This is a genomic window from uncultured Nonlabens sp. (genome assembly GCF_947495285.1).
In the GTDB taxonomy this organism is placed as follows: Bacteria; Bacteroidota; Bacteroidia; order Flavobacteriales; family Flavobacteriaceae; genus Nonlabens.
On record NZ_CANLXZ010000015.1, the window covers coordinates 1 to 57,671 of the forward strand.

The 57,671-nt window shown below is 33.4% G+C and carries 51 protein-coding genes and 1 tRNA gene (1 of these 52 running past the window's edge); 28 read left to right on the forward strand and 24 right to left on the reverse strand.

The window, feature by feature from the left end; all coding sequences use genetic code 11:
• The first annotated feature begins 308 nt into the window (after positions 1 to 308).
• Positions 309 to 911 (forward strand): alkylphosphonate utilization protein, encoded by a 603-nt coding sequence (locus Q0838_RS07815; protein ID WP_298953152.1) that lies wholly within the window; start codon positions 309 to 311, stop codon positions 909 to 911.
• Between the two features lie 4 nt (positions 912 to 915).
• On the opposite strand, the gene Q0838_RS07820 is transcribed toward Q0838_RS07815, so the two are convergent.
• Positions 916 to 1,449: a methylated-DNA--[protein]-cysteine S-methyltransferase gene (locus tag Q0838_RS07820; protein ID WP_298953155.1), complete on the reverse strand. Its 534-nt coding sequence runs from the start codon at positions 1,447 to 1,449 to the stop codon at positions 916 to 918.
• Positions 1,442 to 2,683 carry an ABC transporter permease gene (locus Q0838_RS07825; RefSeq protein ID WP_298953158.1) on the reverse strand — a complete coding sequence of 414 codons (1,242 nt, stop codon included), beginning with the start codon at positions 2,681 to 2,683 and terminating at the stop codon, positions 1,442 to 1,444. The genes Q0838_RS07820 and Q0838_RS07825 overlap by 8 nt, the downstream gene beginning before the upstream one ends.
• A 122-nt stretch (positions 2,684 to 2,805) precedes the next feature.
• Here Q0838_RS07825 and hisS point away from each other — a divergent pair, with 122 nt between their 5' ends.
• Positions 2,806 to 4,176, forward strand: a complete 1,371-nt coding sequence (gene hisS, locus Q0838_RS07830) for a histidine--tRNA ligase (RefSeq protein WP_298953161.1) — start codon at positions 2,806 to 2,808, stop codon at positions 4,174 to 4,176.
• 77 nt (positions 4,177 to 4,253) lie between these two features.
• On the opposite strand, the gene Q0838_RS07835 is transcribed toward hisS, so the two are convergent.
• Entirely contained in the window at positions 4,254 to 9,605 is a 5,352-nt protein-coding gene (locus Q0838_RS07835; RefSeq protein ID WP_298953164.1) for a LamG-like jellyroll fold domain-containing protein, read from the reverse strand.
• Positions 9,606 to 11,026: 1,421 nt separating this feature from the next.
• Positions 11,027 to 11,100: transfer RNA gene (locus tag Q0838_RS07840), tRNA-Met, on the reverse strand.
• A 148-nt stretch (positions 11,101 to 11,248) separates the two neighbouring features.
• On the opposite strand from Q0838_RS07840, the gene Q0838_RS07845 reads away from it, so the two are divergent.
• Together Q0838_RS07845 and Q0838_RS07850 are read left to right on the forward strand one after the other, a co-directional pair.
• On the forward strand, positions 11,249 to 11,638 hold the full coding sequence (locus Q0838_RS07845; RefSeq protein ID WP_298953169.1) for an START-like domain-containing protein: 390 nt from the start codon (positions 11,249 to 11,251) through the stop codon (positions 11,636 to 11,638).
• A gap of 48 nt (positions 11,639 to 11,686) precedes the next feature.
• Positions 11,687 to 12,523, forward strand: a complete 837-nt coding sequence (locus Q0838_RS07850) for an aminotransferase class IV (RefSeq protein ID WP_298953171.1) — start codon at positions 11,687 to 11,689, stop codon at positions 12,521 to 12,523.
• Here the strand turns inward: Q0838_RS07850 and Q0838_RS07855 are convergent, their stop codons facing one another.
• From Q0838_RS07855 to Q0838_RS07875, 5 genes are all read right to left on the reverse strand, one after another.
• Entirely contained in the window at positions 12,524 to 13,084 is a 561-nt protein-coding gene (locus tag Q0838_RS07855) for a YqgE/AlgH family protein (RefSeq protein WP_298953172.1), read from the reverse strand. It lies immediately after the preceding gene.
• 168 nt (positions 13,085 to 13,252) lie between these two features.
• A complete protein-coding gene (locus Q0838_RS07860; RefSeq protein ID WP_298953173.1) occupies positions 13,253 to 13,525 on the reverse strand; it encodes an HU family DNA-binding protein in 273 nt (90 codons plus the stop codon).
• Positions 13,526 to 13,678: 153 nt separating this feature from the next.
• Positions 13,679 to 14,632: a methionyl-tRNA formyltransferase gene (gene fmt, locus Q0838_RS07865; RefSeq protein ID WP_298953176.1), complete on the reverse strand. Its 954-nt coding sequence runs from the start codon at positions 14,630 to 14,632 to the stop codon at positions 13,679 to 13,681.
• On the reverse strand, positions 14,625 to 16,511 hold the full coding sequence (locus Q0838_RS07870) for an ATP-dependent DNA helicase RecQ (protein ID WP_298953179.1): 1,887 nt from the start codon (positions 16,509 to 16,511) through the stop codon (positions 14,625 to 14,627). Before Q0838_RS07870 ends, fmt begins: the two co-directional genes overlap by 8 nt.
• 2 nt (positions 16,512 to 16,513) lie before the next feature.
• Entirely contained in the window at positions 16,514 to 17,041 is a 528-nt protein-coding gene (locus Q0838_RS07875) for an ATP-binding protein (RefSeq protein ID WP_298953181.1), read from the reverse strand.
• Positions 17,042 to 17,110: 69 nt separating this feature from the next.
• Between Q0838_RS07875 and Q0838_RS07880 the strand changes: the two genes are divergently transcribed.
• Together Q0838_RS07880 and Q0838_RS07885 are read left to right on the forward strand one after the other, a co-directional pair.
• The gene (locus tag Q0838_RS07880) at positions 17,111 to 17,398 is read left to right on the forward strand and encodes a DUF493 family protein (RefSeq protein WP_298953352.1); all 288 of its coding nucleotides are present in this window, start codon (positions 17,111 to 17,113) and stop codon (positions 17,396 to 17,398) included.
• Between the two features lie 63 nt (positions 17,399 to 17,461).
• Positions 17,462 to 18,130 carry a DUF4290 domain-containing protein gene (locus Q0838_RS07885; protein WP_298953183.1) on the forward strand — a complete coding sequence of 223 codons (669 nt, stop codon included), beginning with the start codon at positions 17,462 to 17,464 and terminating at the stop codon, positions 18,128 to 18,130.
• Between the two features lie 293 nt (positions 18,131 to 18,423).
• Here the strand turns inward: Q0838_RS07885 and Q0838_RS07890 are convergent, their stop codons facing one another.
• The 6 genes from Q0838_RS07890 to Q0838_RS07915 all read right to left on the reverse strand — a co-directional run bounded on the left by Q0838_RS07890 (position 18,424) and on the right by Q0838_RS07915 (position 21,832).
• Positions 18,424 to 18,711, reverse strand: coding sequence for a YARHG domain-containing protein (locus Q0838_RS07890; RefSeq protein WP_366942032.1), 288 nt, complete (start codon positions 18,709 to 18,711; stop codon positions 18,424 to 18,426).
• Between the two features lie 36 nt (positions 18,712 to 18,747).
• Positions 18,748 to 18,903, reverse strand: a complete 156-nt coding sequence (locus Q0838_RS07895) for a hypothetical protein (protein WP_298953185.1) — start codon at positions 18,901 to 18,903, stop codon at positions 18,748 to 18,750.
• Positions 18,904 to 19,144: 241 nt separating this feature from the next.
• The gene (locus tag Q0838_RS07900; protein WP_298953187.1) at positions 19,145 to 19,438 is read right to left on the reverse strand and encodes a hypothetical protein; all 294 of its coding nucleotides are present in this window, start codon (positions 19,436 to 19,438) and stop codon (positions 19,145 to 19,147) included.
• A 94-nt stretch (positions 19,439 to 19,532) separates the two neighbouring features.
• Positions 19,533 to 19,919, reverse strand: a complete 387-nt coding sequence (locus tag Q0838_RS07905) for a competence protein CoiA family protein (RefSeq protein ID WP_298953190.1) — start codon at positions 19,917 to 19,919, stop codon at positions 19,533 to 19,535.
• A 95-nt stretch (positions 19,920 to 20,014) separates the two neighbouring features.
• On the reverse strand, positions 20,015 to 20,548 hold the full coding sequence (locus Q0838_RS07910; protein WP_298953193.1) for a hypothetical protein: 534 nt from the start codon (positions 20,546 to 20,548) through the stop codon (positions 20,015 to 20,017).
• Positions 20,549 to 20,722: 174 nt separating this feature from the next.
• Complete coding sequence (locus tag Q0838_RS07915; protein WP_298953196.1) at positions 20,723 to 21,832, reverse strand: M42 family metallopeptidase; 1,110 nt, start codon at positions 21,830 to 21,832, stop codon at positions 20,723 to 20,725.
• A gap of 103 nt (positions 21,833 to 21,935) precedes the next feature.
• Between Q0838_RS07915 and Q0838_RS07920 the strand changes: the two genes are divergently transcribed.
• Entirely contained in the window at positions 21,936 to 22,730 is a 795-nt protein-coding gene (locus tag Q0838_RS07920) for a DUF4294 domain-containing protein (RefSeq protein ID WP_298953199.1), read from the forward strand.
• Between the two features lie 131 nt (positions 22,731 to 22,861).
• A complete protein-coding gene (locus Q0838_RS07925) occupies positions 22,862 to 23,497 on the forward strand; it encodes a peroxiredoxin-like family protein (RefSeq protein ID WP_298953202.1) in 636 nt (211 codons plus the stop codon).
• A 106-nt stretch (positions 23,498 to 23,603) separates the two neighbouring features.
• On the opposite strand, the gene Q0838_RS07930 is transcribed toward Q0838_RS07925, so the two are convergent.
• Entirely contained in the window at positions 23,604 to 25,094 is a 1,491-nt protein-coding gene (locus tag Q0838_RS07930; protein WP_298953204.1) for a S8 family serine peptidase, read from the reverse strand.
• Positions 25,095 to 25,497: 403 nt separating this feature from the next.
• On the opposite strand from Q0838_RS07930, the gene Q0838_RS07935 reads away from it, so the two are divergent.
• The 3 genes from Q0838_RS07935 to Q0838_RS07945 all read left to right on the forward strand — a co-directional run bounded on the left by Q0838_RS07935 (position 25,498) and on the right by Q0838_RS07945 (position 26,749).
• Positions 25,498 to 26,007, forward strand: a complete 510-nt coding sequence (locus Q0838_RS07935; RefSeq protein WP_298953207.1) for a hypothetical protein — start codon at positions 25,498 to 25,500, stop codon at positions 26,005 to 26,007.
• A gap of 138 nt (positions 26,008 to 26,145) precedes the next feature.
• Entirely contained in the window at positions 26,146 to 26,463 is a 318-nt protein-coding gene (locus Q0838_RS07940; RefSeq protein WP_366942033.1) for a type II toxin-antitoxin system RelE/ParE family toxin, read from the forward strand.
• Complete coding sequence (locus Q0838_RS07945) at positions 26,447 to 26,749, forward strand: helix-turn-helix transcriptional regulator (RefSeq protein WP_298953210.1); 303 nt, start codon at positions 26,447 to 26,449, stop codon at positions 26,747 to 26,749. The genes Q0838_RS07940 and Q0838_RS07945 overlap by 17 nt, the downstream gene beginning before the upstream one ends.
• A gap of 451 nt (positions 26,750 to 27,200) precedes the next feature.
• On the opposite strand, the gene Q0838_RS07950 is transcribed toward Q0838_RS07945, so the two are convergent.
• Together Q0838_RS07950 and Q0838_RS07955 are read right to left on the reverse strand one after the other, a co-directional pair.
• Positions 27,201 to 27,935 carry an acyl-CoA desaturase gene (locus tag Q0838_RS07950; protein ID WP_298953212.1) on the reverse strand — a complete coding sequence of 245 codons (735 nt, stop codon included), beginning with the start codon at positions 27,933 to 27,935 and terminating at the stop codon, positions 27,201 to 27,203.
• Between the two features lie 55 nt (positions 27,936 to 27,990).
• Positions 27,991 to 28,563 carry a Crp/Fnr family transcriptional regulator gene (locus Q0838_RS07955; protein WP_298953215.1) on the reverse strand — a complete coding sequence of 191 codons (573 nt, stop codon included), beginning with the start codon at positions 28,561 to 28,563 and terminating at the stop codon, positions 27,991 to 27,993.
• A 273-nt stretch (positions 28,564 to 28,836) separates the two neighbouring features.
• On the opposite strand from Q0838_RS07955, the gene Q0838_RS07960 reads away from it, so the two are divergent.
• Positions 28,837 to 29,862, forward strand: a complete 1,026-nt coding sequence (locus tag Q0838_RS07960) for a pirin family protein (RefSeq protein ID WP_298953218.1) — start codon at positions 28,837 to 28,839, stop codon at positions 29,860 to 29,862.
• 42 nt (positions 29,863 to 29,904) lie between these two features.
• Here the strand turns inward: Q0838_RS07960 and Q0838_RS07965 are convergent, their stop codons facing one another.
• Positions 29,905 to 30,204: a hypothetical protein gene (locus Q0838_RS07965; protein ID WP_298953220.1), complete on the reverse strand. Its 300-nt coding sequence runs from the start codon at positions 30,202 to 30,204 to the stop codon at positions 29,905 to 29,907.
• 158 nt (positions 30,205 to 30,362) lie between these two features.
• On the reverse strand, positions 30,363 to 31,262 hold the full coding sequence (locus tag Q0838_RS07970) for a DMT family transporter (protein ID WP_298953222.1): 900 nt from the start codon (positions 31,260 to 31,262) through the stop codon (positions 30,363 to 30,365).
• Between the two features lie 152 nt (positions 31,263 to 31,414).
• Here Q0838_RS07970 and Q0838_RS07975 point away from each other — a divergent pair, with 152 nt between their 5' ends.
• Together Q0838_RS07975 and Q0838_RS07980 are read left to right on the forward strand one after the other, a co-directional pair.
• Entirely contained in the window at positions 31,415 to 32,242 is an 828-nt protein-coding gene (locus tag Q0838_RS07975) for a DUF6503 family protein (protein WP_298953225.1), read from the forward strand.
• A gap of 276 nt (positions 32,243 to 32,518) precedes the next feature.
• Positions 32,519 to 32,818 (forward strand): hypothetical protein, encoded by a 300-nt coding sequence (locus Q0838_RS07980; protein WP_298953228.1) that lies wholly within the window; start codon positions 32,519 to 32,521, stop codon positions 32,816 to 32,818.
• 56 nt (positions 32,819 to 32,874) lie between these two features.
• Here Q0838_RS07980 and Q0838_RS07985 read toward each other — a convergent pair whose 3' ends face one another.
• From Q0838_RS07985 to Q0838_RS07995, 3 genes are all read right to left on the reverse strand, one after another.
• Positions 32,875 to 33,174 carry a hypothetical protein gene (locus Q0838_RS07985; RefSeq protein WP_298953230.1) on the reverse strand — a complete coding sequence of 100 codons (300 nt, stop codon included), beginning with the start codon at positions 33,172 to 33,174 and terminating at the stop codon, positions 32,875 to 32,877.
• Between the two features lie 307 nt (positions 33,175 to 33,481).
• Entirely contained in the window at positions 33,482 to 34,738 is a 1,257-nt protein-coding gene (locus Q0838_RS07990; RefSeq protein ID WP_298953361.1) for a mechanosensitive ion channel domain-containing protein, read from the reverse strand.
• A gap of 289 nt (positions 34,739 to 35,027) precedes the next feature.
• The gene (locus tag Q0838_RS07995; protein WP_298953233.1) at positions 35,028 to 35,594 is read right to left on the reverse strand and encodes a DUF4494 domain-containing protein; all 567 of its coding nucleotides are present in this window, start codon (positions 35,592 to 35,594) and stop codon (positions 35,028 to 35,030) included.
• 803 nt (positions 35,595 to 36,397) lie between these two features.
• On the opposite strand from Q0838_RS07995, the gene Q0838_RS08000 reads away from it, so the two are divergent.
• From Q0838_RS08000 to Q0838_RS08050, 11 genes are all read left to right on the forward strand, one after another.
• Complete coding sequence (locus Q0838_RS08000) at positions 36,398 to 37,072, forward strand: NUDIX domain-containing protein (RefSeq protein ID WP_298953236.1); 675 nt, start codon at positions 36,398 to 36,400, stop codon at positions 37,070 to 37,072.
• 100 nt (positions 37,073 to 37,172) lie between these two features.
• A complete protein-coding gene (locus Q0838_RS08005; protein ID WP_298953239.1) occupies positions 37,173 to 37,604 on the forward strand; it encodes a nucleoside 2-deoxyribosyltransferase domain-containing protein in 432 nt (143 codons plus the stop codon).
• A 13-nt stretch (positions 37,605 to 37,617) separates the two neighbouring features.
• Positions 37,618 to 39,072: a nicotinate phosphoribosyltransferase gene (locus Q0838_RS08010; RefSeq protein ID WP_298953241.1), complete on the forward strand. Its 1,455-nt coding sequence runs from the start codon at positions 37,618 to 37,620 to the stop codon at positions 39,070 to 39,072.
• A 15-nt stretch (positions 39,073 to 39,087) separates the two neighbouring features.
• On the forward strand, positions 39,088 to 39,477 hold the full coding sequence (locus Q0838_RS08015) for a hypothetical protein (RefSeq protein WP_298953244.1): 390 nt from the start codon (positions 39,088 to 39,090) through the stop codon (positions 39,475 to 39,477).
• 2 nt (positions 39,478 to 39,479) lie between these two features.
• Positions 39,480 to 40,472 (forward strand): hypothetical protein, encoded by a 993-nt coding sequence (locus tag Q0838_RS08020; RefSeq protein ID WP_298953248.1) that lies wholly within the window; start codon positions 39,480 to 39,482, stop codon positions 40,470 to 40,472.
• Positions 40,473 to 40,482: 10 nt separating this feature from the next.
• Complete coding sequence (locus Q0838_RS08025) at positions 40,483 to 41,241, forward strand: phosphoribosyltransferase family protein (RefSeq protein WP_298953250.1); 759 nt, start codon at positions 40,483 to 40,485, stop codon at positions 41,239 to 41,241.
• 1,021 nt (positions 41,242 to 42,262) lie between these two features.
• Positions 42,263 to 42,685 carry a hypothetical protein gene (locus Q0838_RS08030; RefSeq protein ID WP_298953253.1) on the forward strand — a complete coding sequence of 141 codons (423 nt, stop codon included), beginning with the start codon at positions 42,263 to 42,265 and terminating at the stop codon, positions 42,683 to 42,685.
• Between the two features lie 112 nt (positions 42,686 to 42,797).
• On the forward strand, positions 42,798 to 46,556 hold the full coding sequence (locus Q0838_RS08035; RefSeq protein ID WP_298953256.1) for an efflux RND transporter permease subunit: 3,759 nt from the start codon (positions 42,798 to 42,800) through the stop codon (positions 46,554 to 46,556).
• On the forward strand, positions 46,546 to 47,763 hold the full coding sequence (locus Q0838_RS08040) for a TolC family protein (RefSeq protein ID WP_298953259.1): 1,218 nt from the start codon (positions 46,546 to 46,548) through the stop codon (positions 47,761 to 47,763). Before Q0838_RS08035 ends, Q0838_RS08040 begins: the two co-directional genes overlap by 11 nt.
• Positions 47,764 to 48,043: 280 nt before the next feature.
• The gene (locus Q0838_RS08045; RefSeq protein WP_298953262.1) at positions 48,044 to 48,595 is read left to right on the forward strand and encodes a DUF3347 domain-containing protein; all 552 of its coding nucleotides are present in this window, start codon (positions 48,044 to 48,046) and stop codon (positions 48,593 to 48,595) included.
• A 471-nt stretch (positions 48,596 to 49,066) separates the two neighbouring features.
• On the forward strand, positions 49,067 to 50,803 hold the full coding sequence (locus tag Q0838_RS08050) for an efflux RND transporter periplasmic adaptor subunit (protein ID WP_298953265.1): 1,737 nt from the start codon (positions 49,067 to 49,069) through the stop codon (positions 50,801 to 50,803).
• A 14-nt stretch (positions 50,804 to 50,817) separates the two neighbouring features.
• Here the strand turns inward: Q0838_RS08050 and Q0838_RS08055 are convergent, their stop codons facing one another.
• Positions 50,818 to 51,369 (reverse strand): DUF4251 domain-containing protein, encoded by a 552-nt coding sequence (locus Q0838_RS08055; protein ID WP_298953267.1) that lies wholly within the window; start codon positions 51,367 to 51,369, stop codon positions 50,818 to 50,820.
• Positions 51,370 to 51,690: 321 nt separating this feature from the next.
• Between Q0838_RS08055 and Q0838_RS08060 the strand changes: the two genes are divergently transcribed.
• The 3 genes in view from Q0838_RS08060 to Q0838_RS08070 are tightly spaced (at most 21 nt apart) and all read left to right on the forward strand, a layout consistent with a single transcriptional unit that may run on beyond the window.
• Positions 51,691 to 56,376 (forward strand): gliding motility-associated C-terminal domain-containing protein, encoded by a 4,686-nt coding sequence (locus tag Q0838_RS08060; protein WP_298953270.1) that lies wholly within the window; start codon positions 51,691 to 51,693, stop codon positions 56,374 to 56,376.
• 19 nt (positions 56,377 to 56,395) lie between these two features.
• Positions 56,396 to 57,346, forward strand: a complete 951-nt coding sequence (locus Q0838_RS08065; RefSeq protein ID WP_298953273.1) for a type IX secretion system membrane protein PorP/SprF — start codon at positions 56,396 to 56,398, stop codon at positions 57,344 to 57,346.
• Positions 57,347 to 57,367: 21 nt separating this feature from the next.
• Positions 57,368 to 57,671: the 5' end (the start) of an OmpA family protein gene (locus Q0838_RS08070; RefSeq protein ID WP_298953276.1), read on the forward strand. 1,583 nt of this gene lie beyond the right edge of the window; 304 of the gene's 1,887 nt are visible here — the first part of the coding sequence; the start codon lies at positions 57,368 to 57,370; its stop codon lies beyond the right edge, outside the window.

Genomic DNA, 57,671 nt, shown 5'->3' on the forward strand with positions numbered 1-57,671 from the left:
CAAACTATAAAATCAATCACAGGAAATCATCATTATCTAAAAGCTTTTTATGCGGCATTTAAGAACTAAATTGGTATTATTTCTTAAAACGCATTTAATAACTTTCTATTTGATGTGTTTAAGTTTAAAAAGGGGTGTTGTTAAGAATTATCTATTAAAAAGTATTTTACCGTCTCATTTTTTTTTTAGAGATTATAAAGTCAGTACCATTTCATGTATATTAAGATTAAAAACAAGGCAATTAACCTTGCTATAAATAGGTGTACCACTCAGAGAATATGTAATATTGCAAATATCAAAAAATAGCTATGTCAGATTTACGTAAACAGTTAGAAGATCGATCAGGAAACTCTTGTGAGCTTTGTGCTGCAACAGATACACTAGAAGTAAAGGTTAACCTGGATACTTATCAAGTACCAGATTCTCCTAAGAACGTTAAAGAAACCGCTATTCTAGCTTGCGAGACGTGTAGAACACAGCTAGAAGATGAATCTCTAGTAGACTCAAATCACTGGCGAGCACTTAATGATTCTATGTGGAGTCCAGTACCTGCTGTACAAGTAGTTGTTTACCGCATGTTAGATCAATTAAGGCCTCATGGATGGCCTGTAGACCTTATTGATATGATGTATCTAGAGGACAGTACTAAACAATGGGCTGAGGATGGAATACACCGTGGTCCTAAAATCATTCATAAAGATGTAAATGGTAATATTCTTCAAAGAGGTGATAGTATCGTAATAATTAAAGATTTACCAGTTAAAGGTTCAAGTCTTATTGCAAAGCGAGGTACAGCGGTACGTAATATCTCTCTAGTACACGATAACGCAAACCAGATAGAAGGTAAGGTAGGACCTACACAAGTGGTATTATTAACTCAATTTGTAAAGAAAACTTCTAAAGAAGATTAGAAATTTAAAACAGACTTTGTTGCCCATTTGATAAATCAACTCCTTCCATGTGAAGGAGTTTTTTTTTGGCAGGTAGTCCACCAGCATATCCGGTTAAAGATCCATCGGCACCTATAATGCGGTGACATGGTATAATTATAGATATGGTATTTGCTCCATTTGCAGCAGCTACTGCACGTATGGCTTTTTCATTATTTAGCTTTCGCGAAAGCGTAACATAACTACAAGTCTCTCCATAAGGAATAGTCTGTAGAGATTTCCATACTATTTTTTGAAAATCTGTACCGAGAAGTAATAGCGGTACATCAAATTTATGAAGATCACCTTTAAAATAGAGATCTAATTGTTTTATAGTAAATTCTAGAAGTGAGTGTTTTCCTTCTTCATAATTAGAATTTAAACTACTTTTAATACGAGAGTCTATCTGGTTGCGTTTTTTTCTATAGCGCCAGTCTGCTAGGCACAATTGATCTTTATAGACGCCTAGAATTAATTCACCTACAGGAGATTTATAATAGGTTGTAATAATGTTATTCATAACGCAATGACTCGATAGGGTCAAGTCTTGCAGCTTTAATAGCAGGTATAAGACCAGATGCTATAGCTATGACTATAGATACTATGGTTGCTGCAATAATCGCACTCCACGGTATTTCAAACGGTATTTCAAATCCAGAAGAGACTATAAAACCTATTAACATACCTAGTAAAATACCTAAAAAGCTGCCATACTGACTTATTAAAAAGGTCTCAATAAAGAATTGCCATGAGATGGTACTACGTTTTGCCCCTAGAGCTTTTCTTACACCTATTTCCCTGGTGCGCTCAGTTACTGAAACGAGCATGATATTCATTAATGCTATAGAAGAGCCAAAGATGGTAATGACACTTATTATAATAGCGGCAAAATTTAAAATTCCTTTTAGATCATCTAACTGACTCATTAATTGGTCACTTTGTATCACACCAAAGTTAGTAGTCTCTACAGGTGATAGACCTCTTATATTACGCATAAGAACAAGAGCCTGATCCTTTGCTGCATCCATAAGATTCTGATCAAATACCTTAACACTTAAATCATAATTAATGTTAGGAGAGGTGTAAATACCACGGGCAACATCGATAGGTATTAATACACGTAAATCTACGTTGTTACCAAAGGTAGAACCCTTTGCCTCTAGTACACCTACTACGGTAAATTTATTACCTCTTATACTTAGTGTCTTACCTACAGGATTTAATCCTTGAAATAGTTCTTCTTCCATATCACTACCTATGATACAGACTTTGGACTTATTTTTAATATCTAGAGAAGAGAACATGCGTCCTTCTCCTAGTTTAATCCCTGCATTTTCTGCATAATGCTCGTTAACACCTGCAACGATTACGTTAGGTTTTGTTTTACGGTCTTCACTTTTTACCTCTGCTGCTCTAGTGGCCTGAAAAGAAAGTCCTACCTGTGTATAAGCTGGGTCGTATAATTCTTCAAATTCCTTAACTTCTCTATAAGTAATGATAGGATTTACAATAGTACGCTCGTTACCACCACGTCGTTGAAACGTTTGTGCATACCGTTGTATGTAAAACGTATTAGTTCCTATTCCAGAAAATCCATTAGAAAGAGTAGAGGATAATGCATTTACAGAACTAAGTATTCCTACTAGGGCGGTTATACCTATGGCTATTATGATAATGGTAAGTATGGTACGCAACAACTGTCCTTTAATACTCTGTTGTGCGATGCTTATATTTTGGCGTAGTAATCCTAACATGGAAGTAAGACTTATAAATCGATAGAAAGTTACAAGATCTAGCTGTAAATTATCTTTTTATTAAAATTAGTTTATGAACAAGCATGAGATAACTGTTTATATTTGCATTCTTAAAAATTATTATGGCAAAGAAACCATCCATTCCTAAAGGTACAAGAGATTTTAGTCCACTAGAAGTACAGCGCAGGCAGTACATCATGAATAAAATTCAGCATCATTTTGAGTTGTATGGATTCATGCCTATAGAAACACCTAGTTTTGAGAATTCTGATACCTTAATGGGTAAGTATGGTGAAGAAGGTGATCGTCTTATATTTAAAATTTTAAATAGTGGTGAGTATCTTAAAAAAACTAGTCCAGAACTATTAGAAACTGGAAAAGAAAACCAGCTGACTTCACAAATTTCAGAAAAAGCACTGCGTTATGATCTTACCGTACCATTTGCTAGGTATGTAGTACAACATCAAAACGATATCACGTTCCCATTTAAGCGTTACCAAATGCAAAATGTATGGCGTGCAGATAGACCACAGAAAGGACGTTTTAGAGAATTTACACAATGTGATGCAGACGTAGTAGGAAGTAATTCTTTATTACAAGAAGTAGAACTGGTACAATTATATGATGCTGTTTTTACAGATTTAAATCTTAAAGCGTGCACTATAAAAATTAACAACCGTAAGGTTCTTGCTGGTATTGCCCAGGTAATAGGAGCTGACGATAAGTTGATAGATTTTACAGTAGCTCTAGATAAACTAGATAAGATAGGTAAAGAGAAGGTGCAAGAAGAGATGCTTTCTAAGGGAATAGATCAAAAAGCGATTGACCTTTTAGATCCTGTTTTCTCTCTTACAGGTAGCTATGCAGATAAGATTGCAAGCATGAAAGTGTTGCTTAAAGATTCTCAAATAGGGCTCAAGGGTATTGAAGAATTAGAATTTATCAATTCTTCTATTACTCAAATGCCGTTAAAAAGTGCTGTTCTAGATCTAGACATCACACTTGCACGTGGGCTTAATTATTACACAGGCTGTATTTTTGAGGTGGCCGCGCCAGAAGGTGTTGCGATGGGAAGTATAGGCGGTGGTGGTCGTTATGATGACCTTACCGGTATATTCGGTTTAAAAGATGTGAGTGGTGTAGGTATCAGTTTTGGACTGGACCGTATTTATTTAGTGATAGAACAATTAAATCTATTCCCAGACTCTGTAAGAGCAGGAGTAGAGGTGCTGTTTATTAACTTCGGTAAGTCTGAATCGCAATATTGTGCTGGATGGTTATCTCGCTTTCGCGAAAGCGGTATTAAAACAGAGCTCTATCCAGATAGTGCAAAAATGAAGAAACAAATGAGCTATGCAGACCGTAATGCCATACCTTATGTAATTCTAGCTGGTGAGAATGAGATAAATGATGGTAAGCTTAATTTAAAGAATATGGCTAGTGGTGAACAACTACAATTAACACCAGAAGATATTATATCTAGGCTTAGATAAACTGTAGATTTTTAATATAACACAAAAGCCTTTGAAATTTTTCAAAGGCTTTTTTCATTATATAGTATGCTGTTTCTTTATTTGATAATCACCTTGCGAGATTGTAAACCATAGTTAGTGTCTAATACTATGATGTAATTACCACTTGCGAGATCTCCTATGTTCACAGTGATAACACTTTCTTGATTTGTAACGTCCCAAGTTTTCACCTGCTGTCCTAACATATTAGTAAGTGTCAAAGTTTCTACTAGAATCTCTTGTCCTTTTTTTACATGTAGAGTTTCTGCATCGTTAGGCGTGTAGACGATAAGATCATTTTCTTGTAAAATAGCATCTTCACTACCTAAAGTTACTGGATCACTAAAAACTATAGAATAACGTGTAGAGTTAATTCCTGCCGCAAGACTCGGGCTGTTATAATCACCGTTCATTAAATCGGTGTAGGTATTTTGTACAGCGTCTTTTAGATAGATTTTTTGTGTTGATTCTACATTTTTAATTTCATCCAGTTTTATAGTAATACTTCCTGCTCCATCTAGTTTTACCATAAGAGGTAATTCTGTTAAAGGATCTATGGCATTAATACCTTGAATAGTTAGGTTTTGATTTCCTAAGATAAATGCCATATCGTCTATTTGTTCGTCTATTTGAACTCCATCAAATGCATTATCATAATTCATAGAAGCATTAGAATCTACTGTAAGTAATAGTTGTCTATGAATAGTGTTAGGACTATCAAAGCCTAATCTGATTTTAGGTCTAAGATCATTAATGTTGTTATAATCATTATGAGTACTATTACCAGTATGACTAGCACCAGGTGCCGCAACAAATAAACTACTTCCTGATGCTTCTGTCACAAAGTTTCTTTGATCGTTTCTAAATTTTATAGTACCATCTGTAATACCGGTTACAAAGAAGCCTTGGGCAACTGGTACAAAACGTTCTGGACGTTTAGTAGGAATACCTCCTTGATTCACATCAGGATTAGAGGTTCCTATAGTAGCGTTTACCACACCACCAGAGTAGTTGTACATCGCATAGCCACCTTGATAACTAGATAGTATATGCGTGTTTCCACCCCAGTGCTCCCAAAAGTATAAGGTACCATCTAGGTTAGGGTTATCTGATATAAATTCATGCGTGTCTAATGCGCTAGGGTAAGGATTACCTATTAAATAGTCATTACCAGCATTAATGGCAAGATCGATATCTCCATTATTAGGTTTACCTACAAATACATAATTCTGCTCTGTAATAGATCCTGTTCCTTTCATCGTCCAGCCTTCTCCTGTATTCATAGATCCATTAGGTCCAGCATATTGCCAGTTTGAATACGTATCACTTACTAAGTTACTGTATTTGTACAACCATCTACCAGAAATAGTCGCTGCAGTTAATGCATTTCCTGGAGTACCGTCTCTTACACCGGTACCGGTCCAATTCAGGTCTCTAGGATTATTTGCTAGAGTACCATCTTTGAGCACATCATCTAGGGTAAATCCATTATTATTACTATTAATATTCTTAATACTTACAGGAGAACTCCAGTAGTTATAATCATATGTAATACCAGTTCCTTGTTGATCTCTTTCTATAAAGCCAGTTATAGAGTCTAATAAGTCACTATCTGCTATTTGAACTAGTTGAGACTCTCCTTTAAGATCAATAGAACCTTGTAGATCTAGAACATGAGTTATAGTAAGCCCATGATCGTTATCTACATTCATTTCATTACTTTCTACAAATAAACCTAGTAAAGTAATATCTGTGTTAGTAATATTTACTTCGTCTTTTGTTTTAACGATGTTCCAGTTTATTTTTTCAACTACTCCATTTATTATTCTTGTGCTTCCTGGTGTATATAGAAGAGAGCCATTTTCCCAACTAGAAGTGTTTTCCCAATCTCCATTTGCATCACTTATGTAAGGTAATGGAGCTGTTTGATTTTTCAATTCAAAGTAATTATCATTTGCCATTCTAGCATATCCCTTATTAACGGATTGATCATTTAATGCAGTACCTATAAAACTGTTCATACTGTAGTACGCAGTAAGTGAATTCCAATTAATACCAGACATATCATTCTTAGTAATGGTAGAAGGTATGGTTTTACCAGCGACAAAATTTGAATTCTCTTGTAATTCTTGATTCATTATAAATCTTATTTGAGTCTGAGTTAAGGCAATGTCCCACATTCTAATCTCGTCTATTTCTCCCTTAAAATGGTCATGTGTAGTTTCATCTTCATCAATTCTAGCCCCTATACCTAATAAGTTACTATCTGCCAAAGGATTAGTGAATGCTTGTTGAATGTCTAATACACCATCTATATATATTTTTGCAGTAGTCCCATCATAAGAAAAACCTACGTGTCTCCAGATACCATCACTTAAAGCGGTATTAGAAACCATTTCTTGTAAAGTACTTCCATTCCATCTGAGAGAAATGCGATTATCATTCTTTAGCGACAATTGAAAACCAGAGCCGTTGGTTCTTTTAGCAACTATAGTTCTCTCAGTATTTGTACTGTTAAGACCTGTACTAAGTACCCACGCACTAGTAGAAAAATTGCTACCTAAACCTTGAGGATTATCAATGATCATGTGATCATCTACACCATCAAAAGAAATACTTCTATCTTCAAACTTTACATCGGTAATACCTAATGTGAAGTATTTGATTCCATCAAAGTTATATGAAGCTCTCTCATAAGCACCATCATTATAAAAGAATCTAGTTTCTAGGTTTGTTGTAAAATTAGCGTCATCTGCAATGATCAATACGTATTCTCTATTAGTAGTCAAAGCTGGTAAGCCAGAAAAGTCAGATGTCGCTACTCTTACTTCTGTGGTTGCAATGTCCGTAGACGTCTTTTCTTCTATTTTCCATATGCGATTTATTCTGGTAAGGCTAGTAGAAACAGAATTTGCTGTACCTAGATCATGATTAATGACTGCAGAGTAGGTATTTAAGTCCTGACCATTATGACCCCAAAAAAGAAAATCTTTATCGTTTTCAAATAATTCTAAGTTTTGTGAGCCTAGATCTTCAACTTTATCTAGACCTATGGCGATTATACTTGTAGAGTTTTCACTTTTAGATTGCTTTTGCAGTAATTCAGATTTATCGTCACGCGCTAATGCAGCAACATCATAATTAAATTGTGTGTTTGATCCATAATTCCATACGATATTATTATCAGAATCTAGATAATCCCAATCGGCTCTATGATGATTTAGGGTGCTATTGGGTTTATGTAAAGAGACTCCATTTTTTATTGCTAGATATGAATAAATTTTTTGTTGTACGAGTTCTGATTTTCTATCTCGGTAACTGAAAACCTCTGTAATCTCGCCATTGAGGTGTGTTTCAAATGGTAAACCGTTTAATTGATACCTACCGACTGCTAGGTAGAAAGGTTTATTAGTGAAACCACTGAAATTTAATGTCTCTCTAGTTACTTGGGTTACACCTGTCTGATTATCAACTCTACGACCATTCAAATATATTTCAGTTTGGTCATTTGCAGGATTGTTTTTTACGTTAAGAATGTGAACATCATCAAACGTTGCTGTAGCATCAGACAGTGCTCTACCATAGCTTCCATCTGCAGGGTTATTTTCAGATACTGTACCAACACTATGTGCGATGACCTCGTCATCATAACGTGCTGAAACAGGTCCCCATCCTAATCCTGAAGGATCTTTTGCTGGATTAACAGAAGCAAATTTTGCTCCCAGTAACATGGTCTCTCCAGCTAGTGCTGTTGTCATGTCTATACTACTTCTAACCACTATCCAGTAATCGTTTGAATTAAATCCTCCTTTACCTCGTAAATGTTGTTGTTGAGACCTATCAAATGCAACGGTAGAATTAAAATTAATATTGTTAGTCACATTATTAGCAAAAACAGGTGCACTTGCTGGCACTTCAAATGCATCGTTATCTAATGCTCGATCTTCCCATAAGGGTAATAAAGAACCATCTGTAGATACAATATCTTGCGATCTTAACCATAAAGTAAGATCATCTTTTACATCTGCTGGACCGTTAGAAGCAATATCTGGAATAATTTTACGTCCAGTAATAATAATATTGTCAAAAAGAACCCCATCATCAGAATTATAAAAGTCACTTGCAAAAGCGACTCTCATCCTAAAATTAGGATTATTAGCAGCTATATTAGGTAAATTGTGACTCGCTTCTTCAAATCTACTTAATGAAGTATTTAAATTTGAATTATCACCAGTCCAGCCATCTGCATTATTTGCAAAACCATCTACATCTCCAGAATTATACCAGTTCTCACCAGACGCATTTGTGCCTAAGGTACTCCAGGTAATTCCACCATTAATGCTATATTGTACTCGCATACCGTCGTCTGGGTCGTTAGTATTAGTCCTGAAATCTATCCAAAATTTTAAATCTGTATAACCTAATGTGGAAATGATAGGGCTAGTAACGGTTGCTCTAGCGTTAGATGGGAAATTGTTCCAGTTATCTGTATACCAGTAATCACCTTCGCCTTTTTCATTAAAAACAGTTCCTAGACTAAATTCAAAACCATTTATAGAAGTTGAAGTCCATCCACCTGCACCAGCATCAAAATTTTCATAATAAAGTGTAGATAAGGGATTTACAGAGCTAGCTGTGATATTAAAACGATAAATAGATTCGTCGGTATCGTTAGAACTAAATTCGATAGTAGCATTACTAGAACCTAGTAAGTTGCGAGAGAATGCTACAGTGAAATCACTAGATGAACCAGGAGCGATGCTACTTATAGGCTGTGAGGTTATTGTAAAGTCTGCAGCATTAATACCTACTATATTTATAGGTGTACCTGTTAAAGTAAGTGCACCAGTCCCAGTATTTTCAATTGTAAACGTTTTTGATATGGTAGATGTACCGTCTGCAGTACCCAAGTCAGTAAAATCTGCTGTATTGGGAGTAATATCGTTATTTGAAATACTCAATCCATTTCCTGTAACATCTATTTCTGGAACAGATGCACAACCACCACCAGAAACGTTAAAGAAAAATGAAGAGCCACTTTGACCTGCTCCTATAGTAGAAGTTAAAATAGGATTTCCACCAGAGTTTACAGTAACAGAACTAGAGCCCCACCCATTGTTAAATCTATCAAACAATCGGACTCTATAATTATTTCCATCAGGAAGACATCCTAAATCGATGGTAGTAGAATAAGATGTATTTGATCCATTATAACAGTTAGTAGGATTACAATACCTTCCTAATTCAAGTCCAGCAGGATTATAGATAAGGACATAATTTTGACCAGAATTAAAAGGCCAATTAATATCTAGAGCAACTCTACTAGTCTGTGCTATAGAAATTAAGCTAATTAGAAAGAATAAAATAAATGCTACGTGATGTTTATTTTTAGTTTGGGCAAATTTTTTCATATCTACTTAAAATTAAATTAGGGACAAACAAATATAAATACTATTTAACGTAATAATATGCATTTTATCAATTATTTCGTTTAATTACCTATATTTTTTACCATTCGTCCTAAATAGACTAAGTATACCATACTTAAAAAAGTTATTTTTACAATATTTAAAAACCTTATTATTAATTAATTAAATATTATAATTAAAATAAATACGAAATTTGTTTATTTTAACGTAATTAACAATTGTGAAAATATTAAAAAACCAGATGGATGAGGTAAAAATAATATTGAATAGGAGTGGGAGCACCTTAACACTATTAATGCCATGCTTTGTACCTACGTAGTTCACCTATTATATGGATAAGTATAAATGTCTAATTCTAGTAACTTCCATAAAATCTAAGAAGACTTAAATTTTATGGAATCATTCTCAAGAGCTTTGTGTGAAGTGGTTCTTTATGTTGCTATTTTATTGAAAAATGAAGAATTGGAAAATTACCTAGATCAACTCATACTCATATATCCAATATTTTCAATTAATTACTTTGATTTGCACAGAACAGCAGCAACGGTGAATTCATAAATCTTTATTTTAGGAAGCGTCATGAGACATCTAAAGAAAAATTTACAGGTGGACGTATTGTACGCGTTTTTCATAAGTAAGGTCACTATACAAGACTTTCCTCTGCGAGGTGATACAGCTTATCTCAACGTCAACTGTCGATGATGGTTAGGCAACAACAAACAAATAATACAAAGAGACTAGAATCTCGTAGGAACACGCATAACCACCGAGTTTGCTGTTTAAAAAATAGTTAAGGCTAGAGCTTTGCACTGCCATAGCCTATACCTCTTCTATGTATAAAAGAGAAATAAATACAGTATCACACAACGATAATCTCAATAATTTTAAGTAGTGGAAACAGAAAAAACGAGTTAAGGAAAAGAAAATAACCCATTATAGGGTTAATTGTATGAAAACTATCTGCAAAAAATATTTCTTTAAAGCATTACGCAACATTTGCATTTACTTACAAATATTCATTTTAGAAGGCCTTCAATTCATAAAGGTGAACCACAATGAGTTGATATAGATACAACAAAGTATAAAAAAACAGGTTTCAAGGCATTCAACTCCATTACTAAAATAATACACCTGAACACAATAGATCAATAACTAAACGACCTGATAAATAATAGAATAAGCGCATCGGTAGAATAATTTAGCGCCAAAATAAAAGCCTTTAGAGCGCAGTTTAGAGGTGTTAGAAATATAGAATTCTTTCTTTTTAGACTATCTAATATTTTTGCATAATTCTAAAATTCCACAACTTTTGGTCTTGATCCCTTTTGTTCTTGATCTGTGAAATTAAGAAGTAGGGGAGTTTGTAGAAATAAAAAATCCCTTACCATTAAGTAAGGGATTTGTAGCGTGGGGCGGGCACGATCCGCCGACCTCAGCATTATGAGTGCTGCGCTCTAACCAACTGAGCTACCACGCCATTTGATAAAACAATTTCATTGTTTTAAGCGGCTGCAAATATACATTAATTAATTTTTGAAATCCAAATATTATTCATTAAAAATTTAGATTAATTTGTTTTCTAATGAAACAAATTTAAGTCTTATATTGCCACAAAAGTTAATTAAATGCAAGAACCAATCAAATTTGACCTAGAGTTTCCTATACAAGCTTCACCTACTTTATTATATCAACACGTCGCGACTCCTTCAGGAATGTCTGAATGGTTTGCCGATAATGTTAACAGTCGTGGAGAGTACTTCAAATTTATTTGGGACGGACAAGAGGAAATAGCAAAAATAATTAAAAGAGTGGCTGGAGAAAGGGCTCGTTTTCAATGGGACTATGATGAAGATACCGAAAAGTTCTTTGAACTTAGAATTCAAGTTGATGAAATAACTAAAGATGTTTCTTTAATGATTACTGACTTTGGTGATGATGATGATGAGGTAGAAGAGCAAAAAATGTTTTGGGAAAATCAAATTAGTGCCCTAAAAAAAGTCATAGGATCCAGATAATAAATAATTAAGAATTAATTTTGAGCCCTGAAATACAGGGCTTTTTTTATGGTAATAGTTAATCAAGAATTTTTAGAAGAACAAGCAGCGTTAATACCTTTTAATAACAGAGGCACCTTTTATGGTGACGGTGTGTTTGAAACGTTAAGATGTTATAATGGTGTAGCATTATTATTTGAGGATCACTATTTTAGATTAATGTCTAGCATGCGCATTTTGCGTATGGACATTCCAGATTTTTTCACCCCAGAGTTTTTAGAAGAAAGTATTTTAGAACTTTTAACTAAAGAAGGTTTAGAAAAAAACCACTCTAGAGTAAGAATTACCATTTGGAGAAAATCTGGTGGATTCTATACCCCACAAAATATAGGTGTTAATTACTCTATTTCTTGTTCTCCACTAGAACATGAATTCATTAATGAAGGAAAGAAAGAAGTCGATTTATTCAAAGATCATCTAGTTTATGCGTCCATGCTCAGTAATTTAAAATCTACTAATAAGGCGATAAACATTCTAGCAGGTATTTTTGCCAAAGAAAATAGCTATGATGACTTGTTACTGCTCAATCAAAATAAAATGATTGTAGAGGCCATATCTGGAAATGTATTTTTACGTAAAGGAGATGTAATTAAAACACCACCTGTTTCTGATGGTTGCTTAACAGGAATAATGAGAGCACAAATAATTAAACAGCTTAAAAAAATGCTTAATTATCAATTTGTAGAAGAAACTGTCACACCATTTGAATTACAACGTGCTGATGAGATTTTTGTAACTAATATGGTTAAAGGCGTTCAAAGCATTACTAAATATCGTAAAAAAGATTATAGCCTAGATACTGCAAACGAACTAACAGAGCTGCTTAATGATACCTTCTTTCATTAATTAATTGTAAGAAGGGTTTTCTGGTGCGTTAGACCATAGCTCATACTCGCCGCCTAAGTTTTTCATTTTCTTTTTCCAGATATCGTGCATATTATCTGATAGTAAATCTTTGCTGTCTGTATTTTCTACAACTACCCATGAATGAGAGTCTAGTTCATTGTCTAGTTGAGCACGTTCCCATCCAGAATAGCCTAGAAAGAACTTAATTTCTTCGCCAGTAATAATTCCTTTTTGTAATAAATTACTTACCGCATGAAAATCGCCTCCCCAATATATGCCATCTTCTATTAAATGAGATTCTGGAATAAGATCTGGAATATTGTGTAAAAAGTATAAATTATCTGTTTCTACTGGCCCACCTTGATAGACTTCTAGTTCTAACGAGATTTCAGGTATTAATTGATCAAGAGTACAGTCTAGTGGTTTATTGAGTATAAAACCCACCACACCATCTGTATTAAATTCAGTGAGTAATATAACCGACCTTGAGAATGAATCGTCACCTATCACAGATGGCTCTGAAACTAAAAGATTTCCTTTTTCTGGAATAATATTTTTCATAAAATTTAGTTAGTTAAAATAAACTTAATAAAAATTTATCAATATTTCATGAGTTTTTACAATTTAGGATGTAACTGGTGATAATTAATAAAATAAATAGGATAAAAGGAAAAGTCCCGAGCTTAAAATAATTAAGTCGGGACTTTAAAATGTTCAACTAATTATAAATTAGTTTACAGCTTTTTGTAATTCACTACCTGCTTTGAATTTTACAACTTTCTTTGCAGCGATCTTAATAGTTTTACCAGTTTGTGGATTTCTACCTTCACGTGCAGCTCTTTTAGATACAGAGAAAGAACCGAAACCTACTAGAGATACTCTATCTCCTTTTTTAAGAGACTGTTCTACATTTCCTAGAAATGACTCTAATGCTTTTTTTGCTGCTGCTTTTGAAATACCAGCATGCTCTGCCATTCCCTCGATTAAATCTGTCTTGTTCATAATTGAATTTAAATTAATGTTGATTATACTAAAACGTGAAACAAATTTATACGTAATATGCGACCATACAAGGATTAGAGAGTAAAACTCCGTAATTTGTTCATAAAACTGATAGATTGTTAATAACTACAAGCTTTTAGAAGAGAAATGCGCTTAACCCACGTGAAATCTAGCATCAGGATCAAAAGTATATCCATTGAGTAGATCTTTTACTTTCATACGTTTTTTATTAGGTATTTGTATCTCATCTATTTCTATCATGTTTTTACCACATGCTATAATCATTTTACCTTCTTCAATTATAAAGCTACCTGGCTTCATTTTATGTTGTTTTTCTACCACTGTAGATTTATGAATTTTAACTACCATTGCTTCCTTATTAAGCAAGGTTGCCTTTGCAACAGGATATGGATATAAACCTCTTATAAGCGCATCTACTGTACTTGCAGGTTGTTTAAAATCAATTAAAGTATTGCTGTTATTTAATTTAGGAGCGTCTTTTAAGTCTTGCGAGTCTTTTTGTATCGTTGTACTTATTGCTCCTGCTGCTATATTATTTACCGTTTCTAAACTTAATGAAGCACCCATAGCCATTAAACGGCCATAAAGTGAGCCTACATCTTCTAGTGGTGCTATATCAGTTTCTTGATTTGCAATTATAGCACCGGTATCTATTTTTTCATCGATAAAGAAAGTGGTAACACCAGTTTTCTTTTCTTGATTAATAATAGCCCAGTTTATAGGTGCTGCTCCTCTATATTGTGGTAGTAAACTAGCATGTAGGTTAAAAGTACCTAGTTGAGGCATTTTCCATACGGCTTTTGGTAACATTCTAAATGCTACGATAACCTGCAGGTCTGCTTTGTAAGACGCTAGTTCTTTTAAGAAATCTTCTGACTTTAAATTAGTAGGTTGTAAAATAGGTAGCTCGTTTTCTACAGCATACTTTTTTACATCACTTTGATTAATTTTTCTACCTCTACCAGCAGGTTTATCTGGTGCAGTAACGACTGCTACTATGGTATGGTGTGATTTATTTAAAGTATCTAATACTCCTGTTGCAAATTCTGGAGTACCAAAAAATACTATTCTCAAAGATTTATCCATTTATTATGTATTTATTATCGCTAGTAACGGTTACTTTACCGCTTTCTAATAATGATTTTATTTCTGTTATTATTATTGATTTGGGCTGTTTAATTAGCCGTTCTATTTCTACTATATCTAGAGATTCTTTTTGTAAAGCATTCCATACTTTTTGAGATATGGATGTGAGTGATTTGTCTCTTAAACAATTGCTACATGCACCACAATTAGAGGTGGGTTGTTCTCCAAAATAAGTGAGTAACATACTATTTATACAAGTATCTGTATTAGTTATTAATCTAACTAGCGCCTTTAATTTATCCAGTCGCAATTCATTCTGTCGTTCTAGTTCTTTAGAAAAACTATTGATTACACGCTCGTCGTCTCTAGGTATTAAATAAGTTATTTGTAGATCTGTGTTTGTGATAGTAGCCTCTATTAATTCTTGATCATGTAATAATTGGAGGGTTTCAAATACTTCATTTTCAGTAGTATTACTTCTTGTAGCTATTAGTGCTGCATTGATTTGTAACACCTGGTTTGTGCTACTGCCATAAGTGCGCAATATAGACTGTATGATTGCATTAACGACAGGTCTGTTTTGAGCAAAGTAGATGATTTGTTTTCCGCTTTCGCGAAAGCGGACACTAGACCGTCTATGGTAACCTTGAGAAAGACTAATCACGCTGAATCGTTCTAACGCGGTTAATGCGCTGTAGGCCTGCATGCCATTTAATTGATAACTATTACAAAATTTTGAAAATGATAAAGGATGTGTCTCTTGTTCACCTTCACCTAGTGCAATTCTTAAATAATTTGATAATTTGCGATATATAAATTTGAGATAAGTAGAAGTAGGTTGGGATTTTATAAACTGGTTATAAGCATGCTCTATATCGTTACTATTATAAATACTATAAGCTATGCTAGGTAATCCATCTCTACCGGCTCTTCCTGTTTCTTGATAGTAACTTTCTATACTGTCTGGTAATTGCATATGGACTATCGTGCGCACATCTGGTTTATCTATTCCCATACCGAAGGCATTTGTCGCTACCATTACTTGTAATTTATTATGTAGCCATTGATCTGATGTTTTTGCTCGTAATTTATTATTTAAACCACCGTGGTAAAAGCCTGCGGTAATATTATTATGAATTAATTGTTGCGTGTATTCTACGGCATTCTTTCTACTTCTCACATAAGTAATACTACTACCAGGATGTGATGCATAAAAACTTTTAAGAGCGCTTCTTTTATCTCCTGTTTTATGAATATGATAATCTATATTACTTCTCTCATAACTGGATTTAAAAACTCTATAATTATCAAATTTTAAATTTTCTATAATATCTTTTTGTACAGCAGGAGTTGCTGTTGCGGTAACAGCGATTACAGGCACTCTAGGATGCAATTCTTTTAAAGTATGAATCTCGCGATAGGCAGGTCTAAAATCGTGGCCCCACTCACTGATACAATGTGCCTCATCAACAGCGATAAGGTTTACATTCATTTTAAGTATGCGTTCCTGTACTATTGATTGCTGTAAGCGCTCTGGACTTAGGTATAGAAAATCATAATTACCGTAAATACAATTATCTAAAACATTATCAAGATCATTATAGGATATACCGCCTGTTATACCTACCGCTTTTATGTTACGTTTTTTAAGCTGGTTTACTTGGTCTTTAATTAGAGCAACTAGGGGAGAAATAACTATACATATTCCATCTAACTGTATACCTGGTATTTGATAACAAATAGATTTACCACCAGCCGTAGGTAATAGAGCAAGCGTGTCTTTACCTTCTAATGTGTTAGAGATTATATCCTTTTGTAAAGGTTTAAAGTTCTCATAGCCGTAAACCGTGTTTAATATGTCTAACGATTTGTTAATCAATATTATAAATAGCTCTTTATAAAGTTAAATCTGGCTTCTATATCTAGTTTAGGTACTTCAATGAGATTATAATTTAATTGCCCATAAAAGCGTTTAAGAATATCACCTAATACGACCGCTTCTTCATAACTTTCATAACGCTCTGCATCGCTCTCGTAGATCTCTTCCCATGGTGGGAGAAAAAACACCTGGTCATATCTGTGTTCATTGCATGCAGTCATATATTCATCTGGAATATCATCACCGGTAAACACATGATAAGAGGGCACGTCTGGAATCCCTCTATCATAAAAATTAATTCCATTTACCGCCTCATTAAACTGAATAATGCGGCCAGCAAGAAGTTGATTGCTGAAAGCAAATGGATCTGTTAAAAATAATTGCTCGATGCCTTCTTCTCGAGCCTTTGCGGTTACCTCTCTAGATATTTCATGATGTACCTTAAAACCCTTATGTTCTATAGATTTTAACACACTACTTTTTCCAGATCCAGGACCGCCTATTATTAAGATTCTTTTCAACTTTTCCATAAAGTACAAAATAACTAAATCTATACTTAGTAATCGAGTCTATCATGAATTATATTTGCAGGTATTATGATGGAAGGAAAAAAATCTGAAGAATTTTACGCAAAGTTAAAAGAGCAACTTGCTGATACTAGTACATGGCCGGCAAAGTACCTATATAAATTTATAGTTCCTTCTAAGGGGACACAAATCCAGGAGATAGAAGGTATTTTTAATAATATAGGTGCTGTGATTAAAACTAAGGAATCTAGTAAAGGTACTTATACTAGTGTTTCTATCATGGTAAAGTTAAAAGATCCTGATGCTGTTATAAAAAAATACAAAGAAGTAAGTACTGTAGAAGGTGTTATATCACTTTAAGTAGATTATTTATAACTTTTTATGTATTTTGCAACACTTCACAATAAGTAATACATTTTCAATTTGATATCATCACTAGAATATAATACAGAGCGTAACCAGCTCGTTATACCTGAATATGGAAGACATATTCAAAAACTTGTTGAGCACTGTAGAGCGCTAGAAACTAAGGAAGAACGTAACCGCATGGCAACTGCCATTATAGGTGTGATGGGAAATCTGAATCCGCATTTGAGAGATGTAGCAGATTTTCAACATAAACTATGGGATCAATTATTTGTGATTGCAAATTTTGACCTCGATGTAGAATCACCTTATCCTATACCAGATAAGGAAGTTCTTGCAGCTAGACCAGTAAGAATGTCCTACCCTCAAAAAAGACCTCGTTATAGGTTTTATGGTAATAACATACAGAGCATGATTAATATCGCTTTAGGATGGGAAAAAGGAGAGAAGCGAGAGGCATTAAGTTATATAATAGCAAATCATATGAAGAAATCTTTCCTTAATTGGAATAAAGATTCTGTAGATGATGCTGTCATTTTTAAACATTTGTTTGAGTTAAGTAATGGAGAGATTAACCTTGCTGCCAAAGAAGAAGACCTTTTAGAATCTAAATCTTTGATCTATCGCAATACGAGTTCTAACCGTGTAAGTAATAACAACCACCGTCATCATAAAAAAGGTGGTCGCAGTAGTAACAACAATAATAATAGAAGGAGAAGAAATTAAGAAATTAATTCTTTATCCTAAAATATACCACTCAAGGCTAAGGCTGTCTATTATGCATCTAGGCAGTCTTTTTTATTTACTTTATTCTCTAAATCTAAAATATTGAGGTATCACGATCTACTAATTTGTTATCATACATGTTTAGAGAGATACCATTTTGTACTGCTATTAATAGAATACATAATGTGACATAATATCTTAGTTGGGTGGTTTTCATAATAGAGTGGATGGTATGGAATTGTTTTATTGAATTCTGGTTATTGGTATTTTATATTCCTATTCCAGACTCTTAATTAAATATTATATATTTCAATTTCATTCAAAAAGCGATCTACATTCTTATGCTCTGCATGATACCAGTCTTGTTTTCTGAAATATTGATCCATCTTGCCATTTTTAATAAAGATATACCCATATCGAACATATATTTCATTTCGCATAATGGCTAGCTCACTTTTAGACATCTTTTTTAATTCATTGGGTTCTAATTTTCTGTAAGAAGATTTTGGATAGTTACCGTAATAGATGTTTTCAAAAACTAACCTTGTTTTAGTTCCTATTTCATATGCGCTGTCTTCTATCCAGCTGGTTCATGGGTTATCTATTTTTAAGGCTTTTTAGACCTCTCCAGACTCATTAGTAAAAGTCACAAACTTACCATGATACTGGTCGCTGGTAAAATTCCCTTTCTTGTCTATCTCAATATGAGTAAGGTTGATAAAATTACGCTTGCGAGATAATACCTTTTTTTCTTCCCAATAGGCATTATGCACCTGACCTATGATAACATCTCCACTGAAATATAAATGTAATTCAGATTCACTTTCACTTTCACCAAAATGATAAGAACCGGCATTATTTTAATACAAATTTTGGAATCCAATTTTGCAATTGAGTTTCTTTAATTTCTTAGCCGCCCCAGTATTGAGCACAAGCAAAGTTGGATATAAATAGTAATAGGAGTAAGGGTTTTATTTTTTTTAGTTCGTTAATTTTAATGAATGGCACTAGCTTTCAAGATTTATTTTCCGTAGCTCTTCTTATAAAATAATCCTTTCTTATTTTCTTAATACAGGGTAAATTATTTTTCCCATATTTAATCATTTTCCATAAGAATTCATCCCCAAAATCTATAAACACATCACTGTTTGAACTGAACCAAACATCTCTTGATTTAGACCAATCGTATAGGTGATGTCCAATATAAGATCTATCCACATCATTTTGTATTTCTTCAAAATTATATAGTCTAACCATACTGGCTTCTTCAGAAACCCAATCTGGATTTTCAGAATATTTCCAATACAATCTACCTTTATTATTTTTCTTCGAACTTGAAAATGCTATATCATTAAAAGCATGATCTTTGGGATTAGGTAGTTTACCCAGTATATGGAAGTTATTATAGAATTTCTTTCCATTTACAATCCAAACTATTTTTTTTATAAAAGCTTTCTCTAGATTTTAGTTCAGAATGGGACATTGGAGAATTTTGGAACTCTATTACTATACCAGATTTTGTTTTAACATCTGCTATATGTTTTTCTCCTGTTAGGCTATCAAATAGCACAATTTCTTGACATTCTTGTGGAAAATGAGATTTCCATTTACGATGCCATTCCGTTTCGTTTTCCCACCAATTATCACAATGTACAAGACTTTTATGCGCCCAATGATGAATAACTTTAATGCCGCATTTACTAACAGTAGGTTGTCTACAGCATAAACAAATTCCTTTTCCTCCTGGGAAAGGTTCAACTTTAAGATTGTTAACAAGAGAATATTTCATTTATAAATTAGATTAAAGTCAAACTAAGCATTTGCGAATAAAGTACATTTTTATTATCCATTAGGTTTGTGTGTTTCTATTTGTTAAATAACGAATTAACTACCAAATTTTTTCTTTAGACCCCATGTTTTTCCCGCATGTTGTACCTTTCCATTTACCCATATATAATGATGTTCAGCAAACCTTATACTAGTTCCTCTATAAGTGTCACATAGTTCACCAACATTAAAAGAGTTTAAAAAATGTCTTAAGGCTTTTAATGATTTCTCATCTGAATATGTTTGGTCTATTTCAAATGATGGACATGATAAAATAGGTATGAATCCGTAATTTTTAAATTCAGTGTAGCTATAGTCTACACATTGTCGCATAAAACTAAACTGATTATTCAATCTATCTATGTTAGTAGGAGACTTGAACTCCACGCCAAATGCTATATCTTTATTTTTCCAATCTGTAGTATCTTTAGGTTTTATGATTGCATCTATACGTAGTTTTTTATGTGTTAAATGAATGCCAGTGACTTCTTCCTCTATGTGAAAATGTTGATCAAGCTTTTTTAGCCAACTAGATTTAAATTCTTGTTCTGTTTGAGTTTTAAATTTCAAATGATTTTCAGGTCTTCCCAATACTATGATTTTAAATGTTTGATTAATAAGTCCTAAAACTAGACAAATCTCCCCTCAACTAAAAGCCGAGTTTTCAACAATCTAAGTTAAAATTAATCACCTTAAACTCTTTTAAAAAACAAATCCCTACTGGCTAGCGCCAGTAGGGATTTGTAATTACAATCTTTTTAAGATTTAGTATAACCCTTCATTCTTGTTAGAGAAGTAATTAAAATCATGATTGTTCTCAATCTTCAATAAAGATTCATAAATCATCTTAATGACATTTTCAACATCATCTCTATGTACCATTTCTACCGTAGTATGCATGTAACGTAAAGGTAATGAGATAAGCGCACTAGGTACACCACCGTTAGAATAAGCAAAGGCATCTGTATCAGTTCCAGTAGAACGTGATGTTGCACGTCGCTGGTAAGGAATATCCTTAGCATCTGCCGCGTCCATAATTAGGTTGCGCAGGTTATTCTGTATAGCAGGAGCATAGGCCAGGACAGGTCCTTTTCCTATGGCAGCATCACCATTTGATTTTTTATCAATCATAGGTGTTGTAGTATCGTGAGTCACGTCAGTCACTATCGCAACATTAGGTTTTATGGTATGAGTAATCATCTCTGCACCACGCAATCCTATCTCTTCTTGCACAGAATTTGTAACATATAGACCGAAATCTAATTCTTGCTTGTTTTCCTTTAATAAACGAGCCACCTCGGCTATCATAAACCCACCCATACGGTTATCTAGCGCACGACATACAAATTTATTTTTGTTCAACACAAAAAACTCATCTGGATACGTAATAACACAACCTACATCTACACCTAGTTCTAGCACCTCTTCCTTAGTCTCACAACCAGTATCAATAAAGATGTTATCAGGTTTAGGCGGTTGCTCTTTTGCACGAGAACGTGTGTGTATGGCTGGCCAGCCGAATACTCCTGTCACAATTCCTTTCTTAGTATGAATATTTACCTTTTTAGATGGCGCTATTTGATGGTCAGACCCACCATTGCGTACCACATAAATAAGACCATCATCTGTAATGTAGTTTACATACCACGAGATCTCGTCAGCATGTCCTTCTATAACGACTTTAAATTTTGCATCAGGATTAATGACACCTACTGCAGTTCCATAATTATCAGTAATAAACTCATCTACATATGGTTTCAAGTAGTCCATCCACACTTTTTGACCGTTCCATTCATAACCAGTAGGAGAGGCCGTATTTAGGTATTTTTCAAGAAAGTCGAGAGATTTTTTATTTAAAATGCTTTTTTCAGCCATGTGATAAATTTTAGAACGTGAAGATAATAATCTATGCTCAAAAACACTTGTATATTATAGGGTTTATTATTTTTGGTATACTTTTAGTCAGTAAATGGATATGATGAATAAGTTTATCGTTTTTTTAATGGTTTTTTATGGTCTCGCTTTCGCGAAAGCGCAACAAACACCATCACCACAGCCCGTATCAAAGGACTCGATCATAAAATCTACTGCCCAATATTTTTATGTAGATGGAGATTCTATCAATGCGATAGAATTAAATAGTGTCCTGCTCTTACAAGATCTAAAATTTAAAAGCAGATACGAGCGCATTAAATACCTAATTCTTAAACGTAAAGTATTAAAAGTGTGGCCGTATGCAAAACTTGCTGCAGAGAGACTTACCATTCTGGACGAGCGATTATCATCTCTTAGGACTAAAAACCAAAAGAAGAAATATTCTAAAATGGTTGAAGAATATATAGAAGAAGAATTTACTGCCGAGCTTAAGAAACTCACAAAAACAGAAGGACAAATACTCATTAAACTCATTCACAGACAGACTGGTGACACCGCTTATGCACTTTTAAGAAGACTGCGTAGTGGCTGGAGCGCGTTCTGGTTTGATCAAACAGCGAGCCTTTTTAATATCTCTTTAAAAGAAGAATACAGTCCAGAGGCTGTTATAGAAGATTTTTACATAGAAGATATCTTATTAAACAGCATCACAGACGATAAGCTAGAAGATCAAGACGCGGCTATAGAATTAGACTACTTTAAGGCTCGTAAAAATTGGAAAAAATACGAGAATAACTTACCAGCATCTTATGATAGTGTACAACTGTCTGCTAGAGCGCAACGTATTAAAGAATACAGAGAGAAAAAAGCTCGCAAAGCAAAGCGCAATAGGAAATAAGAGCAAAGTCTCTCATAAAATGATATCGTTATTATGGCCTAATATTAAAAAATTAGTTTTTCTTTAATTAGAAATTTATACTTCTGTGAGATCTATCGTTTAATATTGGGTAACCATAAAAAGTAAATTAAATGAATCTAATCGCACAATTACAATCTCTAGCAGACGACAGTGCATCACGTCATCCAGGAGAATCACAAGAAATCATGTCTAACGGTATAAAAGAGCTCAAGGCGTCTCATATCGCCTCTAAATCTTTGAAGACAGGAGATAAAATACCAGCAATTCAATTACCTAATCAAAATAATGAACTGGTAGATGTTCAAGAGATTTTAAAAACCAACAAGGTAGTACTGTCTTTTTATCGAGGTGGATGGTGTCCCTATTGTAATCTAGAATTAAAAGCACTTCAACATTTCCTACCAGAGATAGAAGAAAAGGGAGCAAGGCTTATCGCAATAAGTCCTGAAACTCCAGATAATTCTATGACTACTCATGAGAAGAATGAGCTCACGTATGATATTCTTACCGATAAAAATAATGAACTAGCTAGGGTAATGAATCTGGTATTTAAATTACCAAAAGACCTACAAGGACTATATAAAAAATTCGGTATTGATCTAGAGCGTACGCAAGAAAATACGAGTCAGGAGCTACCTCTTGCAGCTACCTATGTAATAGGGAAAAATGGAATTATCGAGTATCATTTTATAGAAGAAGATTACAAGCTACGTGCTGACCCAAAAGAGATTCTAGATACTATATGATCTCATGTTATTCTTCACTATAAGCAATATCTATACTTAGTATTTAAAAATAAAAAAGCCTTTATCTTCAGAGAGATAAAGGCTTTTAAGTTAATGCTTAATTAAACTATTCTACAGTTTTTAAAGCATCTATATTTCCATAACCGAATTTTGAATTACGATTAGGATAAAACTCGCTAGATTGCTTCATTTTATTTAAAACCTGCTCTCTAGACCAGCTAGGGTTCTTACTCCATATAAGAGCAGCGATTCCTGCTGTTGTTGCTGTAGCAACAGAACTACCTCCTACATATTTACGTGTTCCATTATTAAAACCTAAGGTAGGTACCGTTCTAGACTCATCACTTGCACGCTGCATGATAATAGTAAAATCTATCTGGTCACCTTCATGACAGATGTTGCAACGGTTATAACCATTATCTTTTAATCCAGTAACAGCAACTGTCTCACTCATACTTGCAGGGAAAATAACACCGTACCAGCTAGTAAACGATGTAGATGTACCTCCTGCGGCTACTATCATTTTATTGCGAGAGTAGGCATATTTTACCGCATCTTCTATATTACCTACAGTCCATAAATACCCTATAGACATAGAGATGATTTTTACATCGCTACGGTCACCTAGAGCCTTAAGAGCGTTACTTACACCTTTACGTTCATGATAATCGTTAATAAGTACGTCTTCTGTACCACGATAGGCTACCATATTAGAATTATAAGCCACACCTACTGGCATTGCGTCATTATTACGTGGGCTTGCTATAGTAGAGGCCATAGTGGTTCCATGACCACAGAGGTCGTTAGGTCCGTCTGTATTATCGCTCCACCACCAGTTGGAATCAACAAAGGTTCCGAATTTTTCAATACTACGTCCAGAAGAATCGCCGTCATTAAAATCGCTACCTAATAAATTCTGGTTAGCACTTATTCCTGTATCAATAAGACCTACTGTAACTCCAGCACCTGTACTATAATTCCAGGCATCATCTATATTGTGTAGGTCATAATTCCATGGTTTCCATGCATTAGGTGTTACAACGGTGTAGTCATTGCTATTTATATCCTGACCACCTTGATCACAACCAGAACTGGATTTAAGTGCAATAGTATTAGGGTCTACATATAAACCATAACCTATAGGATCTATATAACGTACCTGGTTAGCAGCTTGTAATGCGACTACGGTTTCTAAGTTATTTATTTTAAGCTCTATAGAATTAAGTGTTTCATCGTCTGCAATAAGAAGATCTTCTGTTTTATTGATTCCTTCTGTGCTTGTTGCTATAGAGATAGCGTTTTGTTTAGCAGCGATTAAATCTGGTGTTTTTACTTGTGCAAAATGCTCTCCTGGCTGCCCGTAACCTAAACTAAGAATACCATCACCATGCATGATAGCACTATAAAGGATATTTGCAGGTGCATGTGTCCAGTCTACATCTCCAGTTTGTGACAGCTGGTCAGATATGTATTGATTCACCTCTTGAACGGTGAGCGTTTTATTATTTACTGAGGTGTTTGCATGAGAATCTACCTCTTCATTATTACAAGCTGTAAATATGAAAATGGATAGTACTAAAAAGGATAATTTTTTCATTTAAGAATTCATTTTAAGGTTGTTGCCAAATTATTGTTTTCTTAATGTAATTATTACGAAATATTCATTTTTTTTAAGCATGAAATGTTATTTAACAATAACAAATCATAACTCATATTTTTTAATCGGTTGTAAATCAATAGCTATAACTGTTTTTATATATGGAACATGAAAAAGTTATGAGTAAATAAAATAATTATTCATAAAGCATTTCATCGATAATACTAAATTTAATATGAGATATGCAGTCTATAACCATACTAAATACCTTAAATTAATTAACATATGTTAATTATTTTAGCGCTTTTATTATGAAAAAAATACTTTTTAGTATATAATTGTTTTGTTTTGATAATAGTCTATTAGCTTTGTCACTTTATTTAAATGCAAAAAATAATTTAAAATGGGAAGAAAGACATCTCAAAAAATACGTGAATTACATAGGTATCTAGGCTTTTTTTTAGCAGGCATAATGGCTGTTTATGCTATTAGTGGTATTGTATTAATATTTAGAGACACAGATGCGTTAAAGACCGAGATTAAAATTGAAAAAACGATTGAGACTGGTTTATCAAAAGATAAAATAGGACCTACCTTAGGTATTAAAAAACTTAAAGTAGATAGAGAAGAGGCTGGCGTTTATTACTTTAAAGGCGGTTCTTATAATAGTGCAACTGGAAAGGCTAGTTTTGTAAAAAAAGAGCTTCCTTATGTACTTGATAAAATGAGTCATTTTCACAAGGCAAAATCTGGAGAACCATTATTCTTTCTTAATATTTTCTTTGGAGTTTCTCTTTTATTTTTTGTTATTTCAGCCTTCTGGATGTTTATACCAGGTACTCAAATATTTAGAAAAGGAATCATATTTGCAGCTGCTGGGTTACTTCTCACGCTTGTTTTGTTGTTTATATAAAAGATGCCATTAATACTGAAACATTCGTCTTCGTATCAAAAATCCCGAAAGAAACTTGCAGAATGTTATCTAATTAGATAACCTTGTGTTGAATTTAATTGTTAGCAGAATTGAGCGAATTTTAATCGGAAAATCGAAATTTATAAAAATTACTTTTGGGATTTTTACAACAAACAAAATGTAAAAGTACAGGACAAAATAGACTGGACTGTAACTTTAATCCAAACAAATAAAATTGTTCCTGAGAAGTTTTTTAAGCATTTAACTAATAACGACGGACTTTGGGAAATTCGAGTTTCTGCCAACAATGGAATTTTTAGAATATTCTGCTTTTTTGACAAAGGAAACTTGGTTGTCTTATTAAGCGGATTTCAAAAGAAAACGCAAAAGACACCGAACTCGGAAATTAAACGAGCTGAAAAACTTAAAAAAGAGTATTATGAAAACAAAAAATAACGTTACGAATTGGGACGACCATTTAAACGCCAAATACGGAAAAAAGGGAACTGACACGAGAGAAAAGTTCCAAGAAGAATTTGAGGCGTTTAGAATTGGTGTTTTAATACAAGAGGCTAGAAAAAGTAAGAACTTAACTCAACAACAACTTGCCGACAAAGTTGGAACGACTAAAAGTTATATTTCTCGAATTGAAAATAACGCAAGTGATATTAGACTTTCAACTCTGATGCGAATTATCCGAGAAGGATTGGGCGGAAGTTTGAAATTATCATTGAACGTCTAATTAGTGCGGAAAGTACTAATGGCAACAACGTATATAGCTCATAGCTAGTTAGTTGCTTAATCAAAGTTAAGGCATATTTGGAAAGTCGCCAAATTTTTAGATTTGACGACTTTCCAATAAAATGATAAATAGTAAAATTTAAAAATCTGGCTTGTGCTTCATCCGAAAATAATTTTCTATTTTGCACGCTACGAGCCATATACAAGACCGGTATAGCAATAGATTCATTTACTTTAAAAAACAACTGGTATCCTTTTATCTAATTAAAAAGCCAGGTCGTGAGACCTGGCTTTTTAATTAGATAAAGATTTATTTTTGTGGTAAAGAAATAATAATTGTGGTTTAAAATTTATGTAAATGGTATTACTGTTTTTAATAAACCATAAGTAATAAAGAAAAGTACACTTATAATTCTTGGGTACTCTATCTTATTGAAAGAATAAAATGTGTTTTAATGTCCTATTTTTTTTAATTGTATGATTCCCATACTATTCAATAATCTAATAATAAGATAAGTTACATCGATTTCATACCATTTCACACCAAAGTTTGCTCTATTTGCATATTTATGGTGATTATTATGATAGCCTTCACCCATCATTAAAAAATCAAATCTGAAAAGATTCTTACTTGTATTCTTCATTTTAAAGTTGACATACCCATATATATGACCGAACCAGTTTATAATTACCCCATGTATAGGAGCCATCATAAAAGTGACAGGTAATAATAACCACTGCCACCATGCAGTTGCAAAGTAAACAAAGAATAAAATATACAGCGTGATCCACAACAATCTAGAAAAACGAGAACTTGCAAAAGAGTCAAAGGATTTCCATTGCGGTACGTTCTTAGTGAAACGAGCCTCTACCGGTACACGATTTTTATTTATATCTTGATACGTAGTCTTTGTCTTCCACATCATTGCAAACATATTATCATCATAAGATGGAGAATGTGGATCTTTTTCTGTATCTGTAAAAGCATGATGCATTCTGTGCATAATACCATACCCATAGGCACTTAAATAACTAGAACCCTGAAAAACCCAGGTAAGTATAAAAGTAATGCGCTCCATAGTCTTAGACATTGTAAAAACTTGATGTGCGGCATATCTATGTAAAAAGAAGGATTGAAAGAAAAGTCCACCGTACCATAGTACCAGTACAAGAAGTATAACTGCCATAATCTAATTTTTTACAAAGATAAAAGCTGTCGTGGTCATAAACTATGAACCTGGATCAAGAAATTCGTTTTCTAATGCGACTCAAGGCTTGTGCAGTAATACCTATATAAGAGCTTATATATTTGAGAGGCATAATTCTAAGTAGCTCAGGTCTTTCTTTAAATAACTTGATGTAACGTTCTTCTGCTGTGAGATTTAGTAAATTTTGTTCTCTACTAGATTTAAGTAAAAAAAGACGCTCTGCTGTGAGTCTACCTATTAAATTTCCTATCTGGGTGTTCTTATAAACCTCTTGTAAATCGTCGTAGGTGATACTTAAAAGACTCGTTTCTGTAAGAGCTTGTAATTGATAAGAAGAGGGCTGTCTGGTAAGGAAAGAGTCATAAGCACTCACAAATTGATTCTTAAAACTAAAGCCAAAAGTGATTTCTTTTTCTGTATTATCCTTTGGTATAAAAAGACGTACTACACCAGATTGAATAAAAGATATATGATTTTCTATTTCATTTAATTTTAAAAAAACAGTCTTTTTAGGTATTAATCGATGCGTCAATTTTGAGATGAAAAATTCCCAATCCTCATCTGTGATTTGAGCAATACTCTCGAGATGTTGTCTTATTTGTTGCATTAAGAATAGTAAGTCTTATTCTATATCAAAGATAAGCCCATTTCATTAAAACACCTTTAGACCGCTGGTAATTTAAGCTCATTTTATGAAGGGTAATTTTTATCTATGAAAAGGTAAGTAAGTAATTTTATGTTTAATGATATGTTTCCGCTTTCGCGAAAGCGAATACCACAATAATCCTCTCATAAATTTATATATTTTATAAGCTTTTTTAATTTTCTTTAATCCATTTTTACACGTCCCAAATAACGGCGATAAATAATAGAAACGTATATGTCTGACCTAATTAAGAACATTTCACCACTAGGTTTTCCATGGAAAACGAAAGATCCATTTTTATTTTGTGCTCATCACAGAGATTATTATCCGGCAGGTAATAGTCAACTAGGTGTGCATCAAATAGAAAAAGCTGGTAGAAATATAGGGCAAGATTTTACAATTAAAGACGGTTATAGAATGTACCATGGTAGTAAAGTGCCCGGTTTTCCATACCATCCACATCGCGGTTTTGAAACCATAACTATTAATAAAGAAGGTGTTGTAGATCATTGTGACTCATTAGGTGGTGCAGGTCGTTTTGGCGCAGGAGACGTACAATGGATGACTGCTGGAAAAGGGATTTTACATAGTGAGATGTTTCCTTTATTAAATCAGGACAAAGAAAATACGTTAGAAATATTTCAAATATGGCTCAATTTACCTCAAGTAAGTAAAATGGTGCCGCCACATTTTAAAATGCTGTGGAAAGAGAATATTCCATTTATTAACTATAGAGATAGTCAGGATAAAATCACAACGGTAGATCTTATCGCTGGAGAGATCCATCAATTGCGTGCGCTAGATCCTACACCAGATTCCTGGGCAGCGCATGAAGATAATGAGGTGCTTATAGCAACTATAAAGATGGAAGCCGGTGCGACTTATACACTGCCCAAAGCAAAGTCAAGTACGACTACCAGGACTTTATATTATTATCGTGGGACAGCTATTAATATCGCTGGCACTGCGGTGTATGAAAATCACTCTATAGAAGTAAATGCAGCTGTAGATGTAGAGATCACAAACAGCACATCAGACTCTTATATACTTGTTTTACAGGGCAAACCTATTAATGAACCGGTGGCGCAGCACGGACCATTTGTCATGAATACACAACAAGAAATAAGAGAAGCCTTTGCAGATTATCAAGAGACACAATTCGGTGGCTGGCCGTGGCCACAACAAGAGCAAGTACATGATAAAGAAAAAGGTAGATTTGCGCTACATAGTGATGGACGAGAAGAGAGTTTTGATTCATAAACCCTTAACACAATTAAGAATCTCGCAGTTTCTTATTTAACGTCATAAAGTAACGCTAGCCTTGCAACTAGCGCAGGAGATGGTTTTACCTTTTTTTAAATCTCTCTCGTAAAAGGTAATGGCTGCACCACAATCTGGACATGGAATGACAGACGTTCTTTCCTTTTTAGTTTTGGTAAACTTCTTGAATAGATCTAACTTCTCTTGATCTAAATCTGTTTTTTCTTCTATGCCTAACTTTACATCGCAATTAGAACATGCAAAAGAGGTGCCTTTTAAAAATTCTTCTGTGTTTACAAGTATAGGCGTAGCACAAGAAGGACATGGTATGTTATTGATCATGTTTTAATAGATTAAGAAGTCTGAATTAAGGATGCAAATTTACTGAAGTTCTCGGTGTTTCCTTAGAAATAATGGTGATGGTGAACGTATACGCAAAAGCGGAACTTGTGCCACAAGATATATACCTGCTCATTTACAATTATCACATGTACCTATTGCTAAGAATACAAAATCAAAAACACGCCTATCATGATGCCCGCTAGAGGAATCAGTTTTTTGCGTTTGTTCTTTTCTTTAAATAAAATACCTCCTAAAACAACAGCTATGATTATCTGACTGCGTTTTATGGCACTTAATAACATGATCAAAGCCTCTGGATCTTGAAGTGCTTTAAAGTAGAAGTAGTCTGCTGTCTGTAATAGGATTCCTACTGCAGGAATGGTCCAGCGTAATTTGAAAGCTTTTCTTTTACTAGCATATGGAAACCACGTTATGGATAATATAACCAGCAATATTAATATGGTATAAAAACAAAACCAGAATTGCAACGTTTGCGGATTAAGTAAAAGCTCCTGAATCAAGAATTTATCATATAAACCACTAGATGCGCCTAGAAAAGTAGCGCCTATTATGGCAAATATCCATTTATTACTTTTAAAATGTATGCCTTCTTTTTTACCTATTTGTGAATACATAATCACCGATAGAATAATCATGAAAAAGCCCAGCCACTGCCAGTTGTTAGGTGCTTCTTTATAAATAAAAATAGCACCTATAAATGTAAAAAAAGGCCCTGCAGAGCGTATAGGTGTGACTATAGTAAGTGGTAGGTGTTTTAATGCCTGGTAAGCAAGTATCCAGGAAGATGCCATAATCATAGATTTTATAAGTATAAAACCGTGCGTGCTCCATGGAATGGGCTCTATAAAAAAACCTAATTCTCTCGTACCATCTGGATAAAAAATAGAGCCTATATAAAAAGGTACTATAAACAGAAATCCAGCAGTTATAGTCCCTAATAATACAGGGAACACCTCATTGCCTTGTACGGCATGTTTCTTACATAAGTTATGTAAGCCTAAAAATAAAGCGGCCAGAAGACCTAAATACATCCACATGCCGCGAAGATAGTTTTTTGATACCGTTGACCAAATTTAAGATGCATAAAGCGACCTGTATTTCTTAGCACAAGTTTAACAGCCTAATAGCTCATTATGTGACAAATAACTTGGTCTTTTGTATTCTTAAATAAATCAAATACACAATAGCAATGAAAAAAGTTTTAATCCTACTACTAGTCATCAGTATTCTTACTAGTTGTAAAGAAAAAAAAGAGCCTAAAGAAAGTGTTGAAGTACCTACCGCTACAGAGATGCCACAAGCTCAACCAGAAATCAACGCCTTTACTAACAGTATAGAATTAGCACATAAGAAAGAAGCTTTTCTATCTAATGATGCGGTAGCTTATGATTTTACGGTTTCCTTTGGTGGTAATACGTTATTAGATGGTAAAATTACTCAAAAGACAGATGGTTCTATGGTACGCATAGATAATAAAGACGGTAGTGTCATTGTTTTTGATGGAGATAAAGTATATGCAAATAACGTAGATGTAGCTGCAAACCCTATGACTAGATTTCACATTTTTACATGGTCTTATTTTTTTGCAATGCCTTATAAATTAAATGATCCAGGTACACAGTGGTCTAGTGAAGAAATGCTTACTTATGGAGATACAAAATATCCTACCTCAAGATTATCTTTTGAGAATGGAGTAGGAGACACGTCAGAAGACTGGTATGTGGTTTATAAAGATCCTAAAACAAATGTCCTTGATGGTGTTGCATACATCGTTAGCTTCGGTAAAAGTGTGGAAGCTGCAGAAGAAGAGCCGCATTTTGCAAAATATGAAGATCTTACTGTTGTTGATGGTGTGCCGTTTGCGACTAAATGGTCTTTCCATAACTGGAATAAAGAAGATGGTTATACTGATCAAATAGGTGAAGCTTCTATAACAAATATTAAGTTTACAGAAACTCCAGCTACGTTTTATGCACAACCAGAAAATGGTGTGGTAGCACCTATGCCTGGAAAGTAGTTTTATAAACTACATTTAATAAAAAACGAGAATCTAGTGATAGGTTCTCGTTTTTTTCTTCCTTTTGTAAAATGAATATTGTCAATTCATCGTTATGAAAATAAATAGAATAATGTGGGAAATATTTTTTATCCTACCTTAAAGAGGATAAGTGCATTTTGATATTTTTAAACTAGTTTTTTGTAAAATGAGGGAAACCGTAAAATGTTCTACAAAGAATAAAATATTTTTGCCTTTTGTTAAAAAAAATTATCCTTTAATTAATCTATTAAATACATGACTTGGTTTCAAAATCTTAATCTTTTCAAGAAACTAGCCCTTCTTATCTTACTTATTTTATCGATAGGAATATTGTGTGGGTATGCAGCTCCTTTTTATGTAGGGACTCTTATCTATGGTAAATTAAAACTTATTTCTATAATTATACTTTATGTTACCGTATTCTGGTCACTAGTTAACACAGGCTTGTTAATGAATAGATATAAACGTAAATTATCAAAGCAATCGTTATGGATATTTATTAGTATTCTTCCTTTCTTATATATTTCATTTTTAATATTTACAGGAAATCTATGAGCACAGCTCTTTTTCAGTAAAAAAAGTTTTTTTTTAAAAGTAATTAAGGCCTTTAATCATCTTGCAGCATCGTCTCTTTCTAGATTATTATGACGGTCACCGCCCTGACTGTGCAATTTGTTCTCCTCATCATTTAAGACTGGTATGTCATTACCTTTTTGTGCAGCAGTTCTACCAGGTATGTCCAGATCGTCACCTGTAAAATCTACTTTTTCCTTTCTATCGATAAGTTGCTGGTCTGCATTATTATCGCTGTGCAAGTTTGCATTATCATGATTTAATAGATCTTTATCTTGTTTTGTTATTTCTGGATTATAGGTTAATTCTTTTGTTGTGTTTGCGATTTTGTTTTTCATAATTTCTTGTTTTTTAATAAAAATAAGAAACAAGAATGCCGCAAGAATACCCATTAACAATATCTCAACATGGTTTTATCATAATTTTATTACCAGAGGTATATCTTGTTAAAATAAGCTTATAGCAAGATATTAATAGTGTACTGATAAGAGAAAATGATGGAAAAGGAGCGAGGCTAGAAGTAGGAATCTATACAGCCATCATTTATAAGAACTATCTATAAGGTATAACAAGGTCTAGGTGTGAGAATGTTAGTTCCGCTTTCGCGAAAGCGGAACTAACAAAAATCTATTTTCTATATTATAATTAAGAAAGTGATCTAAAATTATTAAAACTAGAATTACTAGGTTCTTCAAAAAGTTCTAGATTAAAATAAGGAACAGCGGCAATGGTATGATCAAAGATGTCTGCCATAATGTACTCATAGTTTTCCCATCTCTTATCACTACTGAAGGCATAGATCTCTAGCGGCATGCCATGTCTAGTAGGGGCGAGCTGTCGCACCATAATCATCATGTCTTTATTGATACCAGAATGATTCTCGATATAGGTTTCTATATATTTTCTAAAAACCCCTATGTTAGTCATATTGCGTCCATTCAAGGCCAGTTCTTTATTGATTTTATTTATCTCATTATAACTATCGATATCTATCTGGCGCTTTTCTACATAACTAGAAATTAGGTCTATTTTTTTTAATCTATTTACATCATCTTTAGATAGATAGGCTATACTATCTAACTTAATGTTTAAGGCTCTTTTTATACGTCTACCAGAAGATTTTTCCATACCTCGCCAGTTTTTAAACGAGTCCGATATAAGGGCATAAGTAGGAATAGTAGTAATGGTTTTATCAAAGTTTTGTACCTTAACAGTAGATAGGTTAATCTCTACCACTGCACCATCTGCACCGTATTTTTCAAAAGTAATCCAGTCGCTTATGCGTACCATGTCATTAATAGAAACCTGTATACTGGCTACAAAACCTAATATAGTATCTCTAAAAACAAGTATGATTATAGCAGACGCAGCACCCAGTGTGGTCATGAATTTTATAAATTCTATACCTGTAATAATCGCAACGGCTGAAAATGTACCGATTACCCAAGCAAAAATCATAAACACTTGTATGTAACTATCTACAGGTTTATCCTTTAAACTAGAAAGTGTTTTGAAGTAATCTTTAAGAGCGTTTAATAAACTGCGTGCGATCCATAGGGCAAGAATAATAGCAAAAACCAAAAAACCCTTTTCTACCAGATTTTCAAAATACGGAAAATCGGCAAAAACTACCGGTATCAATTCTAAACTTAAAATAAGCGGTATAATATGCGCCACATTTTTAGGCACCTTATTAGTAACCAGAAAATTATCAAACTCAGTTTTGGTCTTAAATGTAAACTGAGTAAATAAGTTTAAAATAATTTTTTTAACTATATAATCGACTAGTAATGTAATTATCAATAAGCACAGTAGCAACGCAATCATGTTGAGATACTTAGCATAGGTGATGGATATACCTATTTCAATTAGATAATCGTATAAAAAGTGTTTTACATACATCATTAGGCTATATTTTATAATTCTAACACGTTGTAAAAAGTCGCTAGAACCTTAGATTTTACAAAATTAGGTATCCTAAAATAGAAAGCACATTATTTAACAAGGTTATTTTATATCTGGACCTGTAAATAACAACTATCTTTTTTAATAATTGTTGAGACTCTAGCTATCATCACATAAAAAAATCCCTTAAAATGATTCCATCATTTTAAGGGATTTTAAATATCAGTAACTTTTAAAAAAAAGCTGTGTAACCAAATATTTATAAAACTAGTTTAAATGGAGTAAGTTATTCCTCTTCGGCAGCAGCGAGAACATCATCATGGTCTAATTGTGCATCAATAATACCTAGTGGTTCTGGAATCGAATCTTTTAATGTGACAAAAGTTTTTAAACGCTCCATATCTTCCTCTTCTCCACTAAAATATGGAAAAACGTCCATAATAGGAGACTCTGACACCGCAGGAATCGTGTATTCTCCCATGGTGTCTGCCATAGTGATTACGGTGTTGTCATAGGCCTCTTTTACATCGTTAGCTTGCACTAGCAAATATAAATTAGTCTTACGTTCCTTACCACTTTCTTCATCATAGGCAATAAGGGACACACGCGACTTGAACCATCTGTCGGTATTTTCAAATGGATGGATCTCAGCAAAGTTAGCTACCTTAATATTAGTAATTTTAATTTCCTCACTCTCTGGCAGGTATGCTGCCATTTCTTGAGTAATTCTACTCTCAGCCTCTGTATAAGAAATTGCATCTACTAGAAACGGTTCTGTTTTTACCTTTTGTGTTCCTGACGCTTCATCAAATTTTCTATATTTCACTTTACATTCATACCAGGTTGCGCTCATCTTTTTTGTTTTTATGGGTGCCAAATATACCCTAGCATAACAACTCAAATCTTTAAAATACCGAATAGATATTCACAAATTGAATTAGGTAGCCATAGGTCGTTTGATTCTAGCGTTTTAGAGTTCTTAAAAGTTTAAAACATCTTTGCTATTCACAGTTCCGCTTTTGCGAAAGAGAAACTGACATCTGGCTTTATTGAGACCAAAAAATGAAAGTGAAGTAGTAGTAAGGTCTAGATATTTGTTTATTCATTTTCATCTAAAAATAGACCAAGTAAATCTAAATACAAATTAATTCATGAATTCCTCATCAATAAATTATTCTAAAGCACTCTACACTTTTTTTCTTATCTGAAAATTTAGTCTCCTAGCAGATTTTACCCCTTTAAAATATCATTAAATAGCTGTTTATAAAGAAATATACCCCTATGTAAATCTTTAAATACCACAGAATGCTGTGTTGAAATCTCTAATCAAGAATTAGAAGAATTAAAAGAAAACTTATTTATCGCTCTAATGTTAGTAACAAATGCATTAACAAAGTTTTTTTTATTTAATTACTTACAAAGAATCACCTGAATCCCATATAGTAACATTTTTATAGAGAAAGAAGTCAGTTTTAGGGTTAGTTTATCTAGTTGCGAGATTAAAGTATCTACTAATAGAATTCCAGAATTATAGCTAGGTACTCATGATTAATTAGGATTGATAAACTAGATAGTTAAGTAATCATATATTCCACATGCAGTGTGCACATATCTATAACTATTATTTTATATTTTAGCGTAAAAAATACGCATAATATGCAACAATCCATCAAGCTTTCCGTAGATGCTGTAGTTTTCGGTTATGAATCTGGAACAATTTCAGTATTACTTATTAAAAGAAAATATGAACCTTTTAAAGGTAAATGGGCTATTGCTGGAGGTTTCGTTTTGGAAGATGAATCTTTAGAAGAGGCTGTTGAGCGCGAGCTTAAAGAAGAAACTGGTATAGAAATAAATTATTTAGAGCAATTGTACACTTTTGGAAATCCCAAAAGAGATCCTAGGTGTAGAGTAGTATCTGTTGCCTATTTTGGTTTAATAAAGCCTAGTGCATTTAAAATATTTGCTTCTACTGATGCTGAAGAAGTGCAGTGGTTTAAGATTAATGAACTGCCATCACTTTCTTTTGATCATGAAGAAATCCTCAAGTTAGCGATAGCTCGATTACAAGGAAAAATCACCTATGAACCTATAGGTTTTGAGTTATTAGATACTAAATTTCCTTTTTCAGATTTAGAAAAATTGTACACCACACTTCTAGGTAGAGCAATTGACAGACGTAATTTTAGAAAAAAAATATTGAGTTTAAATATTCTTGATGAATTAGATGAAAAAGTTTCTAAGGGTTCAGGTAGGCCAGCTAATCTATTTAAATTCAATAGAGAACGATACTTTAAGTTAAAAAAAGAAGGCATTATTTTCGAAATATAAACTAACAAAAATAACTTTGTGTAAAAATAACACAAATATAATTTGGTTAAAAGATTCAACTAATATATATTTGTGTCATAATTACGCAAATAAGCATACTATGGTCATCACTTCAAATAACAAATTACCCATAAAAGAAAATAACAAGAAGTATATTTTTTTAGCAGGGAGTATAGATAATAAACTGACTGGAAACTGGAGGAAACAGGTTATAGATAAATTAGATCGTAAAAATTACTTTATTGACCCTACACATGATAAACATGATGATTTAAATGAAATAGAGATGAAAGCGCATATAGAATGGGAGTTAGATTCCTTATCTATGTCAGATAAAATAATACTTAATTTCCTTCCAGATGCTAAATCACCAATATCTTTAGTTGAATTAGGAATGTATGTAGCATCAAAAAAATTAATAGTGATATGTCCAAAAGAATTTTATAAAAGTAGGTATGTATATACTTTATGTAATAAATATAATACACCTATCTTTCTTAATTTCGAAAAGGCCATAAACACACTAACTTAAAAAAACAAATATTATGAACGGATTACTATTAACAGACGGATACAAAACAGGACACCACCAACAATACCCTAAGGGAACAGAAGAAGTATATTCTAACTGGACACCAAGGAGTAACAAATATGCTCCTAAAGGTTGTGATAAAGTGGTTTCATTTGGACAACAATATGTATTTCAATGGTTGCATGATTATTTTGAAGATAATTTTTTCTCTCAACCAAAAGCAAAAGTTTGTAATGAGTTGAAAGAAGAATTATCTATGTATTTAGGTACTGAATATGATGTAACGCATTATGAAGAATTACATGATTTACAATATTTACCTATAAAAGTAAAAGCCTTGCCAGAAGGAGTAGAGGTACCTATTAGAGTTCCCATGGTTACTGTGGTTAACACAGATAAAAAATTCTATTGGATTACTAATTTTTTAGAAACTATTTTATCTACCATGTTATGGCAACCTATGACTTCAGCAACTATCGCTTTACGTTATAAAAGAATATTTAAAGATTGGACATTAAAAACAGACAAGGAAAATTTAGGGTTTATTGATTTTCAAGGACACGATTTTTCTATGAGAGGGATGGGCGGTTTACAAAGCGCCATATCTTCAGGAATGGGTCACGGCGCTGTATTTCTAGGATCTGATACTTTGCCTGTTATTAGTAGTTTACGTAAATACTATAATGCTGAAGGTTTTGTAATTGGTTCTGTAAATGCAACAGAGCACTCTGTAATGTGTGCAGGAACAAAAGATGATGAAATTGGCACTTTTAGAGCATTAATGAATACTTATCCTAGTGGAATATTATCAGTTGTTAGTGATACATGGGATTTATGGAAAGTACTTACTGAGTATTTGCCCAAATTAAAAGATGAAGTTTTATCAAGAGATGGAAAATTGGTAATTCGACCAGATAGTGGCGATCCTGTAGATATTATTTGTGGAGAAGCACGTAAACTAGGCGCAAAAGTTCCAAAAGACAAAGGAGTAGTAGAGTTACTTTGGGATATTTTTGGAGGCACTGTTAACGCACAAGGTTTTAAAGTTTTAGATTCTCATATTGGAGCTATTTATGGAGATAGTATTACCACGGAAAGAGCAGAAAATATTTGTCAAAGATTACACGATAAAGGTTTTGCTAGTACCAATGTTGTTTTAGGAATTGGTTCATTTACATACCAGTTTAATACTAGAGATACTTTTGGTTTTGCAATGAAAGCTACTTCTGTTGTAGTAAATGGTGAACGAAGAGAGATTTTTAAAGATCCAATTACAGATGATGGTGTTAAAAAATCTGCAAAAGGTTTGATAAAAGTTGATAAAGTAAATGATGAATATGTTTTAGTAGACCAAGTTACTCCAGAAGAAGAGAATAAAGGTGAGTTAAAGGTAATTTATGAAAACGGACAATTTGTTAATAAAGTTACTTTACAGGAGATAAGAGAACGTATTAATACTAATATTTAATTAAATAGTTAGGTTATGGATGTTTTAGAATTCGATTTTTATAATAGATTAAAACTAGATTATTTAGCTCACAAAAGTCTATTTGTAGCATTTGATTATGACAATACAGTTTTCGATTACCATAGCCAAGGTATTAACTATGAAGCTATCGTAGAACTTTTAAGAATCTGTAAATCTTATGGATTCATTTTAATACTATTTACAGGAAATGAAGGTGAAAAATTAGACGTTATAAAGCAAGATTTAATTGATCGTGATATTCCTTTTGATTTGATCAATGAGAATCCATTAATGAAAACTAGAAAACCTTATTATAATATATTATTAGACGATAGAGCTGGATTAAAAGAGTCTTACAACAATTTAAAAAGATTGACAGATGAAATACGAAATAAAAAACTTTAAATATGTGGTTTAAAGATTTAACAGGTTTTGAAGAAATATCGTTTAAAAATGTACAGAATAATATAATTATTGATGGAGAAAACCTTATTTCAAAAATTAACGATAGATCCTTTCAATTTGGAGAATTAGAAATTGTCTCTTTAGAAAAGTTAAGAGAAAAATTTGTTCAACCTAAAACCATACAAAAAATAAAAGTCTCAGAAATTGTAGCAGATGTTCAGGAGTTACATTGTGATTTAAATAATCGAAATTCACTTTTTCAAGCTGCTTCTCAATTTAACCTATTAGAGATGGTCGGCCCTAATGTCTCTCCTGAAAGAGGAATTGATATTTATGAAAATGATTATACTCAAGGGCCAGCTTGTGCAATTGCTTGTGGGGCAGGTACAATTTTCAGAAATTATTTTGTGCCTTTAAAAGGTAATATTGGACAAACTAATTCAAAACAAATTAATTGTTTAGATGACATAGGAAAAGAATTAAACAATGAAACGTTAGAATTATGGAAAATGAGTAATGGGTATGCTTTAATAAATCAAAATGGGCTTCTTAATATTAATAAGCAATTAAGTAACCTATCCAAAAACGAAAGAGAGCATTTAAAAGGTAAACTTAAAATAGGAATACAATGGGATACTGAAGTAACACTTGTGGAAAATAAACAAATTGTATCACAAATATATTGCTCAGCCTTACCTGTTGCATATTCTCAAATTGAATCACATTATTGGGAGAATTTTGCTAGAATAATTTTAGAAGCCACCTATGAAGCTACATTACATGCTGCAATGATTAATCTAAATAAAGGGAAATCAAATAAGGTTTTTTTAACTTTAGTTGGAGGCGGAGCTTTTGGTAACGACTTTGATTGGATTATAGAATCTTTGATTAAAGCAATAGAGAAATTCAAAAGCATACCATTAGATATCAAGATCGTTAGTTATGGGAGGTCAAATACGTTGTTAAAAAAAGCGATAGAACAATTTAATCGTTAAAACTTTAAATATGAAATACGAAATAAAAAAATTTAAAGATGGACAGGTTGCCGCTAAAATTATAGAAAATGGAAATCTAGATATTAAAATTAGAGGAAATAGTTATGAGGATTTGTTTAAAGTTGCTGCCATAAAAGAAGCTTGGAATGCAGAAAACTCAACCAATAAGAGCGCCATATCTAAATTAACGATATACTGCTTAATTGGTCAACGCTCAGACCGACGATTTAATAAAAGTGAATCTTTTGATCTAAAAGTGATCACTGATTTTATTAATACTATGCAATTTGATAAAGTTTCTATTCTACATCCACATAGTCCTATTTCATTGGCTTTAATTAATAATTCTGATAAAATTTCTCACTTTCAATTTGTAGAAAAAGCTTTTAAAACCATAGGTAATCCCGTATTAGTAAGCCCTGATGCTGGCGCTTATAAGACTACTCATGAGATTGCCGAAAATTTGAATGCAGATTTAGTACCTTCTAATAAAGTTAGAGTAAATGGGGCGCCAGTTATTAGTATTCAAGGTGATGTAAAAGGAAAAGAATGCTTAATTGTCGATGATTTAGCCGATGGTGGTAGAACCTTTAAGTTTTTAGCTCAGGCTTTAAAAGATCAAGGTGCAACCAAAGTATTTTTATATGTTACACACGCACAATTTAATTATGGCTTTGAAGAATTAAAAGAAACTATTGATCATATATATTGTACAAATAGCTTTAAAAATATTGATAATGAATATGTTACACAATTTGAAGTGATTTAAATATCTAAAATGAAAAGCAGATCTAAGAGTCTGCTTTTTTATGCAAAAGTATTATGTAAAATAGAATATACTTTCAACTAGATGGAGCGTTTGCAAAATGGCCTCAAAAAACTATGGGCAAACACTAGGTGAAAGAGCGTTATCTTTAACAGAATTAGGAATGCATAAAGTGAGTAGTTCTAATGTTTATAGTAGTTCAAAGCATTTCACCAGCTAAAAATTTTTCTAAAATACAGCGAATTTTACGAACGTTATATCTAAAGTTTTGGGCAGCCTCAAATTTTGCTTTTTACTTAAAGAAAATGTCGGAGAAAAAATTATACGTACATTTTTCCTAGAATACGAAAATTATGAAAATATGTAAAAGTTAGCTTTTTTAATGGGTGTTAGTATGCGCCTGTTAATTGTATTAAAAAAATTACTGCAATGCATAATTCTTTAAAAGAATCGTTGATATTTAAAAACTGCATTTTACATAGCGACTAATAATAGGTACAAAAATGTATTTCAAGTGTTTCCTGAGAATCGCTTATTTCAAAAATGATGATGGATGGTAAGGAATATTAAAATTAAACGAGAAGTAAAATAACGAATGTCTAAAGATCAAAGTATTGAGATTATTCTTATGAATATTAAATATATGCCTATAAACATGATTTCAGGGGAAAAAGTATTTGACATAATTTGAATCATAATATATATTATGTCAAATAGAAGAATAAACAACCTATCATAAAAAGAAAATCTATGCCCTTATCTATGCTTCCCTATATGTATAATTTAAGCGATAGATCGCAATCAAGAATAATTAAAAATCTAACCTTATAGAATATGGTAAACAACTATAAATTCAAGTCCATTACATCATATTATTTAATAAAATACAAAATGTAATTCCTTAAAAATAAAATATACCGCCTGCTTTGCTTTTTGCAATATTAAAAATTGTTGATAACAGTATATTCTTTATCCATTTGTTAATTAGTTTTTTACTAGTTAGAAATTGAGTAAATTTGTCTTAATGAAACAATTTGCACATAAAATACTTGCCATATTTATGACTTGCGTGGTTCTATTTACTACGCTATCATTTACTGTGGACATGCATTATTGTGGAGAAACCCTAGTAGATTTTTCATTTACAAAGAAGGCGAAATCTTGTGGTATGGAAAAAGCAATGGCTCTTATGGCCGATTGTAAACTACCGAAAATCACAAAAAAATCCTGTTGTACAGATCATGAAGTAATTAAACAAGGTCAGGAAGATCTTAGATTATCTTTAGATAAAATCGCTTTTAACCATCCATTTTTCATTGCACCATTTACTTATTCTTATATCATTGTAAGTGATAGCACTACCTTACTCGAGGTTCCTTTAATTCCCTACTCACCTCCTATTCCTAAGCGAGATGTGCAGGTACTACACCAGTCCTTTTTAATCTGATTTATTAGTTTTTTGAAAACCTGACTCAACTGCATTGTGCTGTAATGAGTTAGAAGTGGCCATCTCATTTTTAGATAGGTTTTATTTTCAACATACTCATAATCAAAAATTTATGATTCATAAGGCAATTCATTTTTTTATAGAAAACAAATTTTTAGCTGCATTACTTCTTTGCCTTTTTATAGGCTGGGGTACTATTAATGCACCTTTTAATTGGAATTTAGGTTTTTTACCATCTGATCCTGTAGCGGTAGACGCCATTCCAGATATAGGAGAGAATCAACAAATAATTTATACACAGTGGGCAGGTCGTTCTCCACAAGACATAGAAGATCAAATAACCTATCCACTCACCTCTTCTTTGTTAGGTATTCCAGGAGTAAAGACCATACGTAGTTCTTCTATGTTCGGCTTCTCAACTATCTACCTCATTTTTGAAGAAGATGTAGAGTTTTACTGGTCACGCAGTCGCATTTTAGAAAAACTCAATTCATTACCATCAAATCTTTTACCAGATGGAGTTAATCCTAATTTAGGTCCCGACGCAACAGGATTAGGACAGATCTTTTGGTACACGCTAGAAGGTCGTGATAAAGACGGTAAAGTTACCGGTGGTTGGGATTTACATGAGTTGCGTAGCATACAAGATTATTATGTAAAATTCGGTTTATCATCTGCTAGTGGAGTTTCTGAAGTAGCCTCTATAGGTGGATACGTACAAGAATATCAGGTAGATATTGATCCAGAAAAAATGCGTCAGTACGATGTTACCATGGCTGCTGTTGTAAAAGCGGTTAAAGAAAGTAATAAAGATATAGGTGCACAAACTCTAGAAATTAATCAGGTAGAATATCTGGTGCGAGGTTTAGGGTATATAAAATCCATAAACGACATAGAAAGTGCTGTTGTAGATTCTAAAGATTTTACATCATTGCGTATTAAAGATATTGCAAAGGTACATTTAGGACCAGCCGCAAGACGTGGCATTCTAGATAAAGAAGGTGCCGAAGTAGTAGGTGGTGTGGTCATCGCACGCTATGGAGCAAACCCACTAGAGGTTATCAATAATGTAAAAGCCCAAATCACAGAACTTAGTTCAGGATTACCATCTAGAACCTTGTCAGACGGTAGAGTCTCACAGCTCACCATAGTTCCTTTTTATGATCGTACGGTATTGATTAAAGAGACATTACATACCTTGAGCGAGGCGCTTACTATAGAGATATTAATCACCATTTTAGTAATTATTATCATGGTTTTTAATTTGCGTGCGTCTATACTTATCTCTGGTTTATTGCCCGTTGCAGTTCTTATGGTTTTTGTAGCTATGAAATTGTTTCATGTAGATGCAAACATAGTAGCACTTTCTGGTATTGCCATAGCTATAGGTACTATGGTAGATGTAGGCGTCATACTTGCCGAAAATATGATACGTCATCTCCAGGATGAGAAATTAAATACCAGAGAAGATGGGACTCCATTTACTATTAATGAGGTGATTTATAATGCCACATCAGAGATTTCTGGCGCGATACTTACTGCTGTTTTAACTACCATAATTAGCTTTGTACCTGTATTTACCATGATAGGTGCAGAGGGGAAACTATTCCGACCACTTGCCTTTACTAAAACTATGGCAATTACCGCATCTCTTATCATTTCCCTATTTTTAATACCGCCATTTGCTGCCTTTTTGTTTAGAAAAACTACCATAGGAAATCGATTCAAATTAATGATCAACACACTCTCATTCCTTTTGGGAATCACAGCTATCGTTTATGGCTATTGGTTAGGGCTAGTACTGGTAGGTTTTTCAATTGTAGCACTGTGGTCTTTGTTGGGTACGCTTTCGCGAAAGCGTGCTAACTACATAAACATCGCCATAGCAGCTATCTCTATTGTATGTTTATTAGCAAATTATTGGAGACCTCTTGGTTTTGATCGCCACATAGCACTCAATATAGTATTAGTTTCTCTTATATGTTTTGGAATTTTAGGGTTCTTTACTTTATTAAAATTATACTATGATCGTATTTTAAGATGGGCACTTGCAAATAAAATATTGTTCTTAGTTATACCTTTTACAGTATTAACGCTAGGTGTTTTAATTATGCGCGATATTAGTAAAGAGTTCATGCCGGCACTTAATGAAGGCTCTTTTTTATTAATGCCCACTTCCCTACCTCATGCAGGTGTAGAAGAAAATAAACGTGTATTACAGCAACTGGATATGGCTGTAGCGAGTATTCCCGAAATAGAGACCGTGGTAGGTAAATCTGGTAGAACAGAGTCTGCACTCGATCCTGCACCGCTTTCTATGTACGAGAACATGATTCAATATAAACCTGAATTTATGCACAATGCACAAGGTAAAAGACAGCGTTACCGAGTAAATGAAGATGGTTTTTATGTTCTTAAAAATAATCAATTAATCATCAACCCTAATCGACCTATTGATAAAGGAGCAAATTATGATCATGCAACTCTAAGAACAACAGCTCAAAGAGAAGATCTTATAGAAGATCCAGATGGTGAGTACTACCGCAACTGGCGACCAGAAATCAATAATCCAGACGATATATGGAACGAGATTTTAAAGGTTACTAAATTACCTGGTGTAACCTCTGCACCCAGGTTGCAACCTATCGAGACGCGACTTATTATGTTACAAACCGGGATGCGTGCTCCTATGGGAATTAAGATAAAAGGGCCCGATTTAAAAACAATAGAAAAATGGGGTATAGATCTAGAACGTATTTTAAAACAAGTTCCTGGTGTTAAGAAGCAAGCCGTTTTTGCAGACCGCATAATAGGTAAACCTTATTTACTCATTGATATAAAAAGAGAACAACTCGCCCGTTATGGTATATCAGTGAGCGATGTTCAAGAAATTCTAGAAGTAGCTGTAGGTGGCATACCACTTACACAAACGGTAGAAGGTCGAGAACGTTATGCCGTGCGTGTACGATATCCTAGAGAATTGAGAAACACACCAGAAAATTTACAAGAAATTTACGTGCCTATAGAAAAAGGAAGTCCAATACCGCTAAGCGAGTTAGTAGAAATAAATTATGAAAAAGGCCCACAAGTTATTAAGAGCGAAGATACTTTCTTAACAGGATATGTACTCTTTGATAAATTAAATAATTTTGCCGTAGTTGATGTGATTGAAAATGCTAAAGAACTGATACAAGAACACATAGATAACGGTGATCTTATCATGCCACAAGGTATAAGTTATAGTTTTACTGGTACGTATAAGAACCACCTAAGAGCTGAGAAAACACTAGCTGTTGTGGTGCCACTAGCCTTAATTATAATTTTTTTAATTCTTTATTTTCAGTTCAGATCAATAAGCACATCTCTTATGATTTTTACCGGTATAGCCGTAGCTTTTGCAGGTGGATTTATCATGATATGGCTGTATGGTCAGGATTGGTTTTTCAACTTTAACCTCTTTGGTGAGAATATGCGCGAGCTCTTTCATATGAAAACGATTCATTTAAGTGTAGCCGTTTGGGTAGGATTTATCGCCCTTTTCGGTATAGCCACAGATGACGGTGTGGTTATGGCAACTTATTTAACACAAACGTATGACAGAGAATTACCTACAGGTAAAAAAGAAATAAGACACGCAACCTTACTTGCAGCAGGTAAACGCATAAGACCATGTGTAATGACCACAGTAACGACCATTCTCGCATTACTGCCTGTCCTTACCTCTACAGGAAAAGGAAGTGATATCATGATGCCTATGGCCATCCCTATTTTGGGCGGTATGATAATCGATGTTACTTCCTATTTTTTAGTTCCGGTTTTATATAGCTGGAAAAAAGAATACCAACTTAAAAGATCTAAAAATGAGATATAACAGTATAGTTCTTTATGCTTTTTTGGTTTCCGCTTTCGCGAAAGCGCAACAATTACAATCTTACATTAATGAAGCACAAGCTAATAATTTAGAAATAAGAGCTGTTGAAATGCGACATCATATATCACAAGAGAAAGTAAATGAGGCAGACGGGATACCTAATACAGAGATAAGTTTGGGATATTTTGTCAGCGAGACAGAAACTCGTGTCGGTGCACAGAGAGCTCGTATAGGTGTAAAACAGATGTTGCCGTGGTTCGGCACCATTACGGCTAGAAAAAATTATGCCACCTCGCTAGCAGATGCTGATTATGTACAAATCACCATTGCAAAGCGTCAACTAGCCCTGTCTGTCTCGCAGACTTATTATAAGCTAGGTTCTATAAAGGCAAAACGTGCCGTACTTAATAAAAATATAGAGCTTTTAAAGGTATATGAACAGTTAGCTTTAACCGCTGTTACCGTTGGAAAAGCAAATGCGGTAGATGTACTAAAACTACAAATACGTATCAATGAATTACAGCAACAGATCGATATTCTAGAAGAGGCATTTAAAGAGTCACAGTCTTATTTCAATAATTTACTGAATAAGGAAGTAGCAAAACCTGTTGATATAAGTGATGTAATGAGCATACCACTGAATGATGTAGAGTTAGTTGATGGTTCTATAAATGTGAATCCTGAAATTTTAAAATATGATAAATTATATGAATCTGTGGTACAGGCAGAGGTTTTAAATAAGCGCGAGGGATTACCTTCTATAGGTTTGGGATTTAATTACTTACCTGTTAGCGATCGTACAGATTTAAATATAGTTGATAATGGTAAAGATATTTTTATGCCTATGGTTACTGTTTCTATTCCCTTATTCCATAAAAAATACAATTCTATTTCTAAACAAAATGAATTGCGCCAGCAGGAGATTGAGCTTAAGAAACGAGAGCGTTTAAATGTATTAAATACGGCTTTTGCCAGGGCTAGATCACAACGCAATAAGGCACGTATAGTTTATGAAACACTAGATAAAAACCTAAAACAAGCCCACGATGCCGAAGAAATTCTTATTAAAAATTATGAGACCGGAACTATAGATTTTAAAGATGTTCTCGATATTCAAGAATTACAATTGAAATTTAAAATAGATCAAGTTAATGCCGTAGAAAACTATTATGCACAATCTGCTGTGATTAATTATTTAACCAATTAAGAAATGGAAAGGAAATTATTTATCAAAAACATGATTTATGAATACTGTATCAAGTTATTAGAGAAAACAATATATCAATTAGATATATTACTAATTTTCAATAAATTAAGATCTGTATTCTATTTAAAAAAATATAATGTACATTTTAAAAATACATTTTTAGATTATAGAAGAAAACGGCTATGTGTGCTTACTAACACTTTAAGACCATTTACCTATTAGAAATAATGATTACATTTATTTCATACACTTATTTATAGAATTACTTAAAAAAAATAAATTGAAAACAATACAAAGCAACTTAGTGAAAATAACTCTTATAGCACTCTTAATATTCACTGTTTCTTGCAAGCAAACAGAAGAGAATGCAGCTGTAGAAACGAAGCATAAAGAGACTACAAAAGAGAAAAATATAAGCTCAGAAAACATTATAAAGAATTACTTGAATTTAAAGGATGCTTTAGTAAAAGATGATAAAGAACTAGCTACTATTCATAGTGAATATTTATCTAATTCATTAAATGACTTCAATAACTCTATAGCTATTGAAAATAAGCAAGATAAATTAAAAAAAATGATAGATAAGGCGATTAAAAATGCCAACCTTATTTCTGAAAAAGAAATTAAAATACAACGAGAGAATTTTAAAAAATTAAGTAAAAATATTACAGATATCATTGCCATAACTGCAACAGAGCAACCTCTATATGAGCAACACTGCCCTATGTATCATGGAGGTAGTAGCTGGCTCAGTGATAGTAAAGAAATACGCAATCCTTATTATGGTAGCCAGATGCTCAAATGTGGTATAGTACAAAGAGAAATTAAGTAAAAGGAATAGATGCTATGATCGTAATTGTTAATTTTTCTGAGGTTTGATAAGCGTGTAGTTATAAAATTATACCCAGCACATTGTATAGCAGTATATTATCAGAATATAAATTAAAAAGGATTAAAAAACTATAGTATTTATGTACTGTGATTTCCATGGCTATTGATCTTATGAATGAGACACCAGCCCAGCCGCAGCAAAAAATAATAAGGTTGCTGCCATGAGTTCTGGTACTGATCTTACTATAGAAAACGCGGTGATTACTCTAGTTATAGAGAACCTTAACGCTATGATAAATGCTAAAAATCTATGCGTGGTACTCCTACGTTATATAAAGTAAAATCTCTTTTTTATTTTATCTTTTAACACAGTTAGTATTACTATTACAGCAGTCCTAGTGTTACAGTTAAGAGCTGTATATGTAATTAAAAAAGTTTTAAAGTTGTCCTTTAAGATCATAAATTAAGAATTATGAAAAAGAATATTTTATCTATAAGTATAGCCGCAATAGTAGGGTTATTTGCAGGTTGGGTCATTTTTGAAAATAAGAATTCAGTTACTGAAAAGACATCTGGAAACAATTCTCAAGTAGATCAAAACCATCATGAGAATGAAGATACTGAAATATGGAGTTGTTCTATGCATCCTCAAATTATGCTTTCAGAACCTGGAGACTGTCCTATTTGCGGTATGGATCTCATACAAGATAACTCTAGTCAGGCTGGTCTCGCTTTGAATGAAATTAAAATGACAGAAAATGCGATGGCACTTGCAAATATTCAAACCACTGTTTTGGGTAATGAATCTTTTAACAGGAATGATAATTCTATATCTGTATCTGGTAAAATTGTAATCAACGAAGAGAATAACTCTGTGCAGTCTAGCTATTTTAATGGTCGTATAGAACGCCTTCACATAAGCTATAAAGGACAGCAAGTAAGCCGTGGACAGTTGCTAGCTATTATTTATTCTCCCCAGCTGGTAGCAGCGCAACAGGAATTAATTACTGCTGCCTCATTAAAAAAAAGTCAGCCGGCTCTTTATAAGGCAGTGAGAAATAAATTGAAAAACTGGAAATTATCTGAAAAACAAATCACCGATATAGAATCTTCTGGTAAGATAAGAGAAAACTTCAATATACATGCAACAGTATCTGGTAATGTATCTCAAGTTATGGCAAACGAAGGTGACTATGTAAAACAAGGACAACCTATTCTAAAAGTCAGTAATTTAAGTAATGTATGGGTGCAATTTGACGCCTATGAAAATCAAATTATGCAATTTAAAATAGGACAAAAAATAGCTATTAATACAAATGCAAATCCTAATAAGAATTATGATGCGACAGTTTCTTTTATAGACCCTATTTTAAATACCACTACTAGAACAGTTACTATAAGAGCTACTATCGCAAATAAAGAAGGTTTTCTTAAACCTGGCATGTTTGTAACCGGTAAGATAAGAATCTCTCCTACATCTACGGTGTCTAGATCTCTAACCATACCTGATAGTGCCGTTTTATGGACTGGAAAGCGATCGATTGTCTATGTAAAAACAAGTCCTAATGAACCTATATTTGAAATGAGAGAAATTACTCTGGGTATTAAATCTGGAGATTATTATCAGGTAATAGATGGTTTGAAAAATGGCGATGCCATAGTCACTAATAGTATTTTTACAGTAGATGCAGCTGCACAATTACAAGGCAAAAATTCCATGATGAATAAACATAAAAACCATACAATTATTAGTGATGGTGAACTAAGTGTTTCTAAAGAATTAGAATCTACTCTTAAAGCTGTTTTACCACAATATTTAAAAATGAAAGATGCTTTTATTAAGGTAGATTCTAAGAAAGTAACAAAATATGCAATTGAGATTCAAAAGGGTCTTGAGGCTATCGAGTCTAATCTTTTAAGTAATCAAGAAATTATAGCTATTAAAGAGGCTGTTTCTACCCTATCATTAATTAAAAACGGAATGAACATAAATAAGCAAAGAGATCATTATATTATATTTAATCAGTCTCTCATCACTTACTTCATGAGACTAGAAAATTTAAGCGAGCCTCTCTATATTCAAAAATGTCCTATGACTAATGGAGATAAAGCGGCGATATGGTTAAGCAATGAATCTATTATACAGAATCCATATTATAGCACCGATATGTTAACCTGTGGTAATGTAATTTATACGATTAATAAATAAAAATAAGCAAGCAATTATTTAACAATCTCGTTAATTAAGTGTCCATCATATTTAATAGATGAACGGTGCAAGCTATTAATGATTAAATGAGCACTTTCTATAGAGAATATTTTAAACACTACATTAATACTTTCTGTATCGTTTCTTACATCAAATTTATAAGTTATATAATTTGAGTCTTCAACAATAAATATTTTTGAATTTTTGATTTTACCAGTAAAGTTATATGAATTATCACTATTATAACCGCCACCAGCTCTACGCTCACCATAAAAAGGTAAATTAAAAACCGCTCTATCTTCTACTAGTTGAACAGTGTAATTATCACCACTCAAATTGATGCGTCCAGCACTATTTCCATTGCGCATTAAAAAATCATTGATGACATGATTAACAGACTGTGTGTTTAGAGGAAATGCCGCAGTTGCTTTAAAATGAATCTCTTGATTTGATATTTGTTCCTTTAGTTGGATAAGTTGGAGTCTATCTACTTCTGTAAAACTAGATTTACAAGAGCTTAAAAGCATTATTAGAACTATAAACACTACAGATTTTGTATTTTTCATTTTGTTATGATTAAAATCATTAATAATATTTTGATACGTGTTATCTATCCGCTTTCGCGAAAGCGGATAGAAAATTATCCAATCGAGTAGTTATAAACTTTTTTAAAAGTACAAAATACCGATATAATGTATCATTATACACATATCAATCTTAAGCTCACAAATTAAGAGCTTTTAAAAACAAATAACTACGTTTAAAGAGCATTCATAAACCTAATTGTTAACTCAATGTTTAAAATTAGATTTAAATAACTTGTTATCTCTCTAAGAATAGTCTACTTTTCCTACTTAATAACATTGAAATTACACATTTTAAATTTTATGAAGAGAATTTTCCACCAAAGAATGAAAAGTCTGTCGTACACAACGACATTACTTTTCTTCATTACTTTTAATTCCATTTATGCTCAGTGCCCAACTGTTCCTGTTTCAAATCAGGTAATATGCGACGCAGCAGGTTTTGATTTTAATGAATTAAGTCAGTTTGCAACACCAGGAACGAATGGCAGTATACGCTGGTACCTGGCTCCTACAGGAGGTGATCCACTCGTGGGAACCCAACTAGTCCGAGAAGGAACTTATTATGCAGGAGACACAACAGGTAATTGTGGAACAAGATCTCCTATTACCATAGATTTTACGGTTAACGATAGCAACCAAAATCTAGATGCGATTTTCTGTTTTAATGATAATCCTACTATACAGTCTTTTATTGATGAGGCTCTTGCTGTTAATATTCCTAGTGGAGGATCTGTAGAGATTTATAGCGATTTTGGTCTTACTATGTTAGTGGGAACCGACATGGAGCTAACAGAAAATTCTAACTTTTTTATAGTATTTACTGACGCTGGTGGCTGTCGCAGTCAGATAGAAACTGGTAGTACCGCAGTTTTTCCATCGCCTATGGATCCTAATCCAGATTTACAACAGCAATTTTGTTCTGATATAAATCCTACTATAGCCGATTTAAATCCAGGTACAACTGATAATTTTAACTGGTTTGATAGTATAGATGAATTTAATGAACCTATACCACCTGCATTGAATGGCTCTACTCCATTAATAAATGGCGCTACCTACTATGTACAAGCAGATAACTTTTTCTGCGTAAGTGAAGAGATTGCTGTAGTCGTTCAAATTGATGCGGCTGCAAATGCTGGTATGAACAATAATCAGGAGTATTGCGAGGACAACATTCCTCTAGCTGATTTTGATCTATTCCCTTTACTAGGTCCTGATGCAGATAATGATGGTAACTGGACAGGGACTTTAGAAACTAATAATGAAGATCGAGGTACTATTAATTTAAGTGGACAGGAAGTAGGTGTTTATACCTTTGATTATACTGTTACAGGTACAGGATTATGTAGTGACACTACCGCTACTATTACTATCGAGATTCTAGATGTGTTAAGTTCAGGAACGGTTTCAAATGAAAGTCCAGTAAGTTTTTGTATTTCTCAATTACCTGTTTCTTATGATCTCTCCTTATTATTAGATAATGAAGATGCTGGCGGATCTTGGTTTCAAGGATTAACCAGTGCAGACCCTATGGTGGACTCTCCTATTGATCTATCCGTTTATGCAGCTGGAACATATGATTTTACTTATATTCAAAATTTAGGTACAAACCCTTGTCCTGAAGAATCTACAACAGTTCAAGTAATTGTTTTTGAAGATGCGAGTGCAGGTAATGCTGTGGCTGCACAATTTTGTGAAAATGATTTGATAACAAATTCTCCTTACGATTTATTTGATGCATTAGATAATTCACGAGATAACGACCTAGGTGTATGGACAGATGCAATGAATAATACTATTACAAATCCTATAGACATTACTGGATTTACTGTTACTGAAAGTCCTTACTCTTATACCTATACTGTTGATAATGGTACTTGTACAGATTCTGAAACAATAGTACTAGATATTTTACCTGCTCCAGAATCTGGTGCTTATGTAGGGACACCGTTTATAATTTGTGAAGATCAAGCTGTTGCTAGTCCTCTTTATGATTTGTTTAATTTACTAGATGGTACACAAGATGCAAATGGATCGTGGTTTATGGGTGCTACTTCTTCTGGTGATGCTTTAACTAATCCTATCGATATTAGTACTTTAGGGTTAGGAACCTTTGACTTTACATATGCCGTTCCTGCAATAGGAACTTGTACTGATGACGATGTTACGGTTACCGTGATAATTAATTCGTTACCTAATGCGGGAATTCCTGCTCCATTCATAGTTTGTGAAAACGATTTAGAGGCAAATTCTTCTTTAGATCTATTTGATCAACTTACTGGGCAAGACGCTGATGGTACATGGTCTGATGATGATGGAACAGAAGTGCTAACAGGAAGTACCGTGGACCTTACAAATTTAGAAGTAGGTTCTTATAATTTTTCTTATACTTTAACAGATGATAATGGGTGTGTGAATAGTTCTACTGTGCTAGTTACGGTACAAACAGCTCCAGAATCTGGTGCTTATGTAGGAACACCTTTTACAATTTGTGAAGATCAAGCTATTGCTAGTCCTCTTTATGATTTGTTTAATTTACTAGATGGTACACAAGATACAAATGGATCGTGGTTTATGGGCGCTACTTCTTCTGGTGATGCTTTAACTAACCCTATTGATCTGACAACTCTAGGAACTGGAACTTTTGACTTTACATATGCCGTTCCTGCAATAGGAACTTGTACTGATGACGATGTTACGGTTACTGTAATAATAGACGCGGTGACAGACGCAGGTGTTGCGACTGATGTCATATTTTGTGAAAATGAATTGACCGAAAATTCTCCTTTAGATCTATTAAATCAACTTACTGGAGAAGATGCAGGTGGTACCTGGTCTGATGATAACGTAACAGGAGTATTAACTGGGAATGATGTAGATATAACTAATCTAGCCGTAGGTAGTTATAACTTTACTTATACTGTTAATAACGGAGCTTGTGCAGATTCTGAAACTGTTTTAGTAACCATTTCTACAGCACCGAATGCAGGTGAAGCAACTAATTTTAATGTTTGTTTGTCTGATGTTATAAACGATCAAACGTTGGATCTATTCAATCAACTTACTGGACAAGATTCTGGTGGTTCTTGGTCTGATGATGATAGCACTTCTCAACTATCAGGATCTATTGTAACTATTGCTGCTCTTGAAGTTGGTACCTATAATTTTACTTACTCTGTATCTAATTCTCCTAACTGTAGTGAAGATATGGAAACAGTTCAAGTTACTATTAATAATATAGGAGCGCCTACTGTAATAGCTATTCAAGAGTTTTGTGATGCAGCTACCATCGATTCTTTAGAAGTAAATGGAACAGGGATTCAATGGTATGAAGATGCATCTTTGAGCACACCATTAAGTGCAACAGATGCTTTAATTAATGGAGAAGATTACTTTGCTACACAAACAGACGAAATAACAAACTGTGAGTCTAGTGAAAGTGCTGTGGTAACGGTTAATATATTTGATTCACCTAATTCAGGAATTGAATCTCCTTTAGTTGTTTGTAGTGATCAAAATATGATCGATCTATTTACTTCTCTGGATGGAACACAAGATCCTAATGGTACATGGATCGATACAGACAGTACTAATGCAATTACGGATAATATCTTTGATGCAACTGCTGTCCCTAGTGGAGATTATAGTTTTGAATACTTTGTTACTGCTAGTGCACCATGTACAGATGCATCCACAATAGTAACGGTAACCGTAGAATCACCTGTCCTGGCAGGAATGAGCACAAGTCTAGAAATTTGCTCTGATAATGGTACAACAGACTTGTTTACATTATTAGGCACTGCAACTGCTGGTGGTACATGGAGTCCATCTTTAACAAGTTCTACAGGAGTATTTGATCCATTATTAGACGCTGAAGGAACTTATACTTATTCGGTAACTAGCGCTTGTAATACAGCAACTGCTTCTGTTTTAGTAGAGGTAACAAGCGCTCCTGACGCGGGAATGGATAATGAAGTTTCTTTATGTATTTCAAATGGCACAGAAGATTTATTAAGCCTATTAGGTGGTACGCCAGATGCAACAGGTACCTGGTCACCGCTCTTAAATAGTGGGACAAATATCTTTGACCCTTCTATAGATCCATCTGGAACTTATACCTATACGGTAACAGCAACAACACCTTGTGCTGTAGATGCAATTTCTACATTAATTATACAGGTAGAGAATTCTTTGCCTCCTACTTTGGTAACTACTTCTCTAGAATTTTGCGCAACTGATGCTCCTATTGTTATGGATCTTGACTCTTCTGTTACAGGTGAGATGATACGCTGGTATGATGCTATAGACGCTACAGAAGAATTAAATGATACAAATATGTTGATAGATGCAACTACATACTATGCAACACAAACTAGTACCAATGGGTGTGAATCTAGCGTCAGAACTGCAGTGACGGTTCAAGTTAGTGATGCGCCTACACCTACTATCGCATTGGATGGTAATTTGTTCTGTATTAATGATAATCCTAGTTTACAGCAACTTACCTTAAATATAAATGAATTTGATGCTACATCAAATAGCCTTGTTTGGTACAGCTCTATCGATGGTTTAAATGTTTTACCACTAAGCACAATACTGACTGATGGTACTGTTTACTACGCCGCCTTGATAGATATGCTTACAGGTTGTGAAAGTAGTTTGAGGTTACCAGTTACTGTTGATTTAACTGCATGTGATACAGTAGATATTCCTGATGGCTTTTCTCCTAATGGTGATGGAACTAATGACGTATTTGATGTTGATAATCTAGGATTCTTATATCCTAATTATAACCTTGAATTTTATAATCGTTATGGGAATAAAGTGTATGAAGGAACAGCAAGTACACCGCCTTTTAATGGATTTAGTAACACTTCTAATTTATTAAATGATGGTGAACTACCAGTAGGCGTTTACTACTATATCTTAAAATTTAATGATGGAGTTACAAAACCATTACAAGGAAGAATTTATTTAAGCCGTTAGTCTCAAAGAAACAAACAAGATGAAAAAATTATATATTAAACAATTACTAATTACATTAGTTTTTGCGATTTCTTTGAGCAGTGTAGCTCAACAGGATCCACAGTTTACTCAATACATGTATAACCAGAGTATTATTAATCCAGCGTATGCAACGGCAAACAAGTCAGAGCTCAATATAGGTGGACTGTATAGATCGCAATGGGTGGGATTAGAAGGAGCGCCTAAAACGGCCTCGCTATTCGTTCACTATCCTGTTAGTGACCGTGTCGAAGTAGGAATTTCTTTTACTAATGATGACATAGGTAACGTAGTTACAGAAAATAACATCTACGCAGATTTTGCTTATGTTCTTCCTGTTTCTGAAACGGCAAAATTATCATTAGGATTAAAGGCAGGAGTTACTTTATTTGACGCAAATTTTGACGGTTTTAACCTTCAGTCTGGTGGTAGAATTACTGATCCTGCTTTTAACGATAACGTAACTCAATCATTTCCTAATATAGGTCTTGGTGCTTTTTACTTTACAGATAAGTTTTATGTAGGGCTATCTGCTCCTAATTTACTTACAACTACCCATTTGGAAAATGAAAACGGAATTCAATCCACAGGAGTGCAGGATGTTCATTTTTTCTTAAATAGTGGTTATGTTATAAACTTAAATCCTGATCTTAAATTCAAACCATCTTTTTTACTTAAAGGTGTTAAGGGAGCGCCATTATCTGCAGATATTAATGCAAACTTTTTATTTTATGATAAATTTGAGGCTGGTCTAGGTTATCGTATTGACGACTCAGTGAGTGCATTAGTTAATTACAAAGTCACCCCAGAACTACGTTTGGGATATGCTTATGATTACACAACTAGCAACCTAGGGAGCTATAATTCTGGATCACACGAAATTATTTTATTGTACAACATAAAAACTAAATTTTGGAAAAGTGGTTATGACCGTTCTCCTAGATTCTTTTAAAATATCAATAACATTACACTTATGAGATTACTATTATCATTGTTGATAGCAACCTTGAGTCTAGGAAACTTTGCTCAAGGTCAAAACTTAAGTCTTAAGAAGACTAATAAGTTATTTAAAAGCCAAGCTTATAGCGAGGCAATACCTCATTATAAAAGCTTACCAGCTACGGAAGAGGTACTTCAAAATCTTGCAGATTCTTATTATTATACTAATGATCTAGAAAACGCTGAAAAAACTTATGGACAGTTAATAAAGAACCACCGCGATATTGTGGATAAAGATCGTGCATACCGCTATGGACAGTCTTTGCTAGCTATAAAGA

Coding starts and splice junctions, on each gene's coding strand:
- Q0838_RS07815 (WP_298953152.1), top strand. CDS start 309: ATGTCAGATTTACGTAAACAGTTAGAAGATCGATCAGGAAACTCTTGT.
- Q0838_RS07820 (WP_298953155.1), bottom strand. CDS start 1,449: ATGAATAACATTATTACAACCTATTATAAATCTCCTGTAGGTGAATTA.
- Q0838_RS07825 (WP_298953158.1), bottom strand. CDS start 2,683: ATGTTAGGATTACTACGCCAAAATATAAGCATCGCACAACAGAGTATT.
- hisS (WP_298953161.1), top strand. CDS start 2,806: ATGGCAAAGAAACCATCCATTCCTAAAGGTACAAGAGATTTTAGTCCA.
- Q0838_RS07835 (WP_298953164.1), bottom strand. CDS start 9,605: ATGAAAAAATTTGCCCAAACTAAAAATAAACATCACGTAGCATTTATT.
- Q0838_RS07845 (WP_298953169.1), top strand. CDS start 11,249: ATGCAAGAACCAATCAAATTTGACCTAGAGTTTCCTATACAAGCTTCA.
- Q0838_RS07850 (WP_298953171.1), top strand. CDS start 11,687: ATGGTAATAGTTAATCAAGAATTTTTAGAAGAACAAGCAGCGTTAATA.
- Q0838_RS07855 (WP_298953172.1), bottom strand. CDS start 13,084: ATGAAAAATATTATTCCAGAAAAAGGAAATCTTTTAGTTTCAGAGCCA.
- Q0838_RS07860 (WP_298953173.1), bottom strand. CDS start 13,525: ATGAACAAGACAGATTTAATCGAGGGAATGGCAGAGCATGCTGGTATT.
- fmt (WP_298953176.1), bottom strand. CDS start 14,632: ATGGATAAATCTTTGAGAATAGTATTTTTTGGTACTCCAGAATTTGCA.
- Q0838_RS07875 (WP_298953181.1), bottom strand. CDS start 17,041: ATGGAAAAGTTGAAAAGAATCTTAATAATAGGCGGTCCTGGATCTGGA.
- Q0838_RS07880 (WP_298953352.1), top strand. CDS start 17,111: ATGGAAGGAAAAAAATCTGAAGAATTTTACGCAAAGTTAAAAGAGCAA.
- Q0838_RS07905 (WP_298953190.1), bottom strand. CDS start 19,919: ATGAAATATTCTCTTGTTAACAATCTTAAAGTTGAACCTTTCCCAGGA.
- Q0838_RS07915 (WP_298953196.1), bottom strand. CDS start 21,832: ATGGCTGAAAAAAGCATTTTAAATAAAAAATCTCTCGACTTTCTTGAA.
- Q0838_RS07920 (WP_298953199.1), top strand. CDS start 21,936: ATGAATAAGTTTATCGTTTTTTTAATGGTTTTTTATGGTCTCGCTTTC.
- Q0838_RS07925 (WP_298953202.1), top strand. CDS start 22,862: ATGAATCTAATCGCACAATTACAATCTCTAGCAGACGACAGTGCATCA.
- Q0838_RS07930 (WP_298953204.1), bottom strand. CDS start 25,094: ATGAAAAAATTATCCTTTTTAGTACTATCCATTTTCATATTTACAGCT.
- Q0838_RS07935 (WP_298953207.1), top strand. CDS start 25,498: ATGGGAAGAAAGACATCTCAAAAAATACGTGAATTACATAGGTATCTA.
- Q0838_RS07945 (WP_298953210.1), top strand. CDS start 26,447: ATGAAAACAAAAAATAACGTTACGAATTGGGACGACCATTTAAACGCC.
- Q0838_RS07950 (WP_298953212.1), bottom strand. CDS start 27,935: ATGGCAGTTATACTTCTTGTACTGGTACTATGGTACGGTGGACTTTTC.
- Q0838_RS07955 (WP_298953215.1), bottom strand. CDS start 28,563: ATGCAACAAATAAGACAACATCTCGAGAGTATTGCTCAAATCACAGAT.
- Q0838_RS07960 (WP_298953218.1), top strand. CDS start 28,837: ATGTCTGACCTAATTAAGAACATTTCACCACTAGGTTTTCCATGGAAA.
- Q0838_RS07965 (WP_298953220.1), bottom strand. CDS start 30,204: ATGATCAATAACATACCATGTCCTTCTTGTGCTACGCCTATACTTGTA.
- Q0838_RS07970 (WP_298953222.1), bottom strand. CDS start 31,262: ATGTGGATGTATTTAGGTCTTCTGGCCGCTTTATTTTTAGGCTTACAT.
- Q0838_RS07975 (WP_298953225.1), top strand. CDS start 31,415: ATGAAAAAAGTTTTAATCCTACTACTAGTCATCAGTATTCTTACTAGT.
- Q0838_RS07980 (WP_298953228.1), top strand. CDS start 32,519: ATGACTTGGTTTCAAAATCTTAATCTTTTCAAGAAACTAGCCCTTCTT.
- Q0838_RS07985 (WP_298953230.1), bottom strand. CDS start 33,174: ATGAAAAACAAAATCGCAAACACAACAAAAGAATTAACCTATAATCCA.
- Q0838_RS07990 (WP_298953361.1), bottom strand. CDS start 34,738: ATGTATGTAAAACACTTTTTATACGATTATCTAATTGAAATAGGTATA.
- Q0838_RS07995 (WP_298953233.1), bottom strand. CDS start 35,594: ATGAGCGCAACCTGGTATGAATGTAAAGTGAAATATAGAAAATTTGAT.
- Q0838_RS08000 (WP_298953236.1), top strand. CDS start 36,398: ATGCAACAATCCATCAAGCTTTCCGTAGATGCTGTAGTTTTCGGTTAT.
- Q0838_RS08005 (WP_298953239.1), top strand. CDS start 37,173: ATGGTCATCACTTCAAATAACAAATTACCCATAAAAGAAAATAACAAG.
- Q0838_RS08010 (WP_298953241.1), top strand. CDS start 37,618: ATGAACGGATTACTATTAACAGACGGATACAAAACAGGACACCACCAA.
- Q0838_RS08015 (WP_298953244.1), top strand. CDS start 39,088: ATGGATGTTTTAGAATTCGATTTTTATAATAGATTAAAACTAGATTAT.
- Q0838_RS08020 (WP_298953248.1), top strand. CDS start 39,480: ATGTGGTTTAAAGATTTAACAGGTTTTGAAGAAATATCGTTTAAAAAT.
- Q0838_RS08025 (WP_298953250.1), top strand. CDS start 40,483: ATGAAATACGAAATAAAAAAATTTAAAGATGGACAGGTTGCCGCTAAA.
- Q0838_RS08030 (WP_298953253.1), top strand. CDS start 42,263: ATGAAACAATTTGCACATAAAATACTTGCCATATTTATGACTTGCGTG.
- Q0838_RS08035 (WP_298953256.1), top strand. CDS start 42,798: ATGATTCATAAGGCAATTCATTTTTTTATAGAAAACAAATTTTTAGCT.
- Q0838_RS08040 (WP_298953259.1), top strand. CDS start 46,546: ATGAGATATAACAGTATAGTTCTTTATGCTTTTTTGGTTTCCGCTTTC.
- Q0838_RS08050 (WP_298953265.1), top strand. CDS start 49,067: ATGAAAAAGAATATTTTATCTATAAGTATAGCCGCAATAGTAGGGTTA.
- Q0838_RS08055 (WP_298953267.1), bottom strand. CDS start 51,369: ATGAAAAATACAAAATCTGTAGTGTTTATAGTTCTAATAATGCTTTTA.
- Q0838_RS08060 (WP_298953270.1), top strand. CDS start 51,691: ATGAAGAGAATTTTCCACCAAAGAATGAAAAGTCTGTCGTACACAACG.
- Q0838_RS08065 (WP_298953273.1), top strand. CDS start 56,396: ATGAAAAAATTATATATTAAACAATTACTAATTACATTAGTTTTTGCG.